58 protein-coding genes and 2 tRNA genes (2 of these 60 only partly in view) are annotated in these 56,462 nt (G+C 55.2%); 27 read left to right on the forward strand and 33 right to left on the reverse strand.

Annotated features, from left to right (window positions below; translation table 11 throughout):
* From kbaZ to ACOTYN_RS07785, 11 genes are all read left to right on the forward strand, one after another.
* Positions 1-1,002 carry the 3' portion of a tagatose-bisphosphate aldolase subunit KbaZ gene (kbaZ, locus tag ACOTYN_RS07735; RefSeq protein ID WP_071922871.1) on the forward strand. Its footprint begins 306 nt before the window's first position, so 1,002 of the gene's 1,308 nt are visible here — the last part of the coding sequence; the start codon falls outside the window, past its left edge; its stop codon occupies positions 1,000-1,002.
* Between the two features lie 20 nt (positions 1,003-1,022).
* On the forward strand, positions 1,023-1,496 hold the full coding sequence (gene agaV / locus ACOTYN_RS07740; RefSeq protein ID WP_023331375.1) for a PTS N-acetylgalactosamine transporter subunit IIB: 474 nt from the start codon (positions 1,023-1,025) through the stop codon (positions 1,494-1,496).
* A 10-nt stretch (positions 1,497-1,506) separates the two neighbouring features.
* A complete protein-coding gene (agaW, locus tag ACOTYN_RS07745) occupies positions 1,507-2,286 on the forward strand; it encodes a PTS N-acetylgalactosamine transporter subunit IIC (RefSeq protein WP_071922870.1) in 780 nt (259 codons plus the stop codon).
* Complete coding sequence (gene agaE, locus ACOTYN_RS07750) at positions 2,276-3,154, forward strand: PTS N-acetylgalactosamine transporter subunit IID (protein WP_032635453.1); 879 nt, start codon at positions 2,276-2,278, stop codon at positions 3,152-3,154. The genes agaW and agaE overlap by 11 nt, the downstream gene beginning before the upstream one ends.
* 16 nt (positions 3,155-3,170) lie before the next feature.
* The gene (gene agaF / locus ACOTYN_RS07755) at positions 3,171-3,605 is read left to right on the forward strand and encodes a PTS galactosamine/N-acetylgalactosamine transporter subunit IIA (protein ID WP_023331378.1); all 435 of its coding nucleotides are present in this window, start codon (positions 3,171-3,173) and stop codon (positions 3,603-3,605) included.
* Positions 3,602-4,735 (forward strand): N-acetylglucosamine-6-phosphate deacetylase, encoded by a 1,134-nt coding sequence (gene nagA, locus ACOTYN_RS07760; RefSeq protein WP_032635452.1) that lies wholly within the window; start codon positions 3,602-3,604, stop codon positions 4,733-4,735. Before agaF ends, nagA begins: the two co-directional genes overlap by 4 nt.
* 246 nt (positions 4,736-4,981) lie before the next feature.
* A complete protein-coding gene (locus tag ACOTYN_RS07765; RefSeq protein WP_071922869.1) occupies positions 4,982-6,130 on the forward strand; it encodes an SIS domain-containing protein in 1,149 nt (382 codons plus the stop codon).
* A 12-nt stretch (positions 6,131-6,142) separates the two neighbouring features.
* A complete protein-coding gene (gene kbaY / locus ACOTYN_RS07770; protein WP_023337849.1) occupies positions 6,143-7,015 on the forward strand; it encodes a tagatose-bisphosphate aldolase subunit KbaY in 873 nt (290 codons plus the stop codon).
* Between the two features lie 116 nt (positions 7,016-7,131).
* A complete protein-coding gene (gene malX / locus ACOTYN_RS07775; RefSeq protein ID WP_047026825.1) occupies positions 7,132-8,703 on the forward strand; it encodes a maltose/glucose-specific PTS transporter subunit IIBC in 1,572 nt (523 codons plus the stop codon).
* 12 nt (positions 8,704-8,715) lie between these two features.
* Complete coding sequence (locus tag ACOTYN_RS07780) at positions 8,716-9,888, forward strand: MalY/PatB family protein (RefSeq protein WP_023331383.1); 1,173 nt, start codon at positions 8,716-8,718, stop codon at positions 9,886-9,888.
* A gap of 15 nt (positions 9,889-9,903) precedes the next feature.
* Complete coding sequence (locus ACOTYN_RS07785) at positions 9,904-11,793, forward strand: enterotoxin (protein ID WP_047026826.1); 1,890 nt, start codon at positions 9,904-9,906, stop codon at positions 11,791-11,793.
* A gap of 64 nt (positions 11,794-11,857) precedes the next feature.
* On the opposite strand, the gene rsmI is transcribed toward ACOTYN_RS07785, so the two are convergent.
* On the reverse strand, positions 11,858-12,721 hold the full coding sequence (gene rsmI / locus ACOTYN_RS07790) for a 16S rRNA (cytidine(1402)-2'-O)-methyltransferase (protein ID WP_014885356.1): 864 nt from the start codon (positions 12,719-12,721) through the stop codon (positions 11,858-11,860).
* A 62-nt stretch (positions 12,722-12,783) separates the two neighbouring features.
* Here rsmI and ACOTYN_RS07795 point away from each other — a divergent pair, with 62 nt between their 5' ends.
* From ACOTYN_RS07795 to dolP, 4 genes are read left to right on the forward strand one after another with little or no spacing between them, the layout of a single operon-like run.
* Entirely contained in the window at positions 12,784-14,934 is a 2,151-nt protein-coding gene (locus tag ACOTYN_RS07795; protein ID WP_248082343.1) for a penicillin-binding protein activator, read from the forward strand.
* Complete coding sequence (locus ACOTYN_RS07800; protein ID WP_014885358.1) at positions 14,892-15,287, forward strand: YraN family protein; 396 nt, start codon at positions 14,892-14,894, stop codon at positions 15,285-15,287. The genes ACOTYN_RS07795 and ACOTYN_RS07800 overlap by 43 nt, the downstream gene beginning before the upstream one ends.
* Before the next feature lie 21 nt (positions 15,288-15,308).
* The gene (gene diaA, locus ACOTYN_RS07805) at positions 15,309-15,899 is read left to right on the forward strand and encodes a DnaA initiator-associating protein DiaA (protein ID WP_003861754.1); all 591 of its coding nucleotides are present in this window, start codon (positions 15,309-15,311) and stop codon (positions 15,897-15,899) included.
* 9 nt (positions 15,900-15,908) lie between these two features.
* Positions 15,909-16,484 (forward strand): division/outer membrane stress-associated lipid-binding lipoprotein, encoded by a 576-nt coding sequence (gene dolP / locus ACOTYN_RS07810; RefSeq protein ID WP_014171764.1) that lies wholly within the window; start codon positions 15,909-15,911, stop codon positions 16,482-16,484.
* A 50-nt stretch (positions 16,485-16,534) separates the two neighbouring features.
* Here the strand turns inward: dolP and ACOTYN_RS07815 are convergent, their stop codons facing one another.
* Complete coding sequence (locus ACOTYN_RS07815) at positions 16,535-17,572, reverse strand: permease (protein ID WP_023337853.1); 1,038 nt, start codon at positions 17,570-17,572, stop codon at positions 16,535-16,537.
* Between the two features lie 40 nt (positions 17,573-17,612).
* Positions 17,613-18,257, reverse strand: coding sequence for an NAD(P)H-binding protein (locus ACOTYN_RS07820; protein WP_332957666.1), 645 nt, complete (start codon positions 18,255-18,257; stop codon positions 17,613-17,615).
* 128 nt (positions 18,258-18,385) lie between these two features.
* On the opposite strand from ACOTYN_RS07820, the gene ACOTYN_RS07825 reads away from it, so the two are divergent.
* Positions 18,386-18,904: a type 1 glutamine amidotransferase domain-containing protein gene (locus ACOTYN_RS07825; protein ID WP_014885361.1), complete on the forward strand. Its 519-nt coding sequence runs from the start codon at positions 18,386-18,388 to the stop codon at positions 18,902-18,904.
* Here ACOTYN_RS07825 and ACOTYN_RS07830 read toward each other — a convergent pair.
* The gene (locus ACOTYN_RS07830) at positions 18,884-19,318 is read right to left on the reverse strand and encodes a YhbP family protein (protein ID WP_023331387.1); all 435 of its coding nucleotides are present in this window, start codon (positions 19,316-19,318) and stop codon (positions 18,884-18,886) included. The two genes, ACOTYN_RS07825 and ACOTYN_RS07830, sit on opposite strands and share 21 nt — an antisense overlap.
* A 14-nt stretch (positions 19,319-19,332) precedes the next feature.
* Here ACOTYN_RS07830 and ACOTYN_RS07835 point away from each other — a divergent pair, with 14 nt between their 5' ends.
* Positions 19,333-19,662, forward strand: coding sequence for a GIY-YIG nuclease family protein (locus ACOTYN_RS07835; RefSeq protein ID WP_023331388.1), 330 nt, complete (start codon positions 19,333-19,335; stop codon positions 19,660-19,662).
* Here ACOTYN_RS07835 and ACOTYN_RS07840 read toward each other — a convergent pair.
* The gene (locus tag ACOTYN_RS07840) at positions 19,649-20,152 is read right to left on the reverse strand and encodes a GNAT family N-acetyltransferase (RefSeq protein ID WP_014885364.1); all 504 of its coding nucleotides are present in this window, start codon (positions 20,150-20,152) and stop codon (positions 19,649-19,651) included. The two genes, ACOTYN_RS07835 and ACOTYN_RS07840, sit on opposite strands and share 14 nt — an antisense overlap.
* Positions 20,146-20,670: a ubiquinone anaerobic biosynthesis accessory factor UbiT gene (ubiT, locus tag ACOTYN_RS07845; protein WP_014885365.1), complete on the reverse strand. Its 525-nt coding sequence runs from the start codon at positions 20,668-20,670 to the stop codon at positions 20,146-20,148. The genes ACOTYN_RS07840 and ubiT overlap by 7 nt, the downstream gene beginning before the upstream one ends.
* 211 nt (positions 20,671-20,881) lie before the next feature.
* Between ubiT and ubiU the strand changes: the two genes are divergently transcribed.
* From ubiU to ACOTYN_RS07860, 3 genes are all read left to right on the forward strand, one after another.
* On the forward strand, positions 20,882-21,877 hold the full coding sequence (gene ubiU / locus ACOTYN_RS07850) for a ubiquinone anaerobic biosynthesis protein UbiU (RefSeq protein WP_014885366.1): 996 nt from the start codon (positions 20,882-20,884) through the stop codon (positions 21,875-21,877).
* Between the two features lie 7 nt (positions 21,878-21,884).
* A complete protein-coding gene (locus ACOTYN_RS07855) occupies positions 21,885-22,763 on the forward strand; it encodes a U32 family peptidase (RefSeq protein ID WP_071922868.1) in 879 nt (292 codons plus the stop codon).
* 78 nt (positions 22,764-22,841) lie between these two features.
* On the forward strand, positions 22,842-23,849 hold the full coding sequence (locus ACOTYN_RS07860) for a luciferase-like monooxygenase (protein ID WP_071922867.1): 1,008 nt from the start codon (positions 22,842-22,844) through the stop codon (positions 23,847-23,849).
* A gap of 62 nt (positions 23,850-23,911) precedes the next feature.
* Here the strand turns inward: ACOTYN_RS07860 and mtr are convergent, their stop codons facing one another.
* The 12 genes from mtr to ACOTYN_RS07920 form a co-directional block, all read right to left on the reverse strand.
* Entirely contained in the window at positions 23,912-25,156 is a 1,245-nt protein-coding gene (mtr, locus tag ACOTYN_RS07865; protein ID WP_059373477.1) for a tryptophan permease, read from the reverse strand.
* A 142-nt stretch (positions 25,157-25,298) separates the two neighbouring features.
* On the reverse strand, positions 25,299-27,176 hold the full coding sequence (locus ACOTYN_RS07870) for a DEAD/DEAH family ATP-dependent RNA helicase (protein ID WP_071922866.1): 1,878 nt from the start codon (positions 27,174-27,176) through the stop codon (positions 25,299-25,301).
* Positions 27,169-27,249, reverse strand: coding sequence for a protein YrbN (gene yrbN, locus ACOTYN_RS07875; RefSeq protein ID WP_097397692.1), 81 nt, complete (start codon positions 27,247-27,249; stop codon positions 27,169-27,171). Before yrbN ends, ACOTYN_RS07870 begins: the two co-directional genes overlap by 8 nt.
* A gap of 107 nt (positions 27,250-27,356) precedes the next feature.
* A complete protein-coding gene (gene nlpI, locus ACOTYN_RS07880; RefSeq protein WP_013098912.1) occupies positions 27,357-28,241 on the reverse strand; it encodes a lipoprotein NlpI in 885 nt (294 codons plus the stop codon).
* Between the two features lie 109 nt (positions 28,242-28,350).
* On the reverse strand, positions 28,351-30,489 hold the full coding sequence (pnp, locus tag ACOTYN_RS07885; protein WP_023331391.1) for a polyribonucleotide nucleotidyltransferase: 2,139 nt from the start codon (positions 30,487-30,489) through the stop codon (positions 28,351-28,353).
* Between the two features lie 242 nt (positions 30,490-30,731).
* Positions 30,732-31,001 (reverse strand): 30S ribosomal protein S15, encoded by a 270-nt coding sequence (rpsO, locus tag ACOTYN_RS07890; protein WP_003861789.1) that lies wholly within the window; start codon positions 30,999-31,001, stop codon positions 30,732-30,734.
* A 154-nt stretch (positions 31,002-31,155) separates the two neighbouring features.
* Entirely contained in the window at positions 31,156-32,106 is a 951-nt protein-coding gene (gene truB / locus ACOTYN_RS07895) for a tRNA pseudouridine(55) synthase TruB (protein WP_014885371.1), read from the reverse strand.
* The gene (rbfA, locus tag ACOTYN_RS07900) at positions 32,106-32,510 is read right to left on the reverse strand and encodes a 30S ribosome-binding factor RbfA (protein WP_014885372.1); all 405 of its coding nucleotides are present in this window, start codon (positions 32,508-32,510) and stop codon (positions 32,106-32,108) included. The genes truB and rbfA overlap by 1 nt, the downstream gene beginning before the upstream one ends.
* Before the next feature lie 87 nt (positions 32,511-32,597).
* The gene (gene infB / locus ACOTYN_RS07905; RefSeq protein WP_014885373.1) at positions 32,598-35,285 is read right to left on the reverse strand and encodes a translation initiation factor IF-2; all 2,688 of its coding nucleotides are present in this window, start codon (positions 35,283-35,285) and stop codon (positions 32,598-32,600) included.
* Between the two features lie 24 nt (positions 35,286-35,309).
* Positions 35,310-36,812 carry a transcription termination factor NusA gene (gene nusA / locus ACOTYN_RS07910; RefSeq protein ID WP_014885374.1) on the reverse strand — a complete coding sequence of 501 codons (1,503 nt, stop codon included), beginning with the start codon at positions 36,810-36,812 and terminating at the stop codon, positions 35,310-35,312.
* 28 nt (positions 36,813-36,840) lie between these two features.
* On the reverse strand, positions 36,841-37,293 hold the full coding sequence (gene rimP, locus ACOTYN_RS07915; protein WP_014833432.1) for a ribosome maturation factor RimP: 453 nt from the start codon (positions 37,291-37,293) through the stop codon (positions 36,841-36,843).
* A 207-nt stretch (positions 37,294-37,500) separates the two neighbouring features.
* Positions 37,501-37,577 (reverse strand) — tRNA-Met (locus tag ACOTYN_RS07920).
* Positions 37,578-37,864: 287 nt separating this feature from the next.
* Between ACOTYN_RS07920 and argG the strand changes: the two genes are divergently transcribed.
* Positions 37,865-39,211 (forward strand): argininosuccinate synthase, encoded by a 1,347-nt coding sequence (argG, locus tag ACOTYN_RS07925; protein ID WP_014885375.1) that lies wholly within the window; start codon positions 37,865-37,867, stop codon positions 39,209-39,211.
* A 178-nt stretch (positions 39,212-39,389) separates the two neighbouring features.
* On the opposite strand, the gene ACOTYN_RS07930 is transcribed toward argG, so the two are convergent.
* From ACOTYN_RS07930 to rlmE, 6 genes are all read right to left on the reverse strand, one after another.
* Positions 39,390-39,476, reverse strand: a tRNA-Leu gene (locus tag ACOTYN_RS07930).
* Between the two features lie 9 nt (positions 39,477-39,485).
* Positions 39,486-39,818: a preprotein translocase subunit SecG gene (gene secG / locus ACOTYN_RS07935; protein ID WP_003861803.1), complete on the reverse strand. Its 333-nt coding sequence runs from the start codon at positions 39,816-39,818 to the stop codon at positions 39,486-39,488.
* A 222-nt stretch (positions 39,819-40,040) separates the two neighbouring features.
* Entirely contained in the window at positions 40,041-41,378 is a 1,338-nt protein-coding gene (glmM, locus tag ACOTYN_RS07940; protein ID WP_014885376.1) for a phosphoglucosamine mutase, read from the reverse strand.
* Positions 41,371-42,219, reverse strand: coding sequence for a dihydropteroate synthase (folP, locus tag ACOTYN_RS07945; protein ID WP_096217837.1), 849 nt, complete (start codon positions 42,217-42,219; stop codon positions 41,371-41,373). The genes glmM and folP overlap by 8 nt, the downstream gene beginning before the upstream one ends.
* 98 nt (positions 42,220-42,317) lie before the next feature.
* Positions 42,318-44,252, reverse strand: coding sequence for an ATP-dependent zinc metalloprotease FtsH (gene ftsH, locus ACOTYN_RS07950; RefSeq protein WP_013098921.1), 1,935 nt, complete (start codon positions 44,250-44,252; stop codon positions 42,318-42,320).
* 102 nt (positions 44,253-44,354) lie between these two features.
* Positions 44,355-44,981, reverse strand: a complete 627-nt coding sequence (rlmE, locus tag ACOTYN_RS07955; protein WP_003861812.1) for a 23S rRNA (uridine(2552)-2'-O)-methyltransferase RlmE — start codon at positions 44,979-44,981, stop codon at positions 44,355-44,357.
* A 127-nt stretch (positions 44,982-45,108) separates the two neighbouring features.
* Here rlmE and yhbY point away from each other — a divergent pair, with 127 nt between their 5' ends.
* The gene (gene yhbY / locus ACOTYN_RS07960) at positions 45,109-45,402 is read left to right on the forward strand and encodes a ribosome assembly RNA-binding protein YhbY (RefSeq protein ID WP_003861814.1); all 294 of its coding nucleotides are present in this window, start codon (positions 45,109-45,111) and stop codon (positions 45,400-45,402) included.
* Between the two features lie 151 nt (positions 45,403-45,553).
* On the opposite strand, the gene greA is transcribed toward yhbY, so the two are convergent.
* Positions 45,554-46,030 (reverse strand): transcription elongation factor GreA, encoded by a 477-nt coding sequence (gene greA, locus ACOTYN_RS07965; RefSeq protein WP_014171793.1) that lies wholly within the window; start codon positions 46,028-46,030, stop codon positions 45,554-45,556.
* A 228-nt stretch (positions 46,031-46,258) separates the two neighbouring features.
* Between greA and dacB the strand changes: the two genes are divergently transcribed.
* The 3 genes from dacB to pmrB are packed head-to-tail and all read left to right on the forward strand — an operon-like array spanning position 46,259 to position 49,397.
* Positions 46,259-47,692, forward strand: coding sequence for a serine-type D-Ala-D-Ala carboxypeptidase (gene dacB / locus ACOTYN_RS07970; RefSeq protein WP_071922862.1), 1,434 nt, complete (start codon positions 46,259-46,261; stop codon positions 47,690-47,692).
* A 2-nt stretch (positions 47,693-47,694) separates the two neighbouring features.
* On the forward strand, positions 47,695-48,357 hold the full coding sequence (gene pmrA / locus ACOTYN_RS07975; RefSeq protein ID WP_014885379.1) for a two-component system response regulator PmrA: 663 nt from the start codon (positions 47,695-47,697) through the stop codon (positions 48,355-48,357).
* Entirely contained in the window at positions 48,354-49,397 is a 1,044-nt protein-coding gene (gene pmrB / locus ACOTYN_RS07980) for a two-component system sensor histidine kinase PmrB (protein WP_023331397.1), read from the forward strand. Before pmrA ends, pmrB begins: the two co-directional genes overlap by 4 nt.
* A 34-nt stretch (positions 49,398-49,431) precedes the next feature.
* Here pmrB and cgtA read toward each other — a convergent pair whose 3' ends face one another.
* The 4 genes from cgtA to rplU all read right to left on the reverse strand — a co-directional run bounded on the left by cgtA (position 49,432) and on the right by rplU (position 52,259).
* Positions 49,432-50,604 (reverse strand): Obg family GTPase CgtA, encoded by a 1,173-nt coding sequence (gene cgtA / locus ACOTYN_RS07985; protein ID WP_014885381.1) that lies wholly within the window; start codon positions 50,602-50,604, stop codon positions 49,432-49,434.
* Positions 50,601-51,575 carry a DMT family transporter gene (locus ACOTYN_RS07990; protein WP_014885382.1) on the reverse strand — a complete coding sequence of 325 codons (975 nt, stop codon included), beginning with the start codon at positions 51,573-51,575 and terminating at the stop codon, positions 50,601-50,603. Before ACOTYN_RS07990 ends, cgtA begins: the two co-directional genes overlap by 4 nt.
* Positions 51,576-51,670: 95 nt before the next feature.
* Complete coding sequence (rpmA, locus tag ACOTYN_RS07995) at positions 51,671-51,928, reverse strand: 50S ribosomal protein L27 (RefSeq protein WP_004385076.1); 258 nt, start codon at positions 51,926-51,928, stop codon at positions 51,671-51,673.
* Between the two features lie 19 nt (positions 51,929-51,947).
* Complete coding sequence (gene rplU / locus ACOTYN_RS08000) at positions 51,948-52,259, reverse strand: 50S ribosomal protein L21 (protein WP_003025032.1); 312 nt, start codon at positions 52,257-52,259, stop codon at positions 51,948-51,950.
* A gap of 257 nt (positions 52,260-52,516) precedes the next feature.
* Here rplU and ispB point away from each other — a divergent pair, with 257 nt between their 5' ends.
* Positions 52,517-53,488 carry an octaprenyl diphosphate synthase gene (ispB, locus tag ACOTYN_RS08005; RefSeq protein ID WP_071922865.1) on the forward strand — a complete coding sequence of 324 codons (972 nt, stop codon included), beginning with the start codon at positions 52,517-52,519 and terminating at the stop codon, positions 53,486-53,488.
* Positions 53,489-53,717: 229 nt separating this feature from the next.
* Positions 53,718-54,005, forward strand: coding sequence for a DNA-binding transcriptional regulator SfsB (gene sfsB / locus ACOTYN_RS08010; RefSeq protein ID WP_014885384.1), 288 nt, complete (start codon positions 53,718-53,720; stop codon positions 54,003-54,005).
* Between the two features lie 61 nt (positions 54,006-54,066).
* Here sfsB and murA read toward each other — a convergent pair whose 3' ends face one another.
* The 4 genes from murA to mlaC form a co-directional block, all read right to left on the reverse strand.
* A complete protein-coding gene (murA, locus tag ACOTYN_RS08015; protein WP_014885385.1) occupies positions 54,067-55,326 on the reverse strand; it encodes a UDP-N-acetylglucosamine 1-carboxyvinyltransferase in 1,260 nt (419 codons plus the stop codon).
* Positions 55,327-55,376: 50 nt separating this feature from the next.
* A complete protein-coding gene (ibaG, locus tag ACOTYN_RS08020) occupies positions 55,377-55,631 on the reverse strand; it encodes a BolA family iron metabolism protein IbaG (protein WP_008501458.1) in 255 nt (84 codons plus the stop codon).
* Positions 55,632-55,757: 126 nt separating this feature from the next.
* A complete protein-coding gene (mlaB, locus tag ACOTYN_RS08025) occupies positions 55,758-56,051 on the reverse strand; it encodes a lipid asymmetry maintenance protein MlaB (protein ID WP_071922861.1) in 294 nt (97 codons plus the stop codon).
* Positions 56,051-56,462 carry the 3' portion of a phospholipid-binding protein MlaC gene (gene mlaC / locus ACOTYN_RS08030; protein WP_014885387.1) on the reverse strand. Its footprint extends 224 nt past the window's final position, so 412 of the gene's 636 nt are visible here — the last part of the coding sequence; its start codon lies beyond the right edge, outside the window; the stop codon is at positions 56,051-56,053. The genes mlaB and mlaC overlap by 1 nt, the downstream gene beginning before the upstream one ends.

The following is a 56,462-nucleotide window of genomic DNA, read 5'->3' on the forward strand; positions in this document are numbered from 1 at the left end:
AACCTGCCGGCTTTACAGGCGATGGCGAACGCCGACGATCTGATCAGAAGCTACGTCACTGCGGGGTTTAAGAAGATCCATCTGGACTGCAGTATGTCCTGCGAGGACGATCCGGTTCCCTTAACCGATGCCATCGTCGCTGAGCGCGCCGCGCGTCTGGCCAAAATTGCCGAAGACACCTGCCGCGCGAAATTTGGTGTAGCCGATCTGGTCTACGTTATTGGCACGGAGGTGCCGGTTCCCGGTGGTGCACATGAAACGCTGAGTGAGCTTGAAGTCACCACGCCTGAGGCGGCGCGCGCCACGCTTGAAGCGCATCGCCATGCATTTGAGAAAGTAGGGTTGAACGACATCTGGCCACGCATTATCGGCCTGGTGGTTCAGCCTGGCGTGGAGTTCGACCACGCCCACGTCTGCGATTATCAACCGCAAAAAGCCATCGCCCTGAGAGAAATGGTTGAAACCTATGACATGCTGGTATTTGAAGCGCACTCCACTGACTACCAGACATCACAGGCGTTGCGCCAGCTGGTGAAAGATCACTTTGCAATCTTAAAAGTCGGCCCGGCCCTGACCTTTGCCCTGCGTGAAGCGCTGTTCTCACTGGCCGCCATTGAAGAGGAGCTGCTGCCAGCCAAAGCCAGCTCTGGCCTGCGTCACGTACTGGAAAACGTGATGCTCGATCGCCCCGAGTACTGGCAAAGCCATTATCACGGTGACGGCAACGCACGGCGGCTGGCACGGGGCTACAGCTACTCCGACCGCGTGCGCTATTACTGGCCAGACAGCGAGATCGACGATGCCTTTGAACGACTGGTCCGCAACCTGGATGACGAACCCATCCCGCTGCCGCTCATCAGTCAGTATTTGCCGTTGCAATACGGCAAAGTTCGCGAGGGCGCTCTCAAGTCGACACCGCGGGAACTCATCATTGACCACATTCAGGACATACTCCAGCAGTACCATGCCGCCTGCGAAGGCGTACCGACTCAACACGCATAATTAAAAAAGAGGAAAACACTATGCCAAACATTGTCTTATGCCGCATTGATGAACGCCTGATCCACGGACAGGTGGGCGTTCAGTGGGTAGGGTTTGCGGGGGCGAACCTGGTTCTGGTGGCAAATGACGAGGTTGCAGACGATCCGGTTCAACAGAACCTGATGGAAATGGTACTTGCGGAAGGGATCGCCGTGCGCTTCTGGTCTCTGCAAAAAGTTATCGACAACATTCACCGCGCCGCTGACCGCCAGAAGATTCTGCTGGTCTGTAAATCACCTGCCGATTTTTTAACGCTGGTAGAGGGCGGCGTGCCCATCACCCGTATTAACGTCGGAAACATGCATTACGCCAGTGGCAAACGGCAAATTGCCAAAACGGTATCTGTCGACGCGAACGATATCACTGCGTTCAACGGCCTGAAAGCGGCCGGGGTGGAATGCATCGTTCAGGGCGTTCCAACAGAGGCTGCTTTGGATCTCTTTAAACTGCTATGAGGGATTCACAATGGAAATCAGTCTGTTGCAGGCTTTCGCGCTGGGGCTTCTCGCCTTTATCGCGGGCCTGGATATGTTTAACGGGTTAACACACATGCACCGCCCGGTGGTACTGGGGCCACTGGTTGGTCTGATTCTGGGCGATCTGCATACCGGCATTCTGACCGGCGGCACGTTAGAGCTGGTCTGGATGGGTCTGGCGCCGCTGGCTGGTGCGCAACCGCCAAACGTGATTATCGGCACCATTGTCGGCACCACGTTTGCCATTACCACAGGCGTGAAACCGGATGTCGCCGTTGGGGTCGCTGTACCGTTTGCTGTTGCGGTACAAATGGGCATTACCTTCCTCTTCTCCGTGATGTCCGGCGTCATGTCCCGTTGCGATCGCATGGCGGCTAATGCGGACACGCACGGTATTGAACGGGTAAACTATCTTGCCCTGCTGGCGCTGGGTATCTTCTACTTTCTCTGTGCTTTTCTGCCAATTTACTTCGGTGCGGAGCACGCGAAAACCGCCATTGATGTCCTGCCGGAGCGTCTGATAGACGGTCTCGGTGTTGCAGGCGGCATCATGCCAGCCATCGGTTTCGCCGTGCTGCTGAAGATCATGATGAAAAACGTCTACATCCCTTACTTCATTATCGGTTTTGTCGCTGCGGCCTGGCTGAAACTTCCGGTGCTGGCGATTGCGGCTGCTGCGCTGGCGATGGCGCTGATCGACCTGATGCGTAAATCACCTGAACCGACGGCTCCTGCGGCCCCGAAAGAGGAATTCGAAGATGGCATCTAATCAAACCACTCTGCCAGGCGTGTCTGAAAGTGAAGAGACCCTGCTCACCGGCGTAAACGAAAACATCTATGAAGACCAGAGCATCGGTGCCGAACTGACGAAAAAGGACATTAACCGTGTCGCATGGCGCTCCATGCTATTACAGGCCTCGTTTAACTACGAGCGTATGCAGGCCTCCGGCTGGTTGTATGGATTACTGCCTGGGCTGAAAAAGATCCACACCAACAAGCGGGACCTGGCGCGGGCGATGAAAGGCCACATGGGATTCTTTAATACCCATCCGTTCCTGGTCACCTTTGTTATCGGCATCATTCTGGCGATGGAGCGCTCCAAGCAGGATGTGAACAGCATCCAGAGCACCAAAATTGCCGTGGGCGCGCCGCTCGGCGGCATTGGCGATGCCATGTTCTGGCTCACGCTGCTGCCCATCTGCGGCGGTATTGGTGCCAGCCTGGCGCTACAGGGTTCGATTCTGGGTGCGGTGGTCTTTATCGTGCTGTTTAACGTGGTGCACCTCGGCCTGCGCTTTGGTCTGGCGCACTACGCCTACCGGATGGGCGTTGCCGCGATCCCGTTGATTAAAGCCAACACCAAAAAGGTCGGCCACGCGGCGTCTATCGTCGGGATGACGGTGATCGGCGCGCTGGTAGCAACCTATGTGCGCCTGAATACCACGCTTGAAATCAAAGCCGGGGATGCGGTTGTCAAACTGCAAGCCGACGTCATCGACAAGCTGATGCCCGCATTTCTGCCGCTGGTCTATACCCTGACCATGTTCTGGCTGGTGCGTCGTGGCTGGAGCCCGCTGCGCCTGATTGGTATCACCGTGGTGCTGGGCGTTGTCGGTAAATTCTGTCACTTCCTGTAAAAGCAAAGAGGTCGCGATGTTAGGCATCATTTTGACGGGTCACGGTGGGTTTGCCAGCGGACTTGAACAGGCGATGAAGCAGATCCTCGGCGAACAGCCGCAGTTTATCGCCATCGATTTCCCGGAAACCTCCTCGACTGCGCGGCTAACCGCGCAGCTTGAGCAGGCGGTAACTGAACTGGATCCCCAGTACGATATCGTGTTTCTTACCGATCTGCTCGGCGGTACGCCGTTTCGCGTAGCGTCAACGCTTGCGATGCAAAAGCCGGGATGGGAAGTGATCACCGGCACCAACCTGCAACTTCTGCTGGAAATGGTGCTGGAACGCGACGGGTTAAGTAGCGAAGCGTTTCGTCTGCAGGCGCTCGCGTGTGGCCATCGCGGCCTGACCAGCCTGGTGGATGAGCTTGGGCGCTGTCATGAGGAAGCCCCTGCTGAGGAAGGGATATGAGCCAGCTGCTGCGCGCGCGACGGATCCTTACCGAACAGGGCTGGCTGGACGACCACCAGCTACGCATTGAAAGCAGTGCGGTTGCGGCGATTGAACCCATCCCGGCGGGCGTTACGACGCGGGATGCGGAGCTGCTTTGCCCGGCCTATATCGACACGCACGTCCACGGCGGCGCTGGCGTGGACGTCATGGATGATGCGCCCGGCGTGCTGGACACCCTGGCAATGCATAAAGCCCGCGAAGGCGTGGGCGCATTTCTGCCCACCACCGTGACCGCGCCGCTGAAGGCCATCCACGCCGCGCTGATGCGTATCGCCCGGCGCAGTCAGTCCGGCGGCTCGGGCGCGCAGATCCTGGGCAGCTATCTGGAAGGACCGTACTTTACGCCGCAGAACAAAGGGGCGCATCCGCCGGAGCTGTTCCGGGAGCTGGATATCGTCGAGCTGGACAGGCTGGCTGACGTTTCACAGGGCACGCTACGGGTGGTGGCGCTCGCGCCAGAAAAACCCGGCGCGCTGCAGGCGATTCGCCATCTTAAACAGCGCGGGATACGCGTGATGCTGGGCCACGGCGCTGCCACGTACCGGCAAACACTTGCCGCGTTTGATGCGGGTGCCGACGGGCTGGTTCACTGCTACAACGGCATGACGGGGCTGCACCACAGAGAGCCCGGAATGGTCGGCGCAGGGCTTACGGACAAACGGGCGTGGCTGGAGCTGATTGCCGACGGGCACCACGTCCATCCGGGGGCGATGCGCTTATGCTGCTGCTGCGCGCAGGAGCGCGTGGTGCTGATTACCGATGCAATGGAGGCGGCAGGTATGCCGGACGGACGGTATACGCTTTGTGGCGAAGAGGTCTCGATGCAAAACGGCGTGGTTCGAACCGGCTCCGGCGGGCTGGCGGGCAGCACGCTGTCGCTGGATGCCGCGGTCAGGAATATGGTGGAGTATGCGGGCGTAACCGCCGAAGACGCTATCCATATGGCCTCGCTGCACCCTGCCCGGCTGTTGGGCGTTGACGGTCAGCTAGGATCCTTAGCCCCGGGTAAACGCGCCAATATCATTGCGCTGGACGGGGGTTTACATCTCCAGCAGATCTGGATTCAGGGACAGGCTCTCTCCCTTTAGCCCTTTCATTGTGTCTCCTGTTGGCCTTACGGCACCCGATCGTAAGGCCTTTCTTTTCCTTTCCTTAACTCTTCCCTTTCCTTTCACGATCACACTTTTCGTTTTATTTCTTTTCTTTCATTGAAGTTTCGATTTCTTTTCTATAGATTTTATTTAACTGCTTAAGTGAACAAGTGAAACGAAACGAAAGATAGCGACACGATTGCCAGCGTCTGATGTGGAATTCACACGACTAAGGACTGAGTTATGCCACAAACCACTACCGCCGCGACAACCGGCACCTGGACAGAGGAAGAGATCCGCCAGCAGCCTGCCAGCTGGATCCGCTCGCTCAACAACATCGATAACCTGCGTGCTTCGATCGACAGTTTCCTGACGCCGCTGCTGCGCAAGAAGGATCTGCGGATCGTCCTGACCGGCGCGGGCACATCCGCCTTTATCGGCGATATCGTTTCTCCCTGGCTCGCGAGCTACACCGGGAAAAACTTCACTGCCGTGCCGACAACCGATCTGGTCACGAACCCGGTGGACTACTTCAGCCCTGCGCATCCGCTGCTGCTGATTTCGTTTGCCCGCTCCGGCAACAGCCCGGAAAGCGTCGCGGCCGTCGAGCTGGCAAACCAGTTCGTGCCGGAGTGCTACCACCTGTCGATCACCTGCAACGAGGCGGGGAGCCTGTACCAGAACGCCGTCGACAGCGATAACGCCTTTGCCCTGCTGATGCCTGCCGAAACGCACGATCGCGGGTTCGCGATGACCAGCAGCATTACCACCATGATGGCGAGCTGTCTGGCGGTGTTCGCGCCGGAAACGATCAATAGCCACACCTTCCGCGACGTCGCCGATCGCTGTCAGGCGATCCTCACCGCGCTCGGCGATTTCAGCCACGGCGTCTTTGGCAATGAAGCGTGGAAACGCGTCGTCTATCTGGGAAGCGGCGGCCTGCAGGGCGCGGCGCGCGAATCGGCGCTGAAGGTGCTGGAGCTGACGGCGGGCAAGCTGGCGGCGTTTTACGATTCCCCGACGGGCTTCCGTCACGGGCCGAAGTCGCTGGTCGATAGCGAAACGCTGGTGGTGGTGTTTATCTCCAGCCATCCGTATACGCGTCAGTACGATCTGGATCTGCTGGCCGAGCTGCGCCGCGATCGCCAGGCCCTGCGCGTCGTCGCCATCGCCGCTGAAAACGATCCGGTCATTGAAGCGGGTCCGCACATTCTGCTGCCGCCTTCACGTCCGTTTATCGATATGGAACAGGCGTTCTGCTTCCTGATGTATGCCCAGGTCTTTGCACTCACCCAGTCGCTCAGCGTAGGCAATACGCCCGATACGCCATCCGCCAGCGGGACGGTCAACCGTGTAGTGCAGGGCGTTGTTATTCATCCGTGGCAGGCTTAAGAGGATCGGATCATGAGTATCATTTCAACCAAATATCTTCTGCAGGACGCACAGGCAAAAGGCTACGCCGTTCCGGCGTTCAACATCCACAACGCGGAGACGATCCAGGCGATCCTTGAAGCGTGCAGCGAAATGCGATCGCCTGTAATCCTCGCGGGCACGCCGGGCACCTTTAAGCATATTGCGCTGGAAGAGATCTACGCCCTGTGCAGCGCGTACTCCCACACCTACAACATGCCGCTGGCGCTGCATCTCGATCACCACGAATCGCTGGATGATATACGCCGCAAGGTCAACGCGGGCGTGCGCAGCGCGATGATCGACGGCAGCCACTATCCGTTTGAACAAAACGTGAAACTGGTGAAGTCGGTGGTCGATTTCTGCCACCTCAACGACTGCAGCGTCGAAGCCGAGCTGGGCCGTCTGGGCGGCGTGGAAGATGACATGAGCGTAGACGCCGAAAGCGCGTTCCTCACCGATCCGCAGGAGGCGAAACGCTTCGTCGAACTGACCGGCGTCGATAGCCTTGCCGTCGCCATCGGCACCGCACACGGCCTGTATACCAAACGTCCGAAAATCGACTTCCAGCGGCTGGCGGAAATCCGCGAAGTGGTCACCGTGCCGCTGGTGCTGCACGGCGCGAGCGATGTGCCGGATGAGTTTGTTCGCCGCACCATCGAGCTGGGCGTATGCAAAGTCAACGTGGCCACCGAGCTGAAAATTGCCTTCTCTGACGCGGTTAAAGCCTGGTTTGCCGAAAACCCGCAGGGGAACGATCCGCGCTTCTACATGCGGGTAGGCATGGACGCCATGAAAGAGGTGGTCAGAAGCAAGATCGCCGTTTGCGGCTCGGCAAACCGGCTCCTGCTTCCTGCCGAAGCCTGATCCCATCGCGCATTACGTCAATACCTAAAAAATAACTATAAGCCTCGCAAATATGAAGGCGCGTCCTTAAGCCGGACAGCGCCTTCCATTATCCTAAAAATCCGAGGAGTCCCTACATGACACAGGAAAAGTCGTTTAAATCGAAAGCGTGGGAATTTTTCCAAAGCCTGGGAAAGACGTTTATGTTCCCCGTCTCTCTGCTGGCCTTTATGGGGTTGCTGCTGGGTATCGGTAGCTCCGTCACCAGCCCTTCCACTATTAAAAGCTTTCCCTTTCTGGGCGGCGAGTTAACGCAGCTGACCTTTGGCTTTATCGCCATGGTGGGCGGCTTCGCCTTTACCTATCTGCCGCTGATGTTTGCCATGGCTATCCCGATGGGCCTCGCCAAACGCAACAAGGCCGTGGGCGCCTTTGCCGGGTTCGTTGGCTATATGCTGATGAACATGAGCATCAACTACTACCTGACCGCCACCCACCAGCTTGCCGACGCCGCCACCATGAGACAGGTAGGACAATCGATCGTGCTGGGGATCCAGACCCTGGAGATGGGCGTGCTGGGCGGCATCGTGGTGGGGGTAATCACTTACTTCCTGCACGAGCGTTTTCAGGACACGGTGCTGCATGACGCCTTTGCGTTCTTTAGCGGCATTCGTTTTGTGCCCATCATTACCGCACTCATGCTGTCGCTGGTCGGGCTGTTTATCCCGCTGTTGTGGGAATACGTGGCGCTGGGCATTGCCGGAATTGGCCATATCATTCAGAGCACCAGCGTTTTCGGACCGTTCCTGTACGGCGTAGGCGTGCTGCTGCTTAAACCCTTTGGTCTGCACCATATCCTGCTGGCGATGGTGCGCTTCACGCCGGCAGGCGGCATTGAGATGGTCAACGGCCATGAAGTGGCCGGTGCGCTGAATATCTTCTACGCCGAGCTGAAAGCCGGACTGCCGTTTAGCCCGCACGTTACCGCGTTTCTGTCACAAGGCTTTATGCCGACCTTTATCTTTGGCCTGCCTGCCGTGGCGTACGCCATCTACCGCACCGCGCGTCCGGAAAACCGCCCGGTAATTAAGGGGCTGCTGCTTTCCGGCGTGCTGGTTTCCGTCGTCACCGGTATTTCAGAACCGATTGAGTTTCTGTTCCTGTTTATCGCCCCCGCGCTTTACGCCTTCCATATCGTGATGTCGGGCCTGGCGCTGATGGTGATGGCCCTGCTGGGGGTCACCATCGGCAACACCGACGGCGGGATTTTGGATCTGCTGATCTTCGGCGTGATGCAGGGGATGTCGACCAAATGGTATCTGCTGTTCCCGGTCGGTATCGCCTGGTTTGCCATCTACTTCTTCGTCTTCCGCTGGTACATCCTCAAACACGATATCAAGACGCCGGGACGTGAAGTGGACGCGCAGGGTGCGCAGCAGGCCGTCGAAGCCAACACCCGCGCGCGTGGAAAATCGAAATACGATCACGGGCTTATCCTGCGCGCGCTCGGTGGCAAAGAGAACATCGAGTCGCTCGACAACTGCATCACCCGCTTGCGCCTGGTCGTGAAGGAGATGGGGCTTATCGATCAGCAGGAGCTGAAAGCGGCTGGTGCCCTGTCGGTGGTGGTGCTGGATGCTCACAGCGTTCAGGTGATCATCGGCCCGCAGGTGCAGAGCGTCAAAACCGGCATTGAAGCCTTAATCTAACAGGGGGTTGTTGTGTTTGATTTCGACAAAATCATCGAGCGTAAAAGCGATAAGTGCCGTAAATGGGACCATGCGTTTGTCTGCTCACGCTTTGGTGATGTCCCGCAGGGGTTTATCCCGCTGTGGATCGCAGACATGGACTTCACCTCGCCGCCGGCCGTTATTGAAGGCTTCCAGCGCATCGTGGAGCACGGCACCTTTGGCTATACCTGGAGCTTCGACGAATTTTACGACGCGGTGATGGCCTTCCAGCGCACGCGTCATCAGGTTGAGGTGGAGAAGTCGTGGCTCACCCTGACCTACGGCACCGTCTCCACGCTGCATTACACGGTCCAGGCGTTCTGCACGCCTGGCGATAGCGTGATGATGAACACGCCGGTCTACGATCCGTTTGCGATGGCGGCACAGCGCCAGGGCGTGCGGGTGCTTGCTAACCCGCTTTCCGTGAAGGAAAACCGCTATCAGCTGGATTTTAATCTGGTTGAAGATCAGCTCAAAACCCACCGTCCAAAACTGTGGTTCTTCTGCTCGCCGCATAACCCCTCGGGCAGGATCTGGCGCGCGGATGAGATACGCCAGGTCTCCGATCTCTGTAAACGCTACGGCACGATTCTGGTGGTCGATGAGGTTCACGCAGAGCACATTCTGAAAGGCACATTCGTCAGCTGTCTGACCTCGGGCTGTGCCGCACTGGACAACCTGATCGTGCTGACGTCGCCAAATAAAGCCTTCAACCTAGGCGGGCTGAAAACGTCCTACTCCATGATCCCGGACGATTCGCTGCGCCAGCGCTTCCGCCAGCAGCTTGAGAAGAACTCGATTACCTCACCCAATATGTTTGGCGTATGGGGGATTATTCTCGCCTACCAGCACGGCCTGCCGTGGCTCGACGCGCTCAACGACTATCTGCAAGGCAATGCCCGCTACCTTGCGGACGCTATTCAGACCCACTTCCCGGCGTGGAAGATGATGAACCCGGAATCGTCGTATCTGGCCTGGATAGACGTAAGCGCCGACGACCGCAGCGCCACAGAGTTGACCCAACATTTCGCCCAGCAGGCCGGTGTCGTGATTGAAGACGGCAGCCACTACGTGCAAAACGGCGAAAACTACCTGCGGATTAACTTCGGCACCCAGCGCTACTGGCTGGAGCAATCCATCAACCGAATGCTGAAGCATTTCTGATTAGGATCTTAACCGATGAAAAAAGTGCTCACTCTCTCGCTGCTGGCCCTGTTTGTTTCTCACGGTGCTCTGGCCACCAACTACGTGCTCAATAACGACAATATTGCTCTGTCATTTGATGACGCAAACTCAACGGTAGTGGTTAAGGACAATAAGGCTAACCATCCGCTCACGCCGCAGGAGCTGTTCTTCCTGACGCTGCCGGACGAGACAAAAATCCACACCGCGGATTTCACCATTAAGCACGTCGAAAAGCAGGACAACGCTATTGTCGTCGACTTTACCCATCCGGACTTTAACGTAACGGTGAAGCTGAACCTGGTGAAGGGAAAATACTCCAGCATCGACTACACCGTTGCCGCAGTCAGCCAGCCGCGAGACGTGGCGAAAATTACCTTCTTCCCGACGAAAAAGCAGTCTCAGGCACCCTATGTTGACGGGGCGATCAACAGCTCGCCGATCGTTGCTGATTCGTTCTTTATTTTGCCGGACAAGCCCATCGTTAACACTTACGCCTATGAAGCGACCACCAATCTCAACGTAGAACTGAAAACGCCGATCCAGCCAGAGTCGCCGGTCAGCTTTACCACCTGGTTCGGCACCTTCCCGGAAATCAGCCAGCTGCGCCGCAGCGTGAACCAGTTTATTGATGCCGTGCGTCCGCGACCGTACAAGCCTTATCTGCACTACAACAGCTGGATGGATATCGGCTTTTTCAATCCGTACACCGAGCAGGATGTTCTGGGGCGGATGGACGAGTGGAATAAGGAGTTCATTACCGGACGCGGCGTGGCGCTGGACGCCTTCCTGCTGGACGACGGCTGGGACGACCTTACCGGGCGCTGGCTATTTGGCCCGGCATTCAGCGACGGTTTTGGCAAGGTTCGGGAAAAAGCCGACAGCCTGCACAGCTCGGTCGGACTGTGGCTCTCGCCGTGGGGAGGCTACAACAAGCCTCGCGACGTTCGCGTCTCGCATGCAAAAGAGTATGGGTTTGAAACCGTCGACGGGAAGCTGGCCCTGTCAGGACCGAACTACTTTAAGAACTTCAATGAGCAGATCGTTAAGCTTATCAAAAACGAACGCATTACCTCATTCAAGCTGGACGGGATGGGTAATGCCAACGCGCATATCCAGGGCAGCCCGTTTGCCTCGGATTTTGACGCCTCTATCGCTCTGCTACATAACATGCGCAGCGCCAACCCAAATCTGTTTATCAACCTGACGACCGGCACCAACGCCAGCCCATCCTGGCTGTTCTACGCCGACTCGATCTGGCGCCAGGGCGATGACATTAACCTGTACGGGCCCGGCACGCCGGTACAGCAGTGGATGACCTACCGCGATGCCGAAACGTATCGCTCCATTGTGCGCAAAGGCCCGCTGTTCCCGCTGAACTCGCTGATGTACCACGGGATCGTCAGCGCGGAAAACGCCTATTACGGGCTGGAGAAAGTACAAACGGACAGCGATTTTGCCGATCAGGTCTGGAGCTACTTCGCGACCGGCACGCAGCTGCAGGAGCTGTATATCACTCCTTCAATGCTGAACAAGGCGAAGTGGGATACCCTTGCGCAGGCGGCAAAATGGTCGCGGGAAAACGCCAGCGTGCTGGTGGATACCCACTGGATAGGCGGAGACCCGACGGCGCTTCAGGTTTACGGCTGGGCGTCATGGAATAAAGACAAAGCCATTCTTGGTTTGCGAAACCCGTCGGACAAGCCGCAAACCTACTATCTGGATTTAGCGAAAGATTTCGAAATCCCGACAGGAGAGGCAGCGCAGTTTAGTCTGAGAGCGGTATATGGCCGTAATGCAACCGTACCGGGACAATACAAAAACGCCGTGGTGATTACGCTACAACCGCTGGAAACGCTGGTGTTTGAGGCGGTGCCAGGAAAATAAAAAGTGTTCAGATCTGTAGGCCGGGTAAGGCGCAGCCGCCGCCCGGCAAAAAGACGGCTGGGGCTTACTCCCCCTGCTGCTCCAGCGCGTACTTATACAGGGCATTCTTCTTCACGCCGTGAATTTCCGCCGCCAGCGCAGCCGCTTTTTTAAGCGGCAATTCGGCCTGTAGCAATGCCAGCGTGCGCAGCGCATCGGCTGGCAGGGCATCCTCTTCTGCTTTATGCCCTTCGACAATCAGCACCATCTCACCTTTGCGGCGGTTTTCGTCTTCCTTCACCCACGCCAGCAGTTCACCCACCGGTGCGCCGTGAATGGTTTCCCAGGTTTTGGTTAGCTCGCGCGCCAGCACGACGTAGCGGGACTCACCCCAGACGGTAACCATATCGTCCAGGCTTTCCAGCAGGCGGTGGGTGGATTCGTAGAAAATGAGGGTACGCGGTTCCGCTTCCAGGTCTTTTAAGACGTCGCGACGGCCTTTGGATTTGGCGGGCAGAAAACCTTCATAGCAGAAACGGTCAGACGGCAGACCTGCAGCGCTTAACGCAGCAATCGCGGCGCACGGTCCCGGCAGGGGCACAACGCGAATGCCGGCTTCACGGCAGGTACGCACCAGATGGTAGCCGGGGTCGTTAATCAGCGGCGTTCCCGCGTCGGAGACCAGCGCAATGTTCTGCCCCTCCTTGAGCTTCGCCACCAGCGTGTCGGCTTTTTGTTGCTCATTGTGATCGTGCAGGGCAAACAAACGGGCGTTAATCGCGAAATGCTGCAGCAGTAAACCGGTATGACGAGTGTCCTCAGCCGCAATTAAATCAACGGCTTGCAATACAGTGAGTGCACGTTGGGTAATATCAGACAAATTCCCGATAGGAGTAGGTACAATATAAAGCTGGCCTTGAGAATTATCTGCCGTTTCGTGTTGTTTCATTGTTTCGTCCGTATTGCCGATTTAATATTGAGCATTGCGTAAAAAAAATCACTGGATACAGTATGGTACCGTTAACGTTTCTTCGAAAAAAAGCCACGCGCAGCGTGCCGCTTCTGCTGGCAGCCCTGATCTTTGCAGGCTGCGGCACCCAGGCACCTGACCAGAGCACCGCCCATCTTGAGGGTTCCGCTCAGGCTGATTCTGGCTTTTATCTGCAACAAATGTCGCAGAGTTCAAATGATACCAGGATCAACTGGCAATTACTCGCCATTCGTGCACTGCTGAAAGAGGGAAAAATCCAGCAGGCTGCAGAGCTGTTCGGCCAGCTGCCGAAAGATCTTAACGATACCCAGCGTCTTGAGCAGAGCCTGCTCTCTGCCGAGCTGAAGGTCGCGCAGAAAGAGTATGACAGCGCGAAAAAGATCCTGGGTAGCATCGACCTGAGCGCGCTGGATAAAAACCAGCAGGCACGCTTCTGGCAGGCGGGTATCACCGCTGAACAGGGGCGTCCTTCCCTGACGCTGCTCCGCGCGCTTATCGCTCAGGAACCGCTGCTTGCCGGTGCCGACAAGCAGAAAAATATTGATGCCACCTGGCAGGCTCTTGCCGCCATGACCCCGGATCAGGCAAAGGCGCTGGTCATCAACGCGGATGAGAACGTGCTGCAGGGCTGGCTTGATCTCCAACAGATGTGGTTTAACAACCGCACCGACCCTAAGATGCTGAAGGCCGGTATTACCGACTGGCAGACTCGCTACCCGCAAAACCCGGGCGCCAAAATGCTGCCAACCCAGCTGGTGAACGTGCAGAACTTTAAGCCAGCATCGACCAGCAAAATTGCACTGCTTCTGCCGCTGAATGGTCAGGCGGCGGTGTTTGGCCGTACGATTCAACAGGGCTTTGAAGCGGCGAAAAACGGCACTATGCCGGTGACGGGCAGCGCGGTGCCGGTGCAGGCAGCACAGGCGGCCAACGTGAATGATGTTGTCAGCCCTTCCGCCGCCGAGACCAGCGATCTGACCACGGCGCAAACCCCGGCGCAAGGCACGATGCAAAACCCGGTGACCGCACCGACGACGCCTCCGCCTGCTGCAGAACCAGCAACACAGGCGCCAGTGGAGACACCTGCTTCTCCTGCAGCGCCTGAGGCAACAGCAGAACAAACTCAACAACAGCCAGCACAACCAACCACTCCACCTGCCGCGCAGCCGCAGGCCGTGGCGACCACCAGCGCTAATCCTGGCACCGAACTGAAAATTTACGACACCAGTTCGCAGCCGCTTGACCAGGTACTGGCTCAGGTGCAACAGGACGGGGCGAGCATCGTTGTCGGTCCGCTGTTGAAAAACAACGTGGAAGAGCTGATGAAGAGCAATACCACGCTAAACGTGCTGGCGCTCAACCAGCCGGAGCAGGTTCAGAACCGGGCCAATATTTGCTACTTCGCGCTCTCTCCGGAAGACGAAGCTCGCGATGCGGCACGTCATATCCACGAGCAGGGTAAACAGGCTCCACTGTTGCTCATCCCGCGCAGTACGCTAGGCGATCGCGTAGCGAATGCCTTCGCCGATGAGTGGCAAAAGCTGGGCGGCGGTATCGTGCTGCAGCAGAAATTCGGTTCCGTCTCAGAACTGCGCGCGGGCGTAAACGGCGGAGCGGGTATCGCGCTTAACGGCAGCCCGGTGACCGCCAGCCTGCCACAGCAGCAGGGCGTGACCATTGGTGGACTGACCATCCCTGCCCCACCTACCGATGCGCAGATCGGCGGCGGTGGAAAAGTGGATGCGGCTTATATCGTTGCCACACCGCAAGAGATCGCCTTTATCAAACCGATGATTGCGATGCGTAACGGCAGCCAGAGCGGCGCAACGCTCTATGCCAGTTCCCGCAGCGCGCAAGGCACCGCTGGCCCCGATTTCCGTCTGGAAATGGACGGCCTGCAGTACAGTGAAATTCCGATGCTCGCGGGCAGCAACCCGGCGCTGATGCAGCAGGCGCTGAGCAGCGTACGTAACGACTACTCACTGGCGCGTCTGTATGCCATGGGGGTCGATGCATGGGCGCTGGCGAACCACTTTACCCAGATGCGTCAGGTACCGGGCTTTGAGCTTAACGGCAACACGGGCGATCTGACCGCGACGCAGGACTGCGTGATCAACAGGAAGTTATCATGGCTCAAATACCAGCAGGGACAAATCGTCCCGGCCAGTTAAGCCGTAAAGAGACCGGCGATGCGTGGGAGTTAAAAGCGCGTCGCTGGCTTGAAGGCAAAGGACTGCATTTTATCGCCGCTAACGTTCGCGGACGTGGCGGCGAAATTGATCTGATCATGAAAGAGGGTCAGGTGATTGTGTTTGTAGAAGTCCGCTTTCGACAGTCTTCCCGTTTTGGCGGTGCTGCCGCCAGCGTGACGCTCGCCAAACAACATAAATTATTACAGACTGCCCACTTGTGGCTTGCCCGCCATAATGGAAGTTTTGATACTGTGGATTGCCGGTTCGATGTGATAGCCTTCACCGGAAATGAGATCGAATGGCTTAAAAACGCTTTTGGCGAAGACGCATAATTACGATTTAAAAGGGATAACGTGCTCGAAAGAATTAAAGTGTGCTTCACAGAAAGCATCCAGACTCAGATTGCCGCGGCGGAAGCCCTTCCGGACGCGATCTCTCGTGCTGCAATGACGCTGGTGCAATCCCTGCTTAATGGCAACAAAATCCTCTGTTGTGGCAACGGTACCTCAGCCGCCAACGCACAGCATTTTGCTGCCAGCATGATTAATCGTTTTGAAACCGAACGCCCGAGTTTACCTGCCATTGCACTTAATACCGATAATGTGGTCTTAACAGCGATTGCTAACGATCGTCTGCATGACGAAATTTACGCAAAGCAGGTGCGCGCCCTGGGGCATGCCGGTGATGTGCTGCTGGCCATCTCCACGCGCGGCAACAGTCGGGACATTGTCAAAGCCGTTGAAGCCGCGGTCACCCGTGACATGACTATCGTCGCCTTAACCGGCTATGACGGTGGTGAACTGGCGGGTCTGCTGGGGCCGCAGGATGTGGAAATCCGCATTCCGTCTCACCGTAGCGCACGCATTCAGGAGATGCATATGCTTACGGTAAACTGCTTATGCGATTTGATCGATAACACGCTTTTCCCTCACCAGGATGATTAAGGAGTTTTTATGAAGGCTTTATCGACCCTCGCAGTCCTTATGTCTGCATTGCTGCTTCAGGGATGTATCGCTGCGGCTGTCGTGGGTACTGCCGCAGTAGGCACCAAAGCGGCGACCGATCCACGCTCTGTAGGAACGCAGGTGGATGACGGTACGCTGGAGCTGCGCGTCAACAGTGCGCTGTCGAAAGACGAACAAATTAAGAAAGAAGCGCGTATCAATGTGACGGCTTATCAGGGCAAAGTCCTGCTGACGGGTCAGTCACCGAATACCGAACTCTCCAGCCGCGCGAAACAGATCGCCATGGGCGTTGAGGGCACTACGGAAGTCTTCAATGAAATCCGTCAGGGCCAGCCAATCAGCCTGGGTACGGCGTCGTCTGACACCTGGATCACCACAAAAGTCCGTTCCCAGCTGCTGGGTTCAGATCAGGTGAAATCCTCAAACGTAAAAGTGACGACCGAAAACGGTGAAGTGTTCCTGCTGGGTCTGGTTACCGACCGTGAAGGGAAAGCGGCAGCGGATATCGCCAGCCGGGTCAGCGGCGTGAAGCACGTCACCACCGCGTTTACTTACATCAAATAAAAAAACCTCACTGTAGGCCCGGTAAGCGTAGCGCCACCGGGCTTTTTTTTTCACAGAAGCGCAATGCTTCCCACCAGCACCCCACTTAACGCTACCAGCCCCGCTGTCAGCCACAGCGCTTTTGCCGGGAAAGACTTACGCAGCATGACAAGCGACGGCAAACTAATGGCCGGCAAGGTGATAAGCAGCGCCAGCGCGGGCGCGGTGCCCATGCCAGCCAGCATCATGGTCTGAACAATCGGAATTTCAGCCGCCGTTGGGATCACAAACAGGCAGCCAGCAACGGCCATCGCAATCACCCACATCAGCGTGTTATCAATCGCGCCATCCGCATGCGGGAACAGCCAGACGCGCGCCGCGCCGAGCACCAGAACCGCCAGGATATAAACCGGAATGGTGCTCCAGAAAAGTTGCCACAGCGCTTTACCCCAGCGGGCAAAGAAACTGCCCTGCGGCTCGCTGATGTCCAGTTCAACAGAAGCGGGCTCTGGCGCTTTCTCTTTCACCAGATTTTGCACCAGCGTCGCCACCACCAGCACCGTCAGCAGCCCGGCAACCAGGCGGATAGCCGCAAAATGCCAGCCGAGCACAAAGCCCATAAACACCAGCGTTGCTGGGTTGAGCAGCGGGTTGCCCATCCAGAACGCCAGTGCACCGCCCATCGAGACACGCTGACGGCGCATTCCTGCGGCCACAGGGGCTGCACAGCATGAACACATCATGCCCGGCAGAGAGAAAATCGTCCCCAGCAAGGTGCCCTGAAAGCGTGGCTGCCCGAGGGTTTTCACCAGCCAGTTTCGCGGAATAAGTACCTGAATCAGCGACCCCAACAAGACGCCTAATACCGCAGCTTTCCAGACAGCCAGGAAGTAGACCATGGCGTAATCCCACGCCGCCTTCAGCGGGCTGGCATCCGCCTGCGCGAGTATCGATTTACCAATGCTGTGCGTTTCGGCGGCGGTGAAGGCCTTGCCATAGTACGGCTGCCATTTCACATACCAGAGGCCAATGATGACCACGAGAAAGAAGAGTGCGGGCTTCCACCATTGGACAGGTGTCGCCGCCTGAGATGAAGACTGACCAGTCATACCATTCCCCGGAGAGTGTTATTGAATAAGCCGGAGAAGTTTACGCCTCGCCCTGCGCGATTTCACGCAGTTTTGCCGAAGGGATGATATTGACCCCTTCCTGCGACGGTGCCAGCGCCTCTTTCAGCATCGCCTGCGCGACATCCCGCGCCTCAATGGACTTCCAGTTACCCGGCAGGATGCGAAACAGCGGAGCGAAAACAGACTCGTTAAAGCGCCGTTCGTCGCGGTGCCCCATCAGCATGGAAGGCCGCACAATGGTCAGATATTCCCACTTCTGGTCAATCAGCGCCTCTTCCATCTTGCCCTTCACCTGGTTGTAAAAAAACGGCGAGCCGTTGCTCGCGCCGTGAGAACTGACCACCAGAAAATGCTTTGCCCCCAATTTTTTCGCCGTCAGTGCGGTATCCACAACCAGTGTGTAATCCGCATGGACAAAGGCTTCTTTACTGCCCGCCTCACGCCGCGTCGTACCGAGGCAGCAAAAGGCGATATCAATCGGGTCCTGCACCTGCGCCAGCGCGTCGGTGAGCTGCGGGTCGTGCGGGTTAAAGACGCCGGAGATATCCAGCAGCGGGCGACGCGTCGGTGCGGCGATATAGTTAATATGGCGATCCTGGATCAGCAGCCGCAGCAGATGCCCGCCGACCAGCCCGGTTGCGCCCGTAATCAGTACCTGGCTCATCGTATCCCCTTTACAGAATTGTCCGTTTGCGAACTCAGCGTGGTCGACCACACTTAGAAGTCTGTGACAGGTAAGTATTTACCACAAGCGGAGAAAAATCAGTCTGAAGCCAAAACAACGGAGGAAGCATGGGCAAGAAAATCGCAGTCTTGATTACCGACGAGTTTGAAGATTCAGAATTCACCTCTCCTGCAGAGGCATTCCGCAAGGCGGGACATGAGGTCATTACCATTGAGAAAGAAGCGGGCAAAACGGTGAAAGGCCATAAGGGCGAAGCCAGCGTGACCATCGACGAAACCATCGATAACGTCAGCCCGTCTGATTTCGACGCCCTGCTGTTACCCGGCGGCCATTCACCGGATTCCCTGCGCGGGGACGAGCGTTTCGTCACTTTCACACGTGATTTTGTCGCTACCGGAAAACCGGTCTTTGCTATCTGTCACGGCCCGCAGCTGCTGATCAGCGCCGACGTGGTCCGCGGACGTAAGCTGACGGCGGTGAAACCGATCGTGATCGATCTGAAAAATGCGGGGGCTGAGTTTTACGATCAGGAAGTGGTCAACGACAAAGACCAGTTGATCACCAGCCGGACCCCGGACGATCTTCCGGCGTTTAACCGGGAAGCGCTACGCCTGCTCGGCGCGTAGCCAGTGAAGCTTCTTGCCAAAGCCCAGCGTGTTGTCGGTAAATTTCAGCTCATCGAGGCGGATTTCCCACACCGGGGCTTTTAGCGCAGCGGCAACCGGGAAGCGGCGCGTGTAGTGCTTACGGCGCGCGTCGCTCTCTTCTCCCTCCAGCCGACGGATCTCTCCCTTGAACTGCACGCCACGGATCAGCGCGACCGTTTTGGGCTGGCCATTTACCGTACCCGCCACCTTCGCCTGCTGGCCGGTCATTTGCGCATGCCGCGTTTTGTCTTCGCTCATGACATAGAAGGCTACACGCTCGGGATCGTAGTAATAAAAGGCGTTCGCGCACCACATCTCTTCGTCTTTACAGACGCACCAGGTGACGACATGCTGCTTCGCCAGCCAGCGGTTAATGGCTGCCAGTGTTTCCATTTTCGCTCTCTCTCATGCTATGGTGCGTTCACCTTAACATACTGAATCTGTTTACCGTGTGCTGGTTTCTCTATCTCGTCCGAACCGCTGATAACGCACTCTACACCGGGATCACTACCGATGTGGCGCGGCGTTTTTTACAACATCAAACGGGGAAAGGGGCAAAAGCGCTGCGGGGGAAAGGTGAACTTCAGCTGGCTTTTTACGCCGCCGTCGGCGACAGGTCGCTGGCGCTCAGGCTGGAATACCGGATTAAACAGCTGACGAAGCGCCAGAAAGAGCGCCTCGTTACCGGAGACGGCTCATTTGAGGCGCTACGCGAAAGCCTGCTCAGAAACGATTGAAGTGATCGTGGTAATCAACCAGGCCACTCACACCGTTCAGGGCATCATCCGCCAGGCGATGTACCTGGAAGGCGGATTCGGTACCCGGCCAGCGGCAGCGCAGATCGTAATGCGCGGCCTGCTCGAAGCCTAAGCGGCCATAAAATGCCGGATCGCCCAGCGTGACCACGGCGGCATAGCCAAACTCATTCAGCGAGTCCAGCCCTTCATACACCAGCTGGCGCGCCAGGCCCTGGCCGCGATAGTTCTCATCGACCGCCAGCGGTGCCATGCCTACCCACTGCAGATCTTCGCCCTGAACAATTACCGGGCTGAAAGCAACATAGCCAACAACCTGACCTTCGTCATCGGTGGCTACCAGCCCTAAAGTAATCAGGCCGTCTTCACGGAGATCGTGGACCAGTTGGGCCTCCGCATCGCTCTCAAAAGCGCGGCGTAACAACGCATCGATACCCGGTGCATCAATCCCAATTTCGACTCGAATCAGCATGGCTCACCTACTGAAGTGTGTTTACTGTCAGGCGGGGTTTTCAGCCCAGCCTCAACGAAATCTGCCATTTGCATCAACATCACGCGCAGCGCTTTCGGCATCTGCTCCAGCTCAATGGCATCCATTAAATTTTTCACGTACAGACCCAGCTCCGTATCGCCTTCAATGACCAGACGGCGCTGGAAGAATAACGTATCCGGATCCTGTTTACGCGCGGCGATCATCAGCAGATCGCTGGCACTGGCGCTAAAGCTCACATCCGCCTCGGCGGACTCACGTACAATGAGTTGATCATTCTCAACCGAGGTAAACCAGCGCAGCCCGATGTCACGCACCTCAATGCTCAGCCAGCGGCCTTCCAGAAACTCCAGCTCGCCGTCCTGCAGCGCCTGGCGGAATTGCCAGCTCAGGACCTGCTCGAGCACCTGACGTTTTAGCGCGAACGGCGCCAGTTTCACCGGCACGCTCAGCATTGATGGACCGAATTGTACGAGACGTGAACGCAGTTTATCCAGCACGAGCTTTACTCCCTGATAGCAATAGTCCCGTTATTTTGCCATATCCGACGCACAACATAGCGGCGTAAATCAACAAACCGTCGTCCGGTGACGCTCATTATTGGTGTCATCAATACGCCATTAGCTGCCTTAAATCAAAAATTGTCGCCCAGGGGTTAATTAAAATCCCAGCTCGTTAACAATTTTGCGATCGACTACATCAGGATAATTTATGGAGCTGCTCTGCCCTGCCGGTAACCTACCGGCGCTTAAGGCGGCCATCGAAAATGGGGCCGATGCGGTCTATATCGGGCTGAAAGATGATACCAACGCCCGCCATTTTGCTGGCCTCAACTTTACGGAGAAAAAGCTTCAGGAAGCCGTTAACTTCGTTCACCAGCACCGCCGCAAACTGCATATTGCCATTAATACCTTTGCGCATCCTGACGGCTATGCCCGCTGGCAGCGCGCGGTAGATATGGCCGCACAGCTGGGTGCCGATGCGTTAATCCTGGCCGACCTCGCCATGCTTGAGTATGCGGCAGAACGCTATCCGCATATTGAGCGCCACGTCTCTGTTCAGGCATCAGCCACGAATGAAGAGGCCGTGCGTTTTTATCATCAACACTTTGACGTCGCTCGCGTGGTGCTGCCCCGCGTGCTCTCCATTCATCAGGTTAAGCAACTCGCGCGCGTCACGCCAGTGCCGCTGGAAGTTTTTGCCTTTGGCAGCCTGTGCATCATGGCCGAAGGCCGTTGCTACCTTTCTTCTTATTTAACCGGTGAATCACCCAATACCGTTGGGGCCTGCTCTCCTGCCCGCTTTGTCCGCTGGCAACAAACCCCGCAGGGGCTGGAATCACGCCTGAATGAAGTGTTGATTGACCGCTATCAGGACGGCGAAAACGCGGGTTATCCAACGTTATGCAAAGGTCGATATCTGGTTGACGGTGAGCGCTACCACGCGCTGGAAGAGCCTACCAGCCTCAACACGCTGGAGTTGCTGCCGGAACTGCTGGCGGCGAATATTGCCTCGGTAAAAATTGAAGGTCGCCAGCGTAGCCCGGCCTATGTGAGCCAGGTGGCGAAAGTCTGGCGTCAGGCTATCGACCGCTGCATGGCGGACCCGCAAAACTATGCTCCGCAGGCAGCCTGGATGGAGACGCTCGGTTCTATGTCCGAAGGCACGCAAACGACGCTTGGCGCGTATCACCGTAAATGGCAGTGAGATAACCATGAAATATTCATTAGGACCGGTGCTCTACTACTGGCCAAAAGAGACGCTGGAAGATTTTTACCAACAGGCCGCCACCAGCAGCGCTGATGTGATTTATCTCGGTGAAGCCGTGTGCAGCAAGCGCCGCGCCACCAAAGTGGGCGACTGGCTGGAGATGGCGAAAAGTCTCGTCGGAAGCGGTAAACAGGTGGTGCTCTCGACGCTCGCGCTGGTGCAAGCCTCGTCCGAACTGGGTGAACTGAAACGCTACGTTGAAAACGGTGAGTTCCTGCTGGAAGCGAGTGACCTGGGCGTGGTCAACATGTGCGCCGAACGTAAGTTACCGTTCGTCGCGGGTCATGCACTGAACTGCTATAACGCCGTCACGCTGCGCCTGCTGCTCAAACAGGGAATGACGCGCTGGTGTATGCCGGTGGAACTCTCCCGCGACTGGCTGGTAAACCTGCTGACGCAGTGTGACGATCTCGGCATTCGCAATCAATTTGAAGTGGAAGTGCTGAGCTACGGCCATCTTCCGCTGGCTTATTCCGCGCGCTGCTTTACCGCGCGTTCGGAAGACCGCCCGAAAGACGAGTGTGAAACCTGCTGCATCAAGTACCCGAACGGGCGCAGCGTGCTATCCCAGGAAAATCAGCAGGTGTTTGTCCTGAACGGGATCCAGACCATGAGCGGCTATGTCTATAACCTGGGCAACGAACTGGCGTCAATGGACGGCCTGGTGGATATGGTGCGTTTATCCCCTCTGGATACCGGCGTGTTCACAATGCTGGACGCCTTCCGCGCAAATGAAACCGGCGCAGCTCCGCTGCCGCTAACGGCAAACAGCGACTGTAATGGTTACTGGAAACGCCTGGCCGGGCTGGAACTGCAGGCCTAAAAAAGGCTCACTTTGTTAACAACGGTTATCATTTTTTAATGCAGTATTAAAGATTGACCGTCGACAAAGTGAGCTGTTATGACTGACAAAACCCTTCCGTTTTCGGTGCTGGACCTGGCGCCGATCCCACAAGGCTCCTCGGCCAGAGAAGCCTTTTCGCATTCTCTCGATCTGGCTCAACTGGCTGAAAAGCGTGGCTACCATCGCTACTGGCTGGCCGAGCACCACAACATGGTCGGTATTGCCAGCGCCGCCACCTCGGTTCTGATTGGTTATCTGGCGGCGAACACAACGACATTGCACCTGGGCTCCGGTGGCGTGATGCTGCCGAACCACGCCCCGCTGGTGATTGCCGAGCAGTTTGGCACGCTAAATACCCTCTATCCTGGCCGTATTGATTTGGGGCTGGGTCGTGCGCCGGGTAGCGACCAGCCGACCATGCGCGCCTTGCGTCGCCATATGAGCGGCGATATCGACAACTTCCCGCGCGATGTGGCTGAACTGGTTGACTGGTTTGACGCGCGCGATCCGAACCCACACGTGCGCCCGGTGCCGGGCTACGGCGAGAAGATCCCGGTGTGGCTGCTGGGTTCAAGTCTTTATAGCGCGCAGCTTGCCGCGCAGCTGGGTCTGCCGTTTGCGTTTGCCTCGCATTTCGCACCGGATATGCTGCATCAGGCTCTGCATCTCTATCGTACGAACTTTAAACCGTCTGGACGTCTGGAGAAACCGTACGCGATGGTGTGTATTAACATCATTGCCGCCGACAGTAATCGCGATGCTGAATTCCTGTTTACCTCCATGCAGCAGGCGTTTGTGAAGTTGCGCCGCGGTGAGACGGGGCAACTTCCACCGCCGGTGGAGAATATGCATCAGCTGTGGTCTGCCTCTGAGCAGTATGGCGTGCAGCAGGCGCTGAGCATGTCACTGGTGGGGGATAAAGCGAATGTGCGGCACGGTCTGGAAGCGGTGCTGCGTGAAACGCAGGCGGATGAGATTATGGTTAACGGCCAGATTTTCGATCACCAGGCGCGTTTGCATTCGTTTGATTTGGCGATGCAGGTGAAAGAGGAGTTGGTGGGGTAGTTTTTTGCTTTGCTCCCTCTCCCTTTGGGAGAGGGTCGGGGTGAGGGGGCAAGCCGCACGTTTTACTGGTATACCGGCAACAGATTAAAGCTCGACAGCACGTGAATCACCGCGTTACCCACCCCAAACACCAGAATCAGCGCAATCATCGGTTTGCCACCCCAGACGCGGAATTTAGGACTACCGAAGCGTTTACGTGATTTACGCGCCAGCAGCGCCGGCACAATCGCCGCCCAGATGGTTGCCGCCAGACCCGCATAGCCGATGGCGTACAGGAAACCGTTCGGCCACAGCAGCCCCCCCGCAACGGGCGGCAGGAACGTCAGCAGCGCCGTTTTGAAACGTCCCATCGCGGAATCATCAAAGCCAAACAGATCCGCCAGGTAGTCAAACAGACCCAGCGTCACGCCGAGGAAAGAGCTCGCCACGGCAAAGTTGGAGAAGATCACCAGCAGCAGATCCAGGCTACGGCTGTTCAGCACGCCGCTCAACGCCTGAACCAGCACATCAATGTTACCGCCCTTCTGCGCAATATCGATGAACGCCGGGCGCGGGATGTTGCCCATCGTACCCAGCAGCCAAATTACATACAGGCCCAGCGCCAGCAGCGTACCGTAGACCAGACACTTCACGATGGTGCGTGGATCTTTGCCGTAGTACTTCATCAGGCTCGGCACGTTACCGTGGTAGCCAAACGATGCCAGACAGAACGGCAGCGTCATCAGCAGGTACGGGGTGTAGGAAGTATTCACTTCCGCGACATTAAACAGCGTGGCGGGCGTGACGTGCCCCAGCAGGCTACCGAAGGTCAGGAAGAAGGTGATGACCTTGGCGCCCAACACAATCGCCGTCATGCGGCTCACCGCTTTGGTACTCATCCAGACGATAAAGGCCACGCCCAGAGCAAAACACAGACCCGCCAGACGCGCCGGAACGTTTAGCGACATCTCAGCAAAGGTGTGGTGCAGTATCGAACCGCTCGCGGAAATGTACGCGTAGGTCAGAATGTAGAGCACAAACGCGATGGAAAGCCCGTTTACCAGGTTCCAGCCCTTGCCCAGCAGATCTTTGGTGATGGTGTCGAAGCTGGAGCCAATGCGGTAGTTGAGGTTCGCCTCAAGGATCATCAGCCCGGAATGGAGCATACAGAACCAGGTAAAGACCAGCGCCGCCAGCGACCAGAAGAACCACGCACCGGACATGACCACGGGCAGGGAGAACATCCCGGCACCTATAATGGTTCCGCCGATGATCACCACGCCGCCAAGCAGCGAAGGTGACGTTTGGGTGGTGGTTAGTGTCGCCATACAGCCTTTTCTCCAGTCAATTATGCGGTTCTGCATTTTAGTGTGACGCACTGTACCAGTACAAGAGTACAAAGGGAATAAAAAAAGCCCCGATAGCATTTATCGGGGCTGTATATTTTACTTTACGTCAGAAGCGTAAGGCTTACGCGTCACCGAAACGACGACGGCTGGTGCCTTCTTCACGACGTGGGCCACGGTTTTCGCGGCGCTCGCCGGAGAAACGACGACCTTCACCACCGCGACCTTCTGTGCGACCGCCTTCACGACGCTCGCCGCCGAAACTGCGACCACCGCCACGACGTTCGCCACCACGGTCAGGACGTGGCTGAGCATCGCCCAGCAGCTGCATGTTCATCGGCTTGTTCAGGATGCGGGTGCGAGTAAAGTGCTGCAGTACTTCGCCCGGCATACCTTTTGGCAGCTCGATGGTAGAGTGGGATGCGAACAGCTTGATGTTACCGATGTAACGGCTGCTGATGTCGCCTTCGTTAGCGATCGCGCCAACGATGTGACGAACTTCAACACCATCATCACGGCCCACTTCAATGCGGTACAGTTCCATATCGCCCGCTTCACGGCGTTCACGACGTGGACGGTCTTCACCACCACGCTCTGGACGGTCACCACGTGGGCCACGACGTTCAAAGCGATCGTCACGGTCACGGAATTCACGCTTAGGACGCATTGGCGCATCAGGTGGCACGATCAGAGTACGTTCGCCCTGCGCCATTTTCAGCAGTGCCGCAGCCAAGGTTTCCATGTCCAGCTCTTCGCCTTCAGCCGTAGGCTGAATCTGCGACAGCAGTGCACGGTACTGATCCAGATCGCTGCTTTCCAGCTGCTGCTGTACTTTCGCGGCGAATTTTTCCAGACGGCGTTTGCCCAGCAGTTCTGCGTTTGGCAGTTCAGCTTCTGGAATAGTCAGCTTCATGGTGCGTTCGATGTTACGCAGCAGACGACGCTCGCGGTTCTCAACGAACAGCAGCGCACGGCCCGCACGACCCGCACGACCGGTACGGCCGATACGGTGAACGTAAGACTCGGAATCCATCGGGATGTCGTAGTTAACAACCAGGCTGATACGCTCAACGTCCAGACCACGTGCTGCCACGTCGGTTGCAATCAGGATATCCAGACGACCGTCTTTCAGGCGCTCCAGCGTCTGCTCACGCAGAGCCTGGTTCATGTCACCGTTCAGTGCTGCGCTGTTGTAGCCGTTACGCTCCAGCGCTTCAGCCACTTCCAGGGTCGCGTTTTTGGTACGCACGAAGATAATCGCCGCATCAAAATCTTCCGCTTCCAGGAAACGTACCAGCGCTTCGTTTTTGCGCATGCCGTACACAGACCAGTAGCTCTGGCTGATGTCCGGGCGAGTGGTGACGCTGGACTGAATACGCACTTCCTGAGGATCTTTCATGAAGCGTTTGGTGATACGACGAATCGCTTCTGGCATGGTAGCAGAGAACAGCGCGGTCTGATGACCTTCTGGGATCTGCGCCATGATGGTTTCGACGTCTTCGATGAAGCCCATACGCAGCATTTCATCTGCTTCGTCCAGTACCAGACCACTCAGTTTAGAGAGATCCAGCGTACCGCGCTTCAGGTGATCCAGCAGACGGCCCGGCGTACCGACAACAATCTGTGGGCCCTGGCGCAGGGCGCGTAACTGCACGTCATAACGCTGGCCACCATAAAGGGCTACCACGTTTACGCCGCGCATATGTTTAGAGAATTCCGTCATGGCTTCAGCAACCTGAACAGCCAGTTCACGGGTTGGAGCCAGGACAAGGATCTGCGGTGCACGCAGGTCCGGATCGATGTTGTTCAGCAGCGGCAGCGAGAACGCTGCAGTTTTACCGCTACCAGTCTGGGCCATGCCCAGCACGTCACGACCAGAAAGCAGGTGTGGGATACACTCAGCCTGGATCGGAGATGGTTTTTCGTAACCCAGATCGTTAAGGGCTTCAAGGATAGGAGCCTTCAGGCCCAGATCTGCAAAAGTGGTTTCGAATTCAGCCATGTAGTACAAGTGCCTCGATATTAATGGCGGCCAGTCTACTTAGCTCATCGTGAAAATGATTAGCAATTTTCATTGAAAAGTGTGAACCGGCTCAAAGTAGGTGTATTGACGAACAACAACGCCCTCACCAGTTAAGGTGATGGCAATCAAAAGATTACGGGCTGATGTTTATGTCGTCAGCTATTGCTGGTCCGATTCTGCCAGGTCGTCTTGCTCCTGGCCCAAGAGCGATAATTCCAACAATGCATAACGGTGCTCAACGAAGTTGTGTACGTTGTTAGCAACCGCTAATTTGAACAGTGCCGTAGCGCTGTCCTTATCCCCCAGACTTAGGTAGTACTTACCTAAATAGAAGTTGGTTTCACTGAGATGCTCAGCGAGCGAGGTGTTATCCGTTGCGTCCGCCTTGAGGCGTTCCATCAGCGTTGCTTCGCTGATGTTGCCCAGGTAGAACTCGACAATGTTCCATCCCCACTGTTCCTTGTCCGATTTATCGAAGCGCTGTTTCAGGGCCTCTTTTGCCTGCTTCTCATCGAGCTTCTGCTCAACGATGTAAAGCCACAGGCTACGGAAAGGATCATTAGGATCGTCTTGATAAAACGCCAGCAGATCATCTTGCGCTAACTTATCACGACCGCCGTAGTACAATGCGATACCGCGATTCAAGTGCGCGTAGTTGTAAGTTGGATCAAGCTCAAGTACAGAATCAAACGCTTCATAGGCAGCATCAAAATTGCCTGCCTGCGTTAAATAAATGCCTAAGTAATTGAATACTTCAGGCATATCAGGTCGGATAGCCAGCGCTTGTGAAAAATCATTTCGCGCCAATGCCCTCAGACCGAGACTATCATACAACACTCCGCGCTCATATAAAAGCTGTGCGCGTTCGTCATCGGTTAAAGCCCGACTGGCAAGAATTTGTTCCATGCGTGCCAGAATCACTTCCTGCTGCAAAGTCGGTTGCAATGGCACTGCGAGGACTTCGCTCTTACGCCAGGCAGAGTTGCTGCATCCTGCCAGCGTTAAAGCTGTCGCAACGAAACACCAGCGCAAAAAAGGCTTCATTTCCCACTCCCGAAGACAACTATTGGATGAACGTCCTGTCCCCCGGCGGCTTAACAAGGCGTCCTGCCTGATACCAGGCCCTCCGCAATGCGGAGGGCAAATGGCAACCTTACTCGCCTTGCTGTTCAGCAGCCGGAGTTTCCGGCGCCGCAGCAGGCTGAGACTGCTCGGTTGCTTCTTTAATGCTCAGACGGATACGGCCCTGGCGGTCAACTTCCAGAACTTTAACCGGTACTTCCTGACCCATCTGCAGGTAATCGGTCACTTTCTCAACGCGCTTGTCAGCGATCTGAGAGATGTGAACCAGACCTTCTTTACCGCCACCGATGGCAACGAACGCGCCAAAGTCAACGATACGGGTCACTTTACCGTTGTAGATACGGCCCACTTCGATTTCAGCGGTGATCTCTTCGATACGACGGATAGCGAATTTCGCTTTCTCGCCGTCGGTTGCTGCGATCTTCACAGTACCGTCATCTTCGATTTCGATGGTGGTGCCCGTCTCTTCGGTCAGCGCACGGATTACGGAACCGCCCTTACCGATAACATCTTTGATCTTGTCTGGATTGATCTTGATGGTGTGGATACGTGGAGCGAACTGAGAAATGTCGCCACGCGGCGCGTTAATCGCCTGTTCCATCACGCCCAGGATGTGCAGACGCGCACCTTTAGCCTGGTTCAGAGCAACCTGCATGATCTCTTTGGTGATACCTTCAATTTTGATATCCATCTGCAGTGCAGAGATACCGTCGCGGGAACCCGCCACTTTGAAGTCCATATCGCCGAGGTGATCTTCGTCACCCAGAATGTCAGACAGAACAACGAAGTTGTCGCCTTCTTTCACCAGGCCCATTGCGATACCCGCAACAGCGGCTTTGATCGGCACGCCTGCATCCATCAGTGCCAGAGAAGCACCACATACGGAAGCCATGGAAGAAGAACCGTTAGATTCGGTGATTTCAGACACCACACGTACGGTGTACGGGAATTTGTCAGCTTCTGGCATCACGGCCAGCACGCCGCGCTTCGCCAGACGACCGTGACCAATTTCACGACGCTTCGGCGAGCCAACCATGCCGGTTTCCCCTACGGAGTACGGAGGGAAGTTGTAGTGGAACAGGAAGTTGTCAGTGCGCTCGCCCATCAGTTCGTCGATGATCTGTGCGTCACGAGCGGTACCCAGGGTCGCGGTGACCAGGGCCTGCGTTTCACCACGGGTAAACAGTGCGGAACCGTGAGTACGTGGCAGTACGCCAGTACGCACATCCAGACCACGGATCATGTCTTTTTCACGGCCATCAATACGCGGCTCGCCGGCCAGTACGCGGCTACGAACAACGTTTTTCTCGATAGCGTGCAGGATTTCGCCAATTTCGTTAGCGTCCAGCGTTTCGTCTTCAGCAACCAGGGTCGCGGTCACTTCAGATTTGATCACATCAACCTGAGCATAGCGCTCCTGTTTGTCGGTGATGCGGTACGCGTCGCTCAGACGAGACTCTGCCAGTGCCGCAACACGTGCGTTCAGCGCGTCGTTTGCTGCTTCTGGCTGCCAGTCCCAACGTGGCTTACCGGCTTCTTTCACCAGGTCGTTGATGTTCTGGATAACGATCTGCTGCTGATCGTGGCCGAAGACCACAGCGCCCAGCATCTGGTCTTCGCTCAGCAGTTCTGCTTCGGATTCAACCATCAGAACCGCCGCTTCAGTACCGGCAACAACCAGGTCCAGCTTACTTTCTTTCAGCTCTTCCTGAGTTGGGTTCAGCACGTACTGGTCATTGATGTAACCCACGCGCGCGGCACCGATTGGGCCATTGAATGGAATACCAGACAGTGACAGGGCAGCAGATGCACCGATCATCGCAACGATGTCCGGGTTAACCTGTGGGTTAACGGAAACTACGGTTGCGATAACCTGTACTTCGTTAACGAAGCCTTCCGGGAACAGCGGACGAACCGGGCGGTCAATCAGACGCGCGATCAGGGTTTCGCCTTCGCTTGGACGGCCTTCACGACGGAAGAAACCACCAGGGATTTTACCGGCAGCGTAGGTACGCTCCTGGTAGTTAACGGTCAGCGGGAAGAAGTCCTGACCTGGTTTAGCTTTTTTCTGGCCCACTACGGTGACGAACACCGCGGTGTCATCCATGCTTACCATAACGGCAGCAGTAGCCTGACGTGCCATCATGCCGGTTTCCAGCGTGACGGTATGTTGACCATACTGGAATTTACGAACGATCGGATTCAGCAAAATTCTGTCCTTTCTTAAATGTATGACAGCACACCACCGGCGTGCTGTCGATTTAACCCGACCTTCTTCGCATCCTCGCGACTAATGACAACCGACACCCCCATGGGTGAAGCCTCTCATTAGCCGCGCGAACCTCTGCAATGAAGATCATTTATAGCAACAATACAATAGTTTCCAGTGAATTGCTGCCGTCTGGTTGAAAAAAGGGGCCATCAGGCCCCCTTTTCTGAAACTCGCAAGACTTAGCGACGCAGACCCAGACGCTCGATCAGCGCGGTGTAACGTGCAACATCTTTACGTTTCAGGTAGTCGAGCAGTTTACGACGCTGAGAAACCATACGCAGCAGACCACGACGGCTGTGGTGATCTTTTTTGTGCTCTGCAAAGTGACCCTGCAGGTGGTTAATCTGTGCAGTCAGCAGGGCAACCTGAACTTCGGTAGAACCGCTGTCGTTAGTACCACGACCAAACTCAGAAACGATTTTAGCTTTAGCTTCAACGCTTAGAGACATTTTAAAACTCCAAAGTATAAAGAATGTAAGGGTGCCGATCTCTAATTCAGCGACCCCATGTACGCCTCGCAGATTGTTAAACAATTTACCAGGCGTTAAGCGGCAATATTCTACTCGTCTCCCCTGCTTATCGCAAGATGAGGCGTTATCACCGTCACGCGTCGACCGGATATTCGACGACCAGACGACGCGGCGCAACGCGCCCTTCGCCATCCATTTCGCCCATGCCGATAAACTTACCGTCGTCACCTTCGGTCACACGCACCAGCCCTTCCAGCGGAGCTTCCGCCGTGCGAACCGGGTTGCCGTTCTTAAAGTAAACGGACGATGTTAAAGGAAGATTAACCACCGGGAAGTCCGCTGCCGGACTGTCCATTGGCATCAGCAAGGGATCCAGCAACGCTGCTGGCGCGATCCCCTGTACTTCCGCCTGTTCAACCAGCTCGCGCAGGTGCTCAAGCGTCACCATCCGCTCAACCGGGTACTTACTCACCGCCAGACGGCGCAGGTAGATAACATGCGCACCGCAACCTAGTTTTTCACCGAGGTCGTCGATGATGGTACGAATGTACGTCCCTTTGGAACAGTGCACTTCCAGCTCCAGTTCATCACCTTCGTGGCGAATAAAGAGCAGCTCATACACGGTTATCGGACGGGCTTCGCGCGGAACGTCAATGCCCTGACGCGCATATTCGTAGAGTTTCTTGCCCTGGTATTTCAGGGCGGAATACATCGACGGCACCTGCATCGTGTCCCCGCGGAAGCTCTCCAGCGCAGCGTCAAGCTGTTCAGCACTGAAGGTCACCGGACGTTCTTCCACGACCTGGCCATCCGCGTCGGAGGTATCCGTGCGCTGGCCGAGCTTCGCGATAACGCGGTAACGCTTATCGGAGTCGAGCAGATACTGGGAAAACTTTGTCGCCTCTCCCAGACAGATCGGCAGCATACCGGTCGCCAGCGGATCGAGCGCGCCGGTGTGGCCCGCCCGGTTGGCGTTATAAAGACGCTTCACTTTTTGCAGCACGTCGTTGCTGGATGCCCCCTGCGGTTTGTCCAGCAGCAGCACGCCATGCACGTCGCGACCACGACGACGAGGACGACTCATTAGTCCTCCTTGCTGTCGTCCGTCGGGTTAACACGACGTTCGTCGTCATGTTTCACCACGCTGGTCACCAGATTGGACATGCGCATACCTTCTACCAGCGAGTTGTCGTAGAAGAAGGTCAGCTCAGGCACGATACGCAGACGCATCGCTTTGCCGAGCAGAGAGCGGATAAACCCGGAGGCTTCCTGCAGCGCTTTAATGCCGTTCTTCACGGCCGCTTCGTCCTGATCGTTCAGGAAGGTGACGAACACTTTGGCGTAGGCCAGGTCACGGGACATTTCCACGCCGGACACGGTGGTCATCACGCCGATGCGAGGGTCTTTAATTTCGCGTTGCAGGATAAGCGCGATCTCTTTTTGCATTTCCTGCGCCACGCGCTGTGGGCGACCAAATTCTTTCGCCATAATAAATTCTCCAGACAAAAAAGGGGCTTAAGCCCCTTTTGAAATAATTGCCGGATGGCGCTTCGCTAACCCGGCCTACGATCTCAATTAATCGATGCTGCGTTGGATCTCGATGATTTCGAACACTTCGATCATATCGCCAACGCGTACGTCGTTGTAGTTCTTCACACCGATACCACATTCCATGCCGTTACGGACTTCGTTAACGTCATCTTTGAAGCGGCGCAGAGATTCCAGCTCACCTTCGTAGATAACCACGTTGTCACGCAGTACGCGGATTGGGTTGTGACGCTTGATGGTACCTTCGGTAACCATACAGCCCGCGATCGCACCGAATTTCGGTGATTTGAACACGTCACGCACTTCAGCCAGACCGATGATCTGCTGTTTCAGCTCAGGAGACAGCATGCCGCTCATCGCCGCTTTCACTTCGTCGATCAGGTTATAGATGACGGAGTAGTAGCGCAGATCCAGGCTTTCCGCTTCGATCACGCGGCGAGCAGAAGCATCAGCACGCACGTTGAAGCCTACCAGGATGGCGTTGGACGCAGCAGCCAGGGTCGCGTCGGTTTCGGTGATACCACCTACGCCAGAACCGATGATCTTCACTTTCACTTCGTCGGTAGACAGTTTCAGCAAGGAGTCGGAGATCGCTTCCACAGAACCCTGAACGTCAGCTTTCAGCACAACGTTCACTTCGTGAACTTCACCCTCGGTCATGTTAGCAAACATGTTCTCGAGTTTAGATTTCTGCTGACGAGCCAGTTTAACTTCACGGAATTTGCCCTGACGATACAGTGCCACTTCACGCGCTTTCTTCTCGTCACGCACGACGGTCACTTCGTCACCGGCAGCCGGCACACCGGACAGACCGAGGATTTCAACTGGAATGGACGGACCCGCTTCCAGCACTTCCTGACCCAGTTCGTTACGCATCGCACGAACACGACCGTATTCGAAGCCACACAGAACGATATCGCCCTTAAGCAGGGTACCTTCACGAACCAGAACGGTTGCAACCGGGCCACGACCTTTATCCAGGAAGGATTCGATCACCGCACCGCTCGCCATACCTTTACGCACGGCTTTCAGCTCCAGAACTTCAGCCTGCAGCAGGATAGCGTTCAGAAGGTCGTCAATACCGGTACCCGCTTTAGCAGATACTGGGATGAACTGTGCTTCACCGCCCCACTCTTCCGGCATAACGCCATACTGAGACAGTTCGTTTTTAACACGGTCCAGATCGGCTTCTGGCTTATCGATTTTGTTGACTGCAACAACCAGAGGCACCTGCGCCGCTTTCGCGTGCTGGATAGCTTCGATGGTTTGCGGCATTACGCCGTCGTCTGCAGCAACAACCAGCACAACGATATCCGTTGCCTGAGCACCACGAGCACGCATAGACGTAAACGCTGCGTGGCCTGGGGTATCCAGGAAGGTAATCATACCGTTGTCGGTTTCTACGTGGTAAGCACCGATGTGCTGGGTAATACCACCCGCTTCGCCAGAGGCAACTTTCGTAGAACGAATGTAGTCAAGCAGAGAAGTTTTACCGTGGTCAACGTGACCCATAATGGTCACAACCGGTGCACGCGGTTCAGCCGCAGCGCCAGTATCACGGTCGCTCATTACGGCTTCTTCCAGCTCGTTTTCACGACGCAGGATAACTTTGTGGCCCATCTCTTCGGCAACCAGCTGCGCGGTTTCCTGGTCGATAACCTGGTTGATGGTCGCCATTGCACCCAGCTTCATCATCGCTTTGATGACCTGAGAGCCTTTAACCGCCATCTTGTTCGCCAGTTCGCCAACGGTGATGGTTTCGCCGATCACGACGTCACGGTTAACAGCCTGAGCGGGCTTCTGGAAGCTCTGCTGCAGAGCGGAACCTTTACGCTTGCCACCTTTACCACCGCGAACAGCAGCGCGTGCTTCTTCACGATCGGCTTTGGATTCAGCATGCTTGTTACCTTTCTTCGCCGGACGCGCAGCTTTTGCATTACGACCACGGCCACGGCCGCCTTCTACTTCACGGTCGTTGTCATCTTCAGCCTGACGTGCGTGCTGAGAAGTGGTGACGTGATAGTCGCTGGTGTCTTCAGTCGGTTCAACGGTATTCACACCGTTCTTCTCGTTTTCTTCTGCCATACGGCGTGCTTCTTCAGCGACGCGGCGAGCTTCTTCTTCGAGCTTGCGGCGTGCTTCTTCTTCGGCTTTACGCTTCAGTTCGGCAGCTTCATTTTCACGACGGGCTTTTTCAGCCTGGGCAGTTTTGGTCATTTCGTCTGTCTGTTGATTGCTCACTTTGTCTTTTTCCGCAGCGTCACGCTTCACTTTATCACTGGCGTCGCGTTTCGCTTTTTCTGCGGCCTCACGTTCAGCTTTTAATTCTGCCTCGCGTTTGGCGGCAGCTTCCGCCTCACGCTGAGCTTGTTCTTCCGCTTCACGCTGTGCCTGCTCTTCCGCGGCAAGGCGTTCTGCCTCTTGCGGATCACGTTTTACAAAGGTGCGCGTCTTGCGGACTTCAATTTGTACCGATTTACTTTTGCCACCGGTACCAGGAATATTCAACGTGCTGCGCGTTTTGCGCTGCAGCGTTAACTTGTCAGGCGTAGAACCGTGCTCACGGTTCAGGTGCGTTAACAAGGTTTGTTTTTCTTGCGCGGTCACCGAGTCATCAGCGGACTTCGGGATCCCTGCATCAGCAAATTGCTGTACCAGGCGGTCCACGGAGGTCTGAATCTCAGCAGCCAGCGATTTTACAGTTACATCAGTCATGCTGTTCCTTCCTGCTACAGTTTATTACGCTTCGTCGCCGAACCAGCAAATATTACGTGCGGCCATGATGAGTTCGCCGGCTTTCTCGTCGGTTAAACCTTCGATATCAGCCAGGTCATCAACGCCTTGCTCAGCGAGATCTTCCAGCGTACAAACACCACGGGCAGCCAGCTTGAACGCAATCGCACGATCAAGACCTTCCAGATTCAGCAGGTCATCAGCCGGCTTCTTATCGCCAAGGCTTTCTTCCTGAGCCAGTGCCAGGGTGGTCAGTGCGTTTTTAGCGCGTTCACGCAGGGCTTCAACGGTTGGTTCATCCAGACCGTCAATTTCCAGCAGCTCTTTCATTGGCACATAGGCCAGTTCTTCCAGCGTAGAGAAACCTTCCTCAACCAGAACAGTGGCGAAATCTTCGTCAATGTCGAGGTATTTGGTGAAGGTATCGATCGCCGCATGGGCTTCAGCCTGATGCTTGGCCTGCAGGTCGTCAACGGTCATTACGTTGAGTTCCCAGCCGCTCAGCTGTGACGCCAGACGTACGTTCTGACCGTTACGGCCAATCGCCTGCGCCAGGTTGCCCGCTTCAACAGCGATATCCATGGTGTGTTTGTCTTCGTCAACAACGATAGACGCCACATCTGCCGGAGCCATTGCGTTGATCACGAATTGCGCCGGGTTGTCATCCCACAGAACGATATCAATACGTTCGCCACCCAGCTCGGTAGACACCGCCTGAACACGCGCACCACGCATACCAACGCAAGCACCGACCGGGTCGATACGCTTGTCGTTCGTTTTCACCGCAATTTTCGCACGGGAGCCCGGATCGCGAGCCGCCGCTTTGATTTCGATGACTTCTTCACCGATTTCCGGTACTTCGATACGGAACAGTTCAACCAGCATTTCCGGTTTAGAACGGGTCACGAACAGTTGAGCACCACGCGCTTCAGGACGCACGGCGTACAGCACACCACGGATACGGTCGCCCGGGCGGAAGTTTTCACGCGGCAGCATGTCTTCACGCAGGATCACCGCTTCAGCGTTACCCGGCATCCCTTCGGATTTGATCTCCAGAGAGATGTTGTCGCGGTTTACTTTCTTCACCACGCCGGTAATGATTTCGCCTTCCTGATCGCGGAACTGGTCAACCACCAGTGCGCGCTCGGCTTCGCGCACTTTCTGCACGATAACCTGTTTCGCGGTCTGGGTAGTGATACGGTCAAAGGTGACAGATTCAATCTGATCTTCAACGTAGTCACCCACGTTCAGACTTTCGTCTTCAAAACGTGCCGCTTCCAGCGTGATCTCTTTGGTCGGCTGGGTCACTTCTTCAACAATTACCCAACGACGGAATGTATCGAAGTCACCGCTTTTACGATCGATTTCTACGCGAACATCGATCTCTTGTTCGTATTTTTTCTTGGTTGCTGTAGCCAGTGCACTTTCCAGCGCTTCGAAAATCTTCTCACGCGGCAGTGATTTCTCGTTGGAGACGGCTTCAACAACAGCCAAAATTTCTTTGTTCATCGCGGGCTTTTCACCTCAATCCAGACTGTTAAAAGTGGGGAACCAGGTTCGCCTTCTGGATATTACTCAGCGCGAACACTTCATCTTTGCCTTCGACTGTCACCGTGATCATTTCACCATCAACGGCTTTGATAATTCCCTGCCATTTACGGCGGTTCTGTACGGCCATACGCAGAACGAGAGCCACTTCTTCACCGGTAAAGCGCACATAGTGCTCGGCCGTGAACATCGGACGATCGAGGCCAGGTGAGGAAACTTCCAGGTTGTACGCAACGGTAATTGGGTCTTCAACATCAAGAACCGCACTCACCTGGTGGCTGACATCAGCACAATCATCAACATTGATGCCATCTTCACTATCAATATAGATGCGCAGCGTCGATGTACGGCCGCGAACGAATTCGATGCCGACCAGTTCGTAGCCCAGTGCTTCGACCGGTGCAGTAATCATCTCTGTTAATTTTTGCTCTAATGTGGACAAGCCCACCCCCAAGACATAAAAAAAGGGCGTAAAGCCCAGTTATTCTGTAGTCAGATAACAAAAAACCCCGATAAATCGGGGCTTTAGATAACTGAACCCTATAGCCACAACTGTGGCCTGGAGCACTCTCCGAAAGAATTTTTTCAAATCCAGCTACGAAGGCTCTGAGTCTTCACAGTATATTTGAAAAAGAACTTTATGGGAAAGTGGTTGCGGGGGCCGGATTTGAACCGACGACCTTCGGGTTATGAGCCCGACGAGCTACCAGGCTGCTCCACCCCGCGCCTGAAACGTGGCAAATTCTACGCGTTTTGGACAGAATTTGCAAATAATGCTGGGATTTGGTACCGAAGACGGGACGTAAAATCGGCGTTTAGTATATTGATAGTTGACCCCACCTGTCAACCCAACTTCCATCAGACGAAACAGACCAAATTTTTTACAAAAAACGCACGAGTCTCTTCCGGTATTCGATAAAAGATGATTAAATGAATACTCACTTATTTTGCATAAAAATGCACAAGAGAGCGAAAGTGGTCTCTAATCAGTCAATCAAGCAGGGTTTTATTCTATGACGACGATTCTCAAGCATCTTCCGGTAGGACAACGTATTGGCATCGCTTTCTCAGGCGGCCTGGATACCAGCGCTGCACTGCTGTGGATGCGCCAGAAGGGAGCGGTTCCGTATGCATATACTGCGAACCTGGGTCAGCCGGATGAGGACGACTACGATGCTATTCCTCGTCGCGCGAAAGAGTATGGCGCAGAAAACGCGCGCCTGATTGACTGCCGTAAGCAACTCGTCGCGGAAGGTATTGCGGCTATTCAGTGTGGTGCGTTCCATAACACCACCGGCGGTCTGACCTATTTCAACACCACTCCACTGGGTCGCGCCGTTACCGGCACGATGCTGGTTGCCGCGATGAAAGAAGATGGCGTGAACATCTGGGGTGACGGCAGCACCTATAAAGGTAACGATATCGAACGTTTCTATCGTTATGGCCTGCTGACCAACGCCGAGCTGCAGATCTACAAACCCTGGCTGGATACCGACTTCATCGACGAGCTGGGTGGCCGTCATGAAATGTCCGAGTTTATGATTGCCTGCGGCTTTGACTACAAGATGTCCGTCGAGAAAGCCTACTCTACCGACTCCAACATGCTGGGTGCAACGCACGAAGCGAAAGACCTGGAATTCCTGAACTCCAGCGTGAAGATCGTGAACCCAATCATGGGCGTGAAGTTCTGGGATGAGAACGTGAAGATCGCGGCAGAAGAGGTGACCGTACGTTTCGAGCGTGGTCATCCGGTTGCCCTGAACGGTAAAACCTTCTCTGATGACGTAGAGCTGATGCTGGAGGCGAACCGCATTGGCGGCCGTCACGGTCTGGGCATGAGCGACCAGATTGAGAACCGTATTATCGAAGCGAAAAGCCGTGGCATTTATGAAGCCCCGGGGATGGCGCTGCTGCATATCGCTTATGAGCGTCTGCTGACCGGGATCCACAACGAAGACACCATTGAGCAGTATCACTCTCATGGTCGTCAGCTGGGTAAACTGCTGTATCAGGGTCGCTGGTTCGATCCGCAGGCACTGATGCTGCGTGATGCGCTGCAGCGCTGGGTGGCGAGTGCCATTACCGGTGAGGTCACTCTGGAACTGCGTCGCGGTAACGACTACTCCATCCTGAACACCGTGTCTGACAACCTGACCTATAAAGCAGAGCGTCTGACCATGGAGAAAGGTGAGTCGGTGTTCTCGCCAGATGACCGTATTGGTCAACTGACCATGCGTAACCTGGACATCACCGATACCCGTGAAAAGCTGTTCAATTATGTTGAGAATGGTCTGCTCTCCGCAAGCTCCGGTAACGGCCTGCCGCAGGTGGAAAACCTGGAGCACAGCGATAAGAAGTAATCGCTATTCAGAAATGCAGAAGGCACTCTTAGGGTGCCTTTTTTATGCCCTTTTGTAGGGCGGGTAAGCGCAGCGCCACCCGCCATTTTGCCCGGTGGCGCTGCGCTTACCGGGCCTACGAAAACAAAAAGTACAGACGAAAAAAAAGACGTCTTTCGACGTCTTTCTTCTGGAATATTGGTACCGAGGATGGGACTCGAACCCACAAGCCCGTTAGGGCACTACCACCTCAAGGTAGCGTGTCTACCAATTCCACCACCTCGGTACGGAATACTTACTGCGGGATATCGCTGGTTGGCTTCGCCGGTGCAGCTGGCTGAGTCTGCTCAGTTTTCGCTGGCGCGCTCAGATTTTCCCACTCACTTCCTTTACTGGTCTTGTTGCTGTTGATATTACCCAGCACCAGACTGATGATGAAGAACAGCGTAGCCAGAATCGCTGTCGTACGGGTCATGAAGTTCGCAGAACCACTTGAACCGAACAGCGTACCAGAAGCGCCTGCTCCGAAGGAGGCTCCCATATCAGCGCCTTTACCTTGCTGCAGCATAATCAGCGCTACGAGAGCGATGGCTACAATAAGGAAAATAACTAAAAGAGCTTCGTACATAATCAACCTGTTCCTTGCGGATTTGCCGCATACCAATGCTTCGACCAATTAGCAGGATTTTGTTTCCCACTGAAGCGGGTGTGAATACTAACCAAAGCGAATGGCCTTCGCAAGGGCATTTTTGAGCCATTGTATCAACTGCGGAAAAAAACAGCAAAAAGCCATTAATTGCTTAAAACAAAGGCGACAAAAGTCGCCTTTTTAAACAGTTAGCGTGCAAGTTTATGCAGCTTTAACGGCATCAGCAATACGGTGGGCAAATTCAGTCACCTGCGCTTCATCCTCACCTTCCACCATAACGCGAATCAGTGGTTCAGTTCCGGACTTACGCAGCAGCACGCGGCCACGGCTTCCCAGCGCCGCTTCAACGTCAGCCATTACCGCTTTCACATTGTCATTTTCCAGCGGATCGCCTTTACCTGCCGTGAAACGCACGTTCACCAGGATCTGCGGGAACATTTTCATGCCGCTGCAGAGATCGTGCAGGCTCATATGGTTACGGGCCATCGCTGCGACGACCTGAAGCGCAGCCACGATGCCGTCACCGGTGGTGGTTTTGTCGAGCAGGATCACGTGGCCTGAGTTTTCTGCGCCAATGCGCCAGCCTTTCTCCTGAAGCTTCTCCAGCACGTAACGGTCACCCACTTTCGCGCGAACAAACGGGATACCCAGCTGTTTCAGCGCCAGCTCCAGACCCATGTTGCTCATCAGCGTGCCGACGGCACCACCGCGCAGTTGACCCTGACGCAGCCCTTCGCGGGCGATGATGTAGAGGATCTGATCGCCATCAACCTTGTTGCCTTCGTGGTCGACCATGATCACGCGATCACCGTCGCCATCCAGCGCAATACCCAGGTCGGCCTTCTCTGCCAGCACGCGCGCCTGCAGGGCACGCACGTCCGTCGCGCCAACCTGCTCGTTAATGTTCAGACCATCCGGCTCGCAGCCAATGGTGATCACTTTGGCGCCCAGCTCGCGGAATACGTTTGGCGCAATGTGGTAGGTCGCACCGTTGGCGCAGTCCACCACAATTTTAAGGTGGGCAAGGCTCAGTTCGTTCGGGAAGGTGCCTTTGCAAAACTCAATATAGCGACCCGCGGCATCGACGATACGGTTTGCTTTACCCAGCTCTGCGGAGTCCACGCAGGTGATCTCTTTTTCCATTTCGGCTTCAATGGCTTCTTCCACTTCATCCGGCAGCTTGGTGCCATCAATGGAGAAGAACTTGATGCCGTTGTCATAGAACGGGTTATGGGAGGCCGAAATCACAATTCCCGCTTCCGCGCGGAAGGTACGGGTCAGATACGCAACGGCCGGCGTTGGCATTGGGCCAGTAAAGGAAGCTGACAGCCCCGCGGCTGCCAGTCCGGCTTCCAGCGCCGATTCCAGCATATAACCTGAAATACGGGTATCTTTACCAATAATGATCTTACGGGAGCCATGACGTGCGAGTACCTTGCCAGCAGCCCAGCCGAGCTTAAGGACAAAATCAGGCGTGATAGGCGCATCGCCGACACGCCCACGGATACCATCGGTCCCAAAATATTTACGATTACTCATAGCGTTTGTTTTCCTTCGCTGCCAGTGTGGCTTCCACCACGCGCATGGCTTCTACTGTTTCTTTGACGTCATGGACACGAATAATATGCGCGCCTTGCATCGCCGCAATGACCGCGCAGGCCAGACTACCACTCAGGCGCTCGCTCGGCCCTACGTTAAGCAATTGGCCAATCATCGATTTTCTCGACATCCCCACCAGCAGCGGCAGGCCGAAGTGATGGAATTCCGATAAGCGCGCAAGCAGTGCATAGTTGTGGGAGAGATTTTTACCGAAACCGAACCCCGGGTCGAGCAGCAATTTCTCTTTTGGGATGCCTGCACGCTCACAGCGTTCAATATGCTCAATAAAGAAGCGATTCACATCAGCAAAGACATCGTCATACTTCGGCGCCTCCTGCATGGTTTTCGGCTGCCCCTGCATGTGCATCAGGCACACAGGTAACCCTGTCTCAGCAGCGGCTTCGATTGCACCGGGTTCAGTCAGCGAGCGGATATCATTAATAATGTGAGCACCCACTCTCGCCACTTCACGAATCACTTCTGCTTTGGAGGTATCGACGGAGATCCATACCTCAAAACGTTGTGCGATTGCCTCAACGACCGGCACCACGCGCGCCAGCTCTTCTTCCACCGACACATCCGCTGCCCCTGGGCGCGTCGATTCACCGCCGACATCAATGATGGTAGCACCCGCGTTGATCATTAAATTCGCGTGCTTAACCGCGTCGATAAGCGTGTTGTGCGTGCCGCCGTCAGAGAAGGAGTCAGGGGTAACATTCAGGATACCCATCACATGAGGATGTGAGAGATCGAGATGCGAGTCCTGGGCGAAGAGTTTCATGGCTAAATCCCTGGTATCAATATGGTTAAATGAAAAAGAAAAACCCCGGAGCAAGCTCCAGGGTTTGAGATACAGACAAACGCTTCAACAGCAGTGACTTACTTGTCGCCCAACTGTTCTGACATGGTGTTGCCCGGGTTCGGCGTACGCGGTTCATCGACCGGACGCGGCGCACGCGGGGTGCCATTGTTGTCAGAATTGTTGGAAGCACCTGGGTCTTCCCAGCCTGCTGGCGGACGCACTTCGCGGCGAGCCATCAGGTCGTCAATCTGCGGTGCATCGATGGTCTCATATTTCATGAGCGCATCTTTCATCGAATGCAGGATGTCCATATTGTCGTTCAGGATCTGACGCGCGCGACCGTAGTTACGTTCAATCAGCGCTTTCACTTCCTGGTCGATGATACGAGCCGTCTCATCGGACATATGTTTCGCTTTTGCCACGGAGCGGCCCAGGAATACTTCACCCTCTTCCTCTGCATAAAGCAGCGGACCGAGTTTGTCGGAGAAGCCCCACTGAGTGACCATGTTACGTGCCAGGTTTGTCGCCACTTTAATGTCGTTCGACGCACCGGTAGAAACATGTTCCGGCCCGTAGATGATCTCTTCCGCCAGACGACCACCGTACAGGGTTGAAATCTGGCTTTCCAGTTTCTGACGGCTGGCGCTGATCGCGTCGCCTTCAGGCAGGAAGAAAGTCACACCCAGCGCACGACCGCGCGGAATAATCGTCACTTTGTGTACCGGATCGTGCTCCGGTACCAGGCGGCCGATAATCGCGTGACCGGCTTCGTGATATGCCGTGGACTCTTTCTGCGCTTCCGTCATCACCATGGAGCGACGTTCCGCACCCATCATGATTTTGTCTTTCGCTTTCTCGAACTCCACCATGGACACCACGCGCTTGTTACCGCGAGCGGCGAACAGAGCAGCTTCGTTGACCAGGTTAGCCAGATCCGCACCGGAGAAGCCCGGGGTACCACGCGCAATAATTGCCGCGTCGATATCTGGCGCCAGCGGTACGCGACGCATGTGCACTTTCAGAATCTGTTCACGACCACGAACATCTGGCAGACCGACCACAACCTGACGGTCGAAACGGCCTGGACGCAGCAGCGCCGGGTCAAGTACGTCCGGACGGTTAGTTGCGGCGATAACGATAATACCTTCGTTACCTTCGAAGCCGTCCATCTCAACCAGCATCTGGTTCAGAGTCTGTTCACGTTCATCGTGACCACCGCCCAGGCCCGCGCCACGCTGGCGGCCTACGGCGTCGATTTCATCGATGAAGATAATGCATGGTGCTGCCTTCTTAGCCTGCTCGAACATGTCACGCACACGAGATGCACCGACACCCACGAACATTTCGACGAAGTCAGAACCTGAAATAGTAAAGAACGGCACCTTCGCTTCACCTGCGATAGCTTTCGCCAGCAGGGTTTTACCGGTACCCGGAGGGCCGACCATCAGCACGCCTTTCGGGATCTTACCGCCCAGTTTCTGGAAACGGCTCGGCTCGCGCAGGTATTCAACCAGTTCACCGACTTCTTCTTTCGCTTCGTCACAACCTGCAACGTCAGCGAACGTAGTCTTAATCTGGTCTTCCGTCAGCATACGCGCCTTGCTCTTACCGAACGACATGGCACCTTTGCCACCGCCGCCCTGCATCTGGCGCATAAAGAAGATCCAGACGCCGATGAGAAGCAGCATCGGGAACCAGGAAATGAAGATTGAAGCCAACAGGCTTGGTTCTTCTGGCGGCTCGCCTACCACTTTGACGTTTTTGGTCAGAAGGTTATCAAGCAGCTTAGGATCGTTCACCGGGATGTAAGTCGTGTAACGGTTACTATCTTTCTTGGTAACGTTGATCTCACGTCCGTTGATACGCGCTTCGCGAACCTGGTCCTGATTGACCTCCTGCAGGAAGGTAGAATAATCCACCTTGCGGCCATTCGACTCGCTGGGCCCAAAGCTCTGGAATACTGACATCAGCACAACGGCAATGACCAGCCAGAGTATTAGGTTTTTCGCCATGTCACTCAAGGGATTAACCTCATATTACAACTGTGTTAAAAACAGCGTCAGGATACTCTATATCCAGTTTCATTCAAACTTTCGCCTGAAATCTACCGGTTATCATTTTCGCCCGGTCGCTACAATATACACTTCGCGGGAACGGGCCCGGGAAGAGTCCGGCTTACGAACTTTGACCTTCGCAAACAGGGAGCGAATTTCCTTAAGATACTCCTCGAAACCTTCGCCCTGAAACACCTTCACAACAAAACTACCACCAGGCGCTAGTACATCACGACACATTTCTAACGCTAGCTCCACCAGATACATGGCGCGGGGGATATCCACCGCCGGTGTTCCACACATATTTGGTGCCATATCTGACATGACAACCTGGACCTTACTGTCACCTACACGATCAAGTAACGCTTTAAGCACTAATTCATCACGAAAGTCGCCCTGAAGGAAGTCGACACCGACGATAGGATCCATTGGTAAAAGATCGCACGCGATGATTCGGCCCGTTCCGCCGATCTGCGTTACCGCATACTGGGACCATCCGCCAGGTGCCGCACCGAGGTCAACAACCGTCATCCCCGGCTTAAAAAGTTTGTCACTTTGCTGTATTTCATCAAGTTTAAACCAGGCACGGGAACGCAACCCCTTTTTCTGCGCCTGTTGAACATATTTATCGCTAAAGTGTTCCTGAAGCCAGCGGCTGGAGCTGGCAGAACGCTTTTTACCTGTCATTTAACATTTCCGTCCTGGTTCATCGTTACTTGCCTGTGACGTAAATTTCTACGCAGCTATTTGGCGATATAAGGGAGATGGCGGTAGAATGAACCGTTTTCAATCCCAACGTAAGCAAAAATATACGATGAATCTGAGTACTAAACAAAAACAGCACCTTAAAGGTCTGGCACATCCGCTCAAGCCTGTAGTGATGCTTGGCAACAATGGTTTGACCGAAGGGGTGCTTGCCGAGATTGAACAAGCGCTGGAACACCACGAGCTGATCAAGGTGAAAATCGCCTCTGAAGACAGGGACACTAAAAACCTGATCGTGGAAGCCATCGTGCGCGAAACCGGCGCCTGTAATGTACAGGTCATCGGTAAAACGCTGGTGCTCTACCGCCCATCTAAAGAGCGTAAAATCTCGCTGCCACGCTAAGGATATCCTGAATCGAACACATTTTCTGTGTGAAACGAGGGATTTCTGTCAGCAGGCGAGCAAAATGCCATGCTCCTTGAGTTGATAAAAGGCCGCTATGCGGCCTTTTTCTTTTCTTTACAATGTATCAACATCTTACCAGAGATGCGAATTACAGGTATTCAACCTTGATAATTTCGTATTCCACTTCACCGCCGGGCGTGCGAATGGTAACAACATCATCCTGCTCTTTGCCAATCAGGCCGCGAGCAATCGGAGAGTTCACGGAAATCAGGTTCTGTTTGAAGTCTGCTTCATCATCACCCACGATGCGATAGGTCTGCTCTTCGTCGTTGTCCAGGTTCAGCACGGTCACGGTTGAACCAAAGATCACACGCCCATTGTTAGGCATCTTGGTGATATCGATAACCTGCGCATTGGACAGTTTTGCTTCGATATCTTTGATACGTCCTTCACAGAAGCCCTGCTGCTCACGCGCCGCGTGGTATTCAGCGTTCTCCTTCAGGTCGCCATGCTCACGCGCATCCGCGATAGCGGCGATAATTTCAGGGCGACGAACGGATTTCAGGAAATCCAGCTCTTCGCGCAGTTTTTCGGCACCACGTAAGGTCATCGGAATAGCTTGCATTTGTTATACCTCTTAAACATTCCTGTTGGGAGCAGTGTTCCCTGCCCCTGCCCCCCTAAGCGGGCAAGAAGCAAAAAGAAAACCGACCCGGGAGCAACGCCCCAGGTCAGCAGCAATTTTTCAATTTGATACGCATTTTACCGCGAAGTTCACTATGGGTCATCGTTTACTTTGCAGTGCTATGCACCGTAGTATGACGGTTTGTTTTCGGGTTGTTAGCGCGAGATTATGCGATTTTCCAGATTTATCATCGGATTGACTACCAGTATAGCGTTCAGCGTTCAGGCCGCGAATGTTGATGAGTACATTAATCAGCTACCCGCAGGTGCTAACCTTGCATTGATGGTGCAGAAGGTCGGGGCGCAGACGCCAGAGATTGACTATCACAGTCAACAGATGGCGCTGCCTGCCAGTACCCAAAAGGTGATCACGGCCCTCGCCGCGCTGCTTCAGCTCGGCCCTGACTTTCGTTTTACCACCACGCTTGAGAGCAAAGGCAACATTGAGGGCGGTGTACTGAAGGGCGATCTTATTGCCCGTTTTGGCGGCGATCCGACCTTTAAGCGCCAGGATATCCGCAATATGGTGGCGGTGCTGAAAAAATCCGGTGTGACGAAAATCGAGGGTAACGTGCTGATCGACACCTCGATTTTTGCCAGCCATGATAAAGCGCCAGGCTGGCCGTGGAACGACATGACGCAATGCTTTAGCGCACCACCCGCCGCCGCGATTGTTGACCGCAACTGCTTTTCAATTTCCCTTTACAGCGCGCCCAAACCGGATGATTTAGCGTTTATCCGCGTGGCATCCTACTACCCGGTGACCATGTTTAGCCAGGTGCGTACGCTGGCCAAAGGCTCCCCGGATGCCCAGTATTGCGAACTGGACGTGGTGCCTGGCGATCTTAACCGTTTCACGCTCACTGGCTGTCTGACCCAGCGCGCCGATCCCCTGCCGCTGGCCTTTGCGATACAAGATGGCGCGAGCTACGCGGGCGCCATTCTGAAGGATGAACTGAAGCAGGCAGGCATTAGCTACTCCGGTACGCTGCTCCGCCAGACGCAGGTCAACCAGCCCGGAACGATCATCGCCAGCAAACAGTCGCCTCCGCTGCACGATTTGCTGCGAATTATGCTGAAAAAGTCTGACAACATGATTGCTGATACGGTGTTCCGCATGATCGGCCACGCGCGTTTTGGCGTGCCGGGAACCTGGCGCGCGGGCTCAGACGCTGTGCGCCAGATCCTGCGCCAACAGGCGGGAATCGATCTGGGTAATACCATTGCTGTCGATGGTTCCGGATTATCGCGTCATAATTTGATCGCACCGGCAACCATGATGCAAGTGCTTCAGTACATTGCACAACATGACTCTGAGCTAAACTTTATTTCAATGCTGCCGCTTGCCGGGCATGACGGTTCTCTGCAGTATCGCGCCGGGCTTCACGCGGCCGGCGTAGATGGCAAAGTATCCGCTAAAACAGGTTCACTGCAGGGCGTTTACAATCTTGCAGGGTTCATCACGACCGCCAGCGGACAACGCATGGCCTTCGTACAGTATCTTTCCGGCTATGCCGTCGAACCGACCGATCAGCGCAACCGTCGTATTCCGCTGGTTCGCTTCGAAAGCAGGCTTTATAAAGACATTTATCAGAATAACTAGCGATGAAACTACTCATAGTTGAAGATGATCTGTTATTGCAGGAAGGACTCGCGCTAGGGCTTGCCAACGAAGGGTACGCTCTGGATTGTGCCGGTACCGCGGCAGAGGCGGATTCCCTGATCCAGAGCGGCGAGTACAGTCTGGTGATCCTCGATTTGGGTTTGCCGGACAAAGACGGCGCGACGCTGCTCACCCAATGGCGTCGGCGCGGCATCGCTAACCCGGTGTTGATCCTGACGGCACGCGATGCGATTGAAGATCGTATTACCGGTCTCGATGCTGGCGCAGATGACTATCTGGTGAAGCCCTTTGCGCTCGCAGAACTTCAGGCCCGCGTGCGGGCGCTTATCCGGCGCTATCAGGGGCACAGCGATAATCTGCTGACGGACGGCGACATCACGCTCAATCTGCAAACCCAGCAGGTACTGCGTCAGTCCCAGCCCGTTGAAGTGACCCCAAAAGAGTTCGCCCTCCTGACCCGCCTGATTATGCGCAGCGGGCAAACGGTGCACCGTGAAACGCTGCAACAGGACATTTACTCCTGGCAGGACGATCCCGGCTCTAACACCCTGGAAGTCCACATCCATAACCTGCGTCGCAAGCTTGGCAAAGACAGGATAAAAACCGTCCGCGGCGTTGGCTATCGTCTGGAGAGCCAGAAATGAACAGCATGCGTCGGCGATTAATGGTGTTGCTGGCGGTCATTCTGTTATTTTTCCAGCTGATAAGCGTGATTTGGTTGTGGCATGAAAGTCGTGAGCAGATTGGCTTTCTGGTGAATGAAACGCTGTCTGCAAAAGCCCGCAATAACCATGTCGAAAAAGAGATCCGCGAGGCGATTGCATCTCTTCTGGTCCCTTCCCTGGTGATGGTCAGTTTCACACTGCTGTTTTCATTCTGGGCGGTCACCTGGATAACCCGGCCTCTGAATAAACTCCGCGACAGCCTCGCTAACCGTTCGGCGGATAACTTAACGCCGCTGCCTATGTATTCCGACATGGAAGAAATAGGCGCCGTTACCACCTCTCTCAACCAGCTACTCGCCAGGCTGGACAGTACCATTCAGCAGGAGCGTCTCTTCACCGCAGACGCCGCCCACGAACTGCGAACGCCACTGGCCGGGATCCGGCTTCATCTGGAGTTAATGGCGCAGTCAGGCTCTCCGCAGGCAACAACGTTAATCAGCCGTATCGATCAGCTCATGCATACCGTTGAACAACTGCTGATGCTGGCCCGTGCCGGACAGGCGATGGCGAGCGGTCACTATGAGACCATTAACTGGACGGACACGATCATCACGCCCCTTGGTCTTGAGCATGAAGCCAAAGAACATACGGTGATATGGCCGGCCAAAAGTACCCTTACGGTGCAGGGTGACGCGGTGCTTTTGCGACTGATGCTGCGTAACCTGCTGGAAAATGCCGGACGTTACAGTCCACCAGGCACAACAATCACCGTGGCACTAACCGAGGTTGCGGGAGGTACGCTGGTCAGCGTGAGCGATCAGGGGCCCGGCATCGATGAAGCACATCGACAGTCGATCACCGAGCCGTTCCGTCGGCTCGATCAGCGCTACGGCGGTAGCGGCCTGGGCCTGAGTATCGTACAGCGTATCCTGCAACTCCACCGCGGTAAGCTGGCGCTGGAGAACGGTGCTGAAGGCGGCCTGATAGCAAGCTGCTGGCTCCCCTCAACGCTGGAATAAAAAAAGCCCCCGGAATGGGGGCTTTAGACAGATATCAGTGCTTGTAGATGAACTCGACACCTTCTTCGTCGTCTTCATCCCAGTCATCGTCCCAGTCGTCTTCCTCTTCCGCTTCCAGCTCTTCGAGCTGCTGACGGTGGTAGTCATCCCACATGAATTCGACTTTTTCTGGCTGTTTCGCTTCTTCAGCCTGAACGACCGGGTTTTCGATGATAAAGGTCATCACGTCCCAGCAGAGGTCTTTCACGCCAACCTGGCTTGCCGCGGAGATCAGGTAGTATTTATCTTCCCAGCCCATCGCTTCAGCAATCGCTTTAGCTTTCGCTTCCGCTTCCGCTTTATCCATCAGGTCAATCTTGTTGAAGACCAGCCAGCGCGGTTTAGACGCCAGTTTTTCGCTGTATTTTTCCAGCTCACCGATGATGATCCGGGCATTTTCTACCGGATCGGAACCATCAATAGGATCGATATCAATGAGGTGCAGCAGTACGCGGCAACGCTCAAGGTGTTTCAGGAAGCGAATGCCGAGACCGGCACCTTCCGCTGCACCTTCGATCAGACCCGGGATGTCAGCAACAACGAAGCTCTTCTCGTTATCCATACGGACAACACCCAGGCTCGGTACCAGCGTGGTAAACGGATAGTCCGCCACTTTTGGTTTCGCCGCAGAAACCGCGCGAATAAAGGTCGATTTACCGGCATTTGGCATACCCAGCATGCCCACGTCTGCCAGGAGCATCAGCTCCAGCTGCAGATCGCGCTTATCGCCCGGCGTACCCATCGTTTTCTGACGCGGAGTACGGTTAACGGACGATTTGAAGCGGCTATTGCCCAGACCGTGCCAGCCGCCTTTTGCAACCATCAGGCGCTGACCGTGTTTGGTCATGTCACCCATGGTTTCACCGGTGCCCTGGTCAATCACGCGCGTACCAACCGGCACTTTAATGGTCACGTCTTTACCGCGTTTACCGGTACAGTCGCGGCTCTGACCGTTCTGACCACGTTCAGCGCGGAAGGATTTTTCGAAACGGTAGTCGATCAGCGTGTTGAGGTTCTCATCCGCCTCCAGCCACACATCACCACCATCCCCGCCGTCGCCGCCATCCGGGCCACCTCGAGGAATATATTTTTCACGGCGGAAGCTCACGCAACCGTTGCCGCCATCACCAGCCACAACCAGGATCGTTGCTTCATCAACAAACTTCATTTTACTCTCCGTAACTCATTCGCCTGAGCGGGGACCGCTTCATTTTTGCGCCAACGTCCCCAAAGACGATGACCAATGGCGGAATACATCGCGCCCGCAACCACGACAAACGCACCGAGATAGCCCAACAGGTTGAGCATCGGTCTGACGAAGACATCGGGCCAGGCCATTGATAACAAATCTGAAAATAACAGGGTAAACAGCGGAGTCAGCGTGATCAATGCGCTAACCTGTGCTGCCTGCCAGCGCGCCATTGCTTCAGCAAGCGCGCCATAACCAACCAGCGTGTTAAGCCCACAAAAAATGAGGCACGCCAGCTGCCAGTCGCTCAGCTGGGTAATGACACCCGGCTTTGCTAACGGCAATAATGCAACTGTACATAAAGTGTACAGCAAAAAAAGGATCTGCTGTGAGGCCAGGCGCCGCAATAACACCTTTTGCGCGACGCCATAGCTTACCCAGACCGTAGCTGCTCCCACACCAAAAATCACACCCCAGGTGTAATCCGTCAGGCGGGTAAAAATTTCGATCAGGCTGGTGTTAAAGAACATCACCAGACCACACAGCAACATGCTCGCCCCGATAATCTGCGTCCCACGCATCTTCTCCTTGAGGATAAACACGCTGGCGACCATCATGCCCACAGGTGAAAGCTGACCAATCACCTGTGACGCTGTAGGGCTAAGATACTGCAGAGAAGAGCTGAACAGGATGAAGTTACCAAACAGACCGCCCGTCGCGATAGCCAGCAGCACCAGCCAGCGCGGTTTGCGGAAAAGTCGCAAAGGCGGAAGCTTACCTTTGATAGCCAGAATGGCGCCGAGGCCGATGCTTGCCATCAGAAAGCGATAAAAGACCACCGTAGGCGGCTCCATCACTTCCAGTACTTGCTTCATTGCAATTGGCAGCGCACCCCAGCACATTGCGGTCGTGAGCGCCAAAAGAATACCAATTCCGGCCTGCTGCTTCATGCCCGTTTTCCCTACAGAAAATTTTCCGGGTTTCCAATGTAAAAAGCCCCGCAACACGTTGCGGGGCTTAAATCCGTTACCGGACCGAGAAAACCTTACTCAGCAACGATGCTGATGTATTTACGGTTGTTCGGGCCTTTAACTTCAAATTTCACTTTACCGTCTGCTTTAGCAAACAGAGTGTGGTCACGACCGCAACCTACGTTGTTGCCAGCGTGGAATTTGGTACCACGTTGACGAACAATGATGCTACCCGCCAGAACGGATTCGCCACCGAAACGCTTAACGCCCAGGCGTTTAGCTTCTGAATCGCGACCGTTACGTGTGGAGCCGCCAGCCTTTTTATGTGCCATTTAAATCTCTCCTCAGGTCTTAGGCGCTGATGCCAGTAATTTTCACATCAGTGAACCACTGACGGTGGCCCTGCTGCTTACGGTAGTGTTTACGACGACGAAACTTAACGATTTTAACTTTCTCGCCACGACCGTGAGCAACAACTTCAGCTTTGATAACGCCGCCATCAACGAAAGGAACGCCGATTTTGACTTCTTCACCGTTTGCGATCATCAGAACTTCTGCGAACTCAACAGATTCGCCAGTTGCGATGTCCAGCTTTTCCAGGCGAACGGTCTGACCTTCGCTTACTCGGTGTTGTTTACCACCACTTTGGAAAACCGCGTACATATAAACTCCGCTTCCGCGCACATCCTCGTATGATTCAGAGTGCGCTATAAATATTCACAATAGGGCGCGAATATTACGCAAAACGCGAGCCTTTGACAAGTGCTACCATCAATACATGAAGAAAAAAAACACAACACGTACGGTAACGTTTATCTGAGCCGTTTTTTCAGTACAATCAGCACTACTATTGATAAACCGAAACCCTTCGTTACCCCATTGAAGATGGGATCAACAGGATGAAAAGCCCGGCTTTTGCGATGAATTTAGAAAAAATCAATGAGTTAACCGCGCAAGATATGGCGGGTGTGAATGCAGCAATCCTGGAGCAACTCAACTCTGACGTTCAGTTGATCAATCAGTTGGGCTATTACATTGTCAGCGGCGGCGGTAAACGCATTCGCCCGATGATTGCCATTCTGGCTGCCAGAGCCGTTGGCTATCAGGGAAATGCCCACGTCACGATCGCCGCACTGATCGAATTTATTCACACAGCGACGCTTCTGCATGACGATGTTGTGGATGAATCCGATATGCGTCGCGGTAAGGCCACGGCCAATGCCGCCTTCGGTAATGCCGCCAGCGTTCTGGTCGGGGATTTTATCTATACCCGCGCCTTCCAGATGATGACCAGCCTGGGCTCGCTGAAAGTGCTGGAAGTGATGTCAGAAGCCGTAAACGTCATCGCTGAAGGCGAAGTGCTGCAGCTGATGAACGTCAACGATCCGGATATCACTGAAGAAAACTACATGCGCGTCATCTACAGCAAAACAGCGCGCCTGTTTGAAGCGGCCGCGCAGTGCTCCGGCATTCTGGCTGGATGTTCTGAGGCTCAGGAAAAAGGGCTCCAGGACTATGGTCGCTATCTGGGGACGGCCTTCCAGCTGATTGATGATTTGCTGGACTACAGTGCGGACGGCGAAACGCTCGGCAAAAACGTGGGCGATGACCTGAACGAAGGCAAACCGACCCTGCCGCTGCTCCATGCGATGCGCAACGGAACTGCAGATCAGGCGAAAATGATCCGTGAGGCGATCGAACAGGGAAATGGTCGCCATCTTCTGGAACCGGTACTGGAAACTATGGCGATCTGCGGTTCACTGGAATGGACGCGTCAGCGTGCCGAAGAAGAGGCTGATAAAGCCATCACTGCCCTTCAGGTTATTCCAGACAGCCCGTGGCGTGATGCCCTTATTGGCCTTGCCCACATCGCTGTTCAACGCGATCGTTAATCCTTTCACGCCTCCCCGTTTCCATCGCGGGGAGGTTCTAAAACACCCCAGTAAATTCCGTATTCATGTAAATTCATCGGTTTAGAGACCGCATGAATAAAGGCATGTCTTATTCTGAATATCCCTTCAAGTAACGCGAACTTTTTAGAACAAGAGTTTGAAATGGGTATAGTAAGCCAGTCGTTTCAGAAGAAACGGCGTAGGTGAATCCGCACTTAAGGACAGCGTTATGGATACGAAATTTATCGACTGGCATACGGCAGATATCATTGCGGCACTGCGCAAAAGAGGGACGTCACTGGCAGCAGAGTCCCGCCGCCATGGTCTGAGTTCTTCCACCCTGGCCAACGCCCTGACCCGCCCCTGGCCAAAGGGAGAATTAATTATCGCGACGGCGCTGGAAACGCACCCGTGGGTGATCTGGCCCTCGCGCTACCACGATCCCATTACCCATGAATTCATCGACAGAACGCGCATGATGCGCCAGAGAAAGTTAAAGAAAGAACCACAGGAATAACGCGCTTTTTAGCAGGAACAGCAACCCCCCGGTCATCTCTGGCAGGGGGCTGCCGGAACGATTACTCGCCCTTCACACGCTCGATATTGGCACCCAGCGCGCGCAGTTTGTCTTCGATACGCTCATAACCACGATCGATGTGGTAAATACGATCCACCACCGTAGTACCTTCCGCAATACACCCCGCCAGCACCAGGCTTGCAGACGCACGCAGATCGGTTGCCATCACCTGAGCACCTGACAGTTTCTCCACGCCGTGGCAAATCACGGTATTGCTCTCGATCTCAGCATGCGCACCCATACGGATCAGTTCCGGTACGTGCATAAAGCGGTTCTCGAAAATGGTCTCTGTGATGAAGCCTGTCCCTTCGGCAACCAGGTTCAACAGGGTGAACTGCGCCTGCATGTCCGTTGGGAACGCCGGATGCGGCGCCGTACGCACATTGACCGCTTTTGGACGCTGACCGTGCATATCAAGGCTGATCCAGTCTTCTCCGATTTCGATATCCGCGCCTGCATCACGCAGTTTCGCCAGCACCGCATCCAGGGTATCAGGCTGCGCGTTGCGACAAACAATCTTACCGCCAGAGATCGCTGCGGCCACCAGGAAGGTGCCGGTTTCGATACGGTCGGGCAGTACGCGATACACACCGCCGCCCAGACGCTCAACGCCTTCGATGGTGATACGGTCAGTACCCTGGCCGGAGATCTTCGCCCCCAGCGCCACGAGGAAGTTGGCAGTATCCACAATCTCTGGTTCACGCGCGGCGTTTTCGATGATGGTCGTGCCTTCTGCCAGCGTTGCCGCAGACATGATGGTGACGGTTGCGCCCACGCTCACTTTGTCCATGACAATGTGCGCGCCTTTCAGACGACCGTTGACGGAGGCTTTAACGTAACCTTCTTCCAGCTTGATCTCAGCGCCCAGTTTCTCCAGACCATAGATATGCAGATCAACCGGACGCGCACCGATGGCGCAACCGCCCGGCAGTGAAACCTGACCCTGACCAAAACGCGCCACCAGCGGGCCAAGTGCCCAGATGGATGCACGCATGGTTTTCACCAGATCGTAAGGCGCAGAGAAGTTGTTCACGTTGCTGGCATCGATCCAGACGGAACCGTTACGCTCAACTTTCGTGCCCAGCTGGGTGAGCAGCTTCATGGTGGTGTCGATATCTTTCAGCTTCGGTACGTTCTGAATTTCTACCGGCTCTTCCGCGAGCAGCGCAGCAAAGAGGATTGGCAGCGCGGCGTTTTTAGCGCCAGAAATTGTGACTTCGCCCTGGAGACGCGTTGGCCCCTGTACACGAAATTTATCCATTGTGTGCTCTCTTATAAATTCAACCGTGCTGCGGGCCTGTCGCCCTCAGCTCAAAAACCGTTTAGTTTGCGATCGCGTGCCCACTCTTGCGGGGTGAACGCTTTAATCGACAGGGCGTGGATGCGGTTATCCGCAATATATTCCATCAGCGGCGCGTACACAGCCTGCTGTTTCTTCACACGGCTCATACCGTCGAACATCTCACCCACAGCAATAACCTGGAAGTGACTGCCATCGCCAGTGACGTGGGCTTCCTGAAGGGAGAGTGCATTCATCAGCACTGTCTGGATTTCATGATTTTCCATGGGTTCTTAATCATCTGATAGTGAAAACAAGCCCAACATCTTAGAGCAAAGTGGCGTCGTCTTAAACAAGCAAAAAGCCCCGACGATGAAACTGTCAGGGCTTTCGGAAGTAACGCACTGAAAATATTAACGAGGCAGGACGTCCGGAGGCAAATTGTAGAGTTGGGCAAGGGTAACGACATTATCGCTCGCGCCATGAACCCTGACGCTTGTCCCCTGCTTTTTCCCCACAGCGACCAGATGGGCGAGCAGCGCAACACCTGCCGTATCCACCCGCGTGACGTCGGTTAAGTCGATGACCGTCACGCCCTGCATCGCGTCGTGGCGTTTATCCCACAGTGGGTTCAGCAGGTCCTGATCAAGTTCACCGGATAGCTTTAACGTCTCACCTTCACGCGACCAGCTGAGTTGCTGCGACATTACTTTTTCTCGTCCAGAGTAATTTTCTGACGCGCAATAGACTGCAGTTGCGCGGTCAGGCCATCAATACCTTTGGTGCGCAGCAGGTCACTCCACTCGTTCTGTTTGGTGGTGATCATGCTTACCCCTTCGGCAATCATGTCATAGGCCTGCCAGTGCCCGGTCTGGCTGTTTTTACGCCACTGGAAATCCAGGCGCACCGGTGGACGGCCGTTAGGATCGTTGATCGTCACGCGGATAGGCACAATGGTGGCATCACCCAGCGGCTGCTCGGGAGCAATCTGATAGGTCTGGCCGTGGTACATCGCCAGCGCCTGACCATACGCCTGTTTCAGGTATTCACGGAACGCAGCAAAGTAGGCTTCACGCTGCGCAGGCGTCGCATCTTTGTAATAACGTCCCAGCACCAGC

Source organism: Enterobacter cloacae complex sp. IR5458, assembly GCF_049238025.1.
GTDB lineage: Bacteria > Pseudomonadota > Gammaproteobacteria > Enterobacterales > Enterobacteriaceae > Enterobacter > Enterobacter kobei.

Bases quoted from the DNA above. Each gene is read 5' to 3' on its own strand.
- agaV (WP_023331375.1), top strand. From the start codon at position 1,023: ATGCCAAACATTGTCTTATGCCGCATTGATGAACGCCTGATCCACGGA.
- agaW (WP_071922870.1), top strand. From the start codon at position 1,507: ATGGAAATCAGTCTGTTGCAGGCTTTCGCGCTGGGGCTTCTCGCCTTT.
- agaE (WP_032635453.1), top strand. From the start codon at position 2,276: ATGGCATCTAATCAAACCACTCTGCCAGGCGTGTCTGAAAGTGAAGAG.
- agaF (WP_023331378.1), top strand. From the start codon at position 3,171: ATGTTAGGCATCATTTTGACGGGTCACGGTGGGTTTGCCAGCGGACTT.
- nagA (WP_032635452.1), top strand. From the start codon at position 3,602: ATGAGCCAGCTGCTGCGCGCGCGACGGATCCTTACCGAACAGGGCTGG.
- ACOTYN_RS07765 (WP_071922869.1), top strand. From the start codon at position 4,982: ATGCCACAAACCACTACCGCCGCGACAACCGGCACCTGGACAGAGGAA.
- kbaY (WP_023337849.1), top strand. From the start codon at position 6,143: ATGAGTATCATTTCAACCAAATATCTTCTGCAGGACGCACAGGCAAAA.
- malX (WP_047026825.1), top strand. From the start codon at position 7,132: ATGACACAGGAAAAGTCGTTTAAATCGAAAGCGTGGGAATTTTTCCAA.
- ACOTYN_RS07785 (WP_047026826.1), top strand. From the start codon at position 9,904: ATGAAAAAAGTGCTCACTCTCTCGCTGCTGGCCCTGTTTGTTTCTCAC.
- rsmI (WP_014885356.1), bottom strand. From the start codon at position 12,721: ATGAAACAACACGAAACGGCAGATAATTCTCAAGGCCAGCTTTATATT.
- ACOTYN_RS07795 (WP_248082343.1), top strand. From the start codon at position 12,784: ATGGTACCGTTAACGTTTCTTCGAAAAAAAGCCACGCGCAGCGTGCCG.
- ACOTYN_RS07800 (WP_014885358.1), top strand. From the start codon at position 14,892: ATGGCTCAAATACCAGCAGGGACAAATCGTCCCGGCCAGTTAAGCCGT.
- dolP (WP_014171764.1), top strand. From the start codon at position 15,909: ATGAAGGCTTTATCGACCCTCGCAGTCCTTATGTCTGCATTGCTGCTT.
- ACOTYN_RS07815 (WP_023337853.1), bottom strand. From the start codon at position 17,572: ATGACTGGTCAGTCTTCATCTCAGGCGGCGACACCTGTCCAATGGTGG.
- ACOTYN_RS07820 (WP_332957666.1), bottom strand. From the start codon at position 18,257: ATGAGCCAGGTACTGATTACGGGCGCAACCGGGCTGGTCGGCGGGCAT.
- ACOTYN_RS07825 (WP_014885361.1), top strand. From the start codon at position 18,386: ATGGGCAAGAAAATCGCAGTCTTGATTACCGACGAGTTTGAAGATTCA.
- ACOTYN_RS07830 (WP_023331387.1), bottom strand. From the start codon at position 19,318: ATGGAAACACTGGCAGCCATTAACCGCTGGCTGGCGAAGCAGCATGTC.
- ACOTYN_RS07835 (WP_023331388.1), top strand. From the start codon at position 19,333: ATGCTATGGTGCGTTCACCTTAACATACTGAATCTGTTTACCGTGTGC.
- ACOTYN_RS07840 (WP_014885364.1), bottom strand. From the start codon at position 20,152: ATGCTGATTCGAGTCGAAATTGGGATTGATGCACCGGGTATCGATGCG.
- ubiU (WP_014885366.1), top strand. From the start codon at position 20,882: ATGGAGCTGCTCTGCCCTGCCGGTAACCTACCGGCGCTTAAGGCGGCC.
- ACOTYN_RS07855 (WP_071922868.1), top strand. From the start codon at position 21,885: ATGAAATATTCATTAGGACCGGTGCTCTACTACTGGCCAAAAGAGACG.
- ACOTYN_RS07860 (WP_071922867.1), top strand. From the start codon at position 22,842: ATGACTGACAAAACCCTTCCGTTTTCGGTGCTGGACCTGGCGCCGATC.
- mtr (WP_059373477.1), bottom strand. From the start codon at position 25,156: ATGGCGACACTAACCACCACCCAAACGTCACCTTCGCTGCTTGGCGGC.
- ACOTYN_RS07870 (WP_071922866.1), bottom strand. From the start codon at position 27,176: ATGGCTGAATTCGAAACCACTTTTGCAGATCTGGGCCTGAAGGCTCCT.
- yrbN (WP_097397692.1), bottom strand. From the start codon at position 27,249: ATGAAAATTGCTAATCATTTTCACGATGAGCTAAGTAGACTGGCCGCC.
- nlpI (WP_013098912.1), bottom strand. From the start codon at position 28,241: ATGAAGCCTTTTTTGCGCTGGTGTTTCGTTGCGACAGCTTTAACGCTG.
- rpsO (WP_003861789.1), bottom strand. From the start codon at position 31,001: ATGTCTCTAAGCGTTGAAGCTAAAGCTAAAATCGTTTCTGAGTTTGGT.
- truB (WP_014885371.1), bottom strand. From the start codon at position 32,106: ATGAGTCGTCCTCGTCGTCGTGGTCGCGACGTGCATGGCGTGCTGCTG.
- rbfA (WP_014885372.1), bottom strand. From the start codon at position 32,510: ATGGCGAAAGAATTTGGTCGCCCACAGCGCGTGGCGCAGGAAATGCAA.
- infB (WP_014885373.1), bottom strand. From the start codon at position 35,285: ATGACTGATGTAACTGTAAAATCGCTGGCTGCTGAGATTCAGACCTCC.
- nusA (WP_014885374.1), bottom strand. From the start codon at position 36,812: ATGAACAAAGAAATTTTGGCTGTTGTTGAAGCCGTCTCCAACGAGAAA.
- argG (WP_014885375.1), top strand. From the start codon at position 37,865: ATGACGACGATTCTCAAGCATCTTCCGGTAGGACAACGTATTGGCATC.
- secG (WP_003861803.1), bottom strand. From the start codon at position 39,818: ATGTACGAAGCTCTTTTAGTTATTTTCCTTATTGTAGCCATCGCTCTC.
- glmM (WP_014885376.1), bottom strand. From the start codon at position 41,378: ATGAGTAATCGTAAATATTTTGGGACCGATGGTATCCGTGGGCGTGTC.
- folP (WP_096217837.1), bottom strand. From the start codon at position 42,219: ATGAAACTCTTCGCCCAGGACTCGCATCTCGATCTCTCACATCCTCAT.
- ftsH (WP_013098921.1), bottom strand. From the start codon at position 44,252: ATGGCGAAAAACCTAATACTCTGGCTGGTCATTGCCGTTGTGCTGATG.
- rlmE (WP_003861812.1), bottom strand. From the start codon at position 44,981: ATGACAGGTAAAAAGCGTTCTGCCAGCTCCAGCCGCTGGCTTCAGGAA.
- yhbY (WP_003861814.1), top strand. From the start codon at position 45,109: ATGAATCTGAGTACTAAACAAAAACAGCACCTTAAAGGTCTGGCACAT.
- greA (WP_014171793.1), bottom strand. From the start codon at position 46,030: ATGCAAGCTATTCCGATGACCTTACGTGGTGCCGAAAAACTGCGCGAA.
- dacB (WP_071922862.1), top strand. From the start codon at position 46,259: ATGCGATTTTCCAGATTTATCATCGGATTGACTACCAGTATAGCGTTC.
- pmrA (WP_014885379.1), top strand. From the start codon at position 47,695: ATGAAACTACTCATAGTTGAAGATGATCTGTTATTGCAGGAAGGACTC.
- pmrB (WP_023331397.1), top strand. From the start codon at position 48,354: ATGAACAGCATGCGTCGGCGATTAATGGTGTTGCTGGCGGTCATTCTG.
- cgtA (WP_014885381.1), bottom strand. From the start codon at position 50,604: ATGAAGTTTGTTGATGAAGCAACGATCCTGGTTGTGGCTGGTGATGGC.
- ACOTYN_RS07990 (WP_014885382.1), bottom strand. From the start codon at position 51,575: ATGAAGCAGCAGGCCGGAATTGGTATTCTTTTGGCGCTCACGACCGCA.
- rpmA (WP_004385076.1), bottom strand. From the start codon at position 51,928: ATGGCACATAAAAAGGCTGGCGGCTCCACACGTAACGGTCGCGATTCA.
- rplU (WP_003025032.1), bottom strand. From the start codon at position 52,259: ATGTACGCGGTTTTCCAAAGTGGTGGTAAACAACACCGAGTAAGCGAA.
- ispB (WP_071922865.1), top strand. From the start codon at position 52,517: ATGAATTTAGAAAAAATCAATGAGTTAACCGCGCAAGATATGGCGGGT.
- sfsB (WP_014885384.1), top strand. From the start codon at position 53,718: ATGGATACGAAATTTATCGACTGGCATACGGCAGATATCATTGCGGCA.
- murA (WP_014885385.1), bottom strand. From the start codon at position 55,326: ATGGATAAATTTCGTGTACAGGGGCCAACGCGTCTCCAGGGCGAAGTC.
- ibaG (WP_008501458.1), bottom strand. From the start codon at position 55,631: ATGGAAAATCATGAAATCCAGACAGTGCTGATGAATGCACTCTCCCTT.
- mlaB (WP_071922861.1), bottom strand. From the start codon at position 56,051: ATGTCGCAGCAACTCAGCTGGTCGCGTGAAGGTGAGACGTTAAAGCTA.